General features: G+C 70.8%; 56 protein-coding genes (2 of these 56 only partly in view). 24 read left to right on the forward strand and 32 right to left on the reverse strand.

The window, feature by feature from the left end; genetic code table 11:
* Positions 1-1,982, forward strand: the 3' portion of a protein-coding gene (locus AB0B61_RS32175; RefSeq protein WP_358439802.1) for an AAA family ATPase. It extends 1,066 nt beyond the left edge of the window; 1,982 of the gene's 3,048 nt are visible here — the last part of the coding sequence; its start codon lies beyond the left edge, outside the window; its stop codon occupies positions 1,980-1,982.
* A gap of 6 nt (positions 1,983-1,988) precedes the next feature.
* On the opposite strand, the gene AB0B61_RS32180 is transcribed toward AB0B61_RS32175, so the two are convergent.
* Together AB0B61_RS32180 and AB0B61_RS32185 are read right to left on the reverse strand one after the other, a co-directional pair.
* Positions 1,989-3,146, reverse strand: a complete 1,158-nt coding sequence (locus AB0B61_RS32180) for a HAMP domain-containing sensor histidine kinase (protein WP_358439805.1) — start codon at positions 3,144-3,146, stop codon at positions 1,989-1,991.
* Positions 3,143-3,799 (reverse strand): response regulator transcription factor, encoded by a 657-nt coding sequence (locus AB0B61_RS32185; RefSeq protein WP_357645375.1) that lies wholly within the window; start codon positions 3,797-3,799, stop codon positions 3,143-3,145. The genes AB0B61_RS32180 and AB0B61_RS32185 overlap by 4 nt, the downstream gene beginning before the upstream one ends.
* 156 nt (positions 3,800-3,955) lie before the next feature.
* Between AB0B61_RS32185 and AB0B61_RS32190 the strand changes: the two genes are divergently transcribed.
* Together AB0B61_RS32190 and AB0B61_RS32195 are read left to right on the forward strand one after the other, a co-directional pair.
* Positions 3,956-5,404 (forward strand): hypothetical protein, encoded by a 1,449-nt coding sequence (locus tag AB0B61_RS32190; RefSeq protein ID WP_358439807.1) that lies wholly within the window; start codon positions 3,956-3,958, stop codon positions 5,402-5,404.
* Positions 5,401-6,006, forward strand: a complete 606-nt coding sequence (locus AB0B61_RS32195; RefSeq protein WP_358439810.1) for a response regulator transcription factor — start codon at positions 5,401-5,403, stop codon at positions 6,004-6,006. Before AB0B61_RS32190 ends, AB0B61_RS32195 begins: the two co-directional genes overlap by 4 nt.
* Here the strand turns inward: AB0B61_RS32195 and AB0B61_RS32200 are convergent.
* Positions 5,932-7,968 (reverse strand): histidine kinase, encoded by a 2,037-nt coding sequence (locus tag AB0B61_RS32200; protein ID WP_358439813.1) that lies wholly within the window; start codon positions 7,966-7,968, stop codon positions 5,932-5,934. The genes AB0B61_RS32195 and AB0B61_RS32200 overlap by 75 nt on opposite strands.
* 156 nt (positions 7,969-8,124) lie before the next feature.
* Between AB0B61_RS32200 and AB0B61_RS32205 the strand changes: the two genes are divergently transcribed.
* From AB0B61_RS32205 to AB0B61_RS32225, 5 genes are all read left to right on the forward strand, one after another.
* The gene (locus AB0B61_RS32205; protein ID WP_358439816.1) at positions 8,125-8,529 is read left to right on the forward strand and encodes a hypothetical protein; all 405 of its coding nucleotides are present in this window, start codon (positions 8,125-8,127) and stop codon (positions 8,527-8,529) included.
* 26 nt (positions 8,530-8,555) lie between these two features.
* A complete protein-coding gene (locus tag AB0B61_RS32210; protein ID WP_358439818.1) occupies positions 8,556-9,389 on the forward strand; it encodes an NAD(P)H-binding protein in 834 nt (277 codons plus the stop codon).
* On the forward strand, positions 9,390-10,016 hold the full coding sequence (locus tag AB0B61_RS32215) for a hypothetical protein (RefSeq protein ID WP_358439820.1): 627 nt from the start codon (positions 9,390-9,392) through the stop codon (positions 10,014-10,016). It abuts the gene before it with no gap.
* A gap of 169 nt (positions 10,017-10,185) precedes the next feature.
* Positions 10,186-11,070 (forward strand): hypothetical protein, encoded by an 885-nt coding sequence (locus tag AB0B61_RS32220; RefSeq protein WP_358439823.1) that lies wholly within the window; start codon positions 10,186-10,188, stop codon positions 11,068-11,070.
* Between the two features lie 111 nt (positions 11,071-11,181).
* Entirely contained in the window at positions 11,182-12,069 is an 888-nt protein-coding gene (locus AB0B61_RS32225; protein ID WP_358439826.1) for a hypothetical protein, read from the forward strand.
* Between the two features lie 16 nt (positions 12,070-12,085).
* Here the strand turns inward: AB0B61_RS32225 and AB0B61_RS32230 are convergent, their stop codons facing one another.
* Positions 12,086-13,216: a UDP-N-acetylglucosamine--N-acetylmuramyl-(pentapeptide) pyrophosphoryl-undecaprenol N-acetylglucosamine transferase gene (locus AB0B61_RS32230; protein ID WP_358439829.1), complete on the reverse strand. Its 1,131-nt coding sequence runs from the start codon at positions 13,214-13,216 to the stop codon at positions 12,086-12,088.
* A 98-nt stretch (positions 13,217-13,314) separates the two neighbouring features.
* Between AB0B61_RS32230 and AB0B61_RS32235 the strand changes: the two genes are divergently transcribed.
* Positions 13,315-14,253: a Ppx/GppA phosphatase family protein gene (locus AB0B61_RS32235; protein WP_358439831.1), complete on the forward strand. Its 939-nt coding sequence runs from the start codon at positions 13,315-13,317 to the stop codon at positions 14,251-14,253.
* A gap of 67 nt (positions 14,254-14,320) precedes the next feature.
* Positions 14,321-14,557: a hypothetical protein gene (locus AB0B61_RS32240; RefSeq protein ID WP_357953147.1), complete on the forward strand. Its 237-nt coding sequence runs from the start codon at positions 14,321-14,323 to the stop codon at positions 14,555-14,557.
* 28 nt (positions 14,558-14,585) lie between these two features.
* Here AB0B61_RS32240 and AB0B61_RS32245 read toward each other — a convergent pair whose 3' ends face one another.
* Positions 14,586-15,020 (reverse strand): ATP-binding protein, encoded by a 435-nt coding sequence (locus AB0B61_RS32245; protein ID WP_358439833.1) that lies wholly within the window; start codon positions 15,018-15,020, stop codon positions 14,586-14,588.
* 68 nt (positions 15,021-15,088) lie between these two features.
* A complete protein-coding gene (locus AB0B61_RS32250; RefSeq protein WP_358439836.1) occupies positions 15,089-15,634 on the reverse strand; it encodes a helix-turn-helix domain-containing protein in 546 nt (181 codons plus the stop codon).
* A 110-nt stretch (positions 15,635-15,744) separates the two neighbouring features.
* On the opposite strand from AB0B61_RS32250, the gene AB0B61_RS32255 reads away from it, so the two are divergent.
* Positions 15,745-17,316 carry an MDR family MFS transporter gene (locus tag AB0B61_RS32255; RefSeq protein ID WP_358439839.1) on the forward strand — a complete coding sequence of 524 codons (1,572 nt, stop codon included), beginning with the start codon at positions 15,745-15,747 and terminating at the stop codon, positions 17,314-17,316.
* On the opposite strand, the gene AB0B61_RS32260 is transcribed toward AB0B61_RS32255, so the two are convergent.
* Positions 17,297-17,617, reverse strand: coding sequence for an STAS domain-containing protein (locus AB0B61_RS32260; protein WP_225292910.1), 321 nt, complete (start codon positions 17,615-17,617; stop codon positions 17,297-17,299). The genes AB0B61_RS32255 and AB0B61_RS32260 overlap by 20 nt on opposite strands.
* 68 nt (positions 17,618-17,685) lie before the next feature.
* On the opposite strand from AB0B61_RS32260, the gene AB0B61_RS32265 reads away from it, so the two are divergent.
* The 6 genes from AB0B61_RS32265 (at position 17,686) to AB0B61_RS32290 (ending at position 24,755) form a co-directional block, all read left to right on the forward strand.
* On the forward strand, positions 17,686-18,648 hold the full coding sequence (locus AB0B61_RS32265) for a GNAT family N-acetyltransferase (RefSeq protein WP_358439841.1): 963 nt from the start codon (positions 17,686-17,688) through the stop codon (positions 18,646-18,648).
* A gap of 186 nt (positions 18,649-18,834) precedes the next feature.
* On the forward strand, positions 18,835-19,689 hold the full coding sequence (locus AB0B61_RS32270) for a shikimate dehydrogenase (protein ID WP_358439844.1): 855 nt from the start codon (positions 18,835-18,837) through the stop codon (positions 19,687-19,689).
* 15 nt (positions 19,690-19,704) lie between these two features.
* Positions 19,705-21,651 (forward strand): TIM barrel protein, encoded by a 1,947-nt coding sequence (locus AB0B61_RS32275; protein ID WP_358439847.1) that lies wholly within the window; start codon positions 19,705-19,707, stop codon positions 21,649-21,651.
* A complete protein-coding gene (locus AB0B61_RS32280) occupies positions 21,617-22,282 on the forward strand; it encodes a TetR/AcrR family transcriptional regulator (protein ID WP_357953133.1) in 666 nt (221 codons plus the stop codon). Before AB0B61_RS32275 ends, AB0B61_RS32280 begins: the two co-directional genes overlap by 35 nt.
* A 200-nt stretch (positions 22,283-22,482) precedes the next feature.
* Positions 22,483-23,820, forward strand: a complete 1,338-nt coding sequence (locus tag AB0B61_RS32285; RefSeq protein ID WP_358439850.1) for an MFS transporter — start codon at positions 22,483-22,485, stop codon at positions 23,818-23,820.
* Positions 23,817-24,755: an N-acyl homoserine lactonase family protein gene (locus AB0B61_RS32290; RefSeq protein WP_358439853.1), complete on the forward strand. Its 939-nt coding sequence runs from the start codon at positions 23,817-23,819 to the stop codon at positions 24,753-24,755. The genes AB0B61_RS32285 and AB0B61_RS32290 overlap by 4 nt, the downstream gene beginning before the upstream one ends.
* Before the next feature lie 73 nt (positions 24,756-24,828).
* Here AB0B61_RS32290 and AB0B61_RS32295 read toward each other — a convergent pair whose 3' ends face one another.
* The 6 genes from AB0B61_RS32295 to AB0B61_RS32320 all read right to left on the reverse strand — a co-directional run bounded on the left by AB0B61_RS32295 (position 24,829) and on the right by AB0B61_RS32320 (position 32,729).
* Positions 24,829-25,530, reverse strand: coding sequence for an ABC transporter ATP-binding protein (locus AB0B61_RS32295; protein WP_358439855.1), 702 nt, complete (start codon positions 25,528-25,530; stop codon positions 24,829-24,831).
* Positions 25,527-27,395: a branched-chain amino acid ABC transporter ATP-binding protein/permease gene (locus AB0B61_RS32300; RefSeq protein ID WP_358439857.1), complete on the reverse strand. Its 1,869-nt coding sequence runs from the start codon at positions 27,393-27,395 to the stop codon at positions 25,527-25,529. The genes AB0B61_RS32295 and AB0B61_RS32300 overlap by 4 nt, the downstream gene beginning before the upstream one ends.
* A complete protein-coding gene (locus tag AB0B61_RS32305) occupies positions 27,392-28,261 on the reverse strand; it encodes a branched-chain amino acid ABC transporter permease (RefSeq protein WP_225292901.1) in 870 nt (289 codons plus the stop codon). The genes AB0B61_RS32300 and AB0B61_RS32305 overlap by 4 nt, the downstream gene beginning before the upstream one ends.
* Positions 28,262-28,268: 7 nt before the next feature.
* Positions 28,269-29,414, reverse strand: coding sequence for an ABC transporter substrate-binding protein (locus AB0B61_RS32310; protein ID WP_358439860.1), 1,146 nt, complete (start codon positions 29,412-29,414; stop codon positions 28,269-28,271).
* 106 nt (positions 29,415-29,520) lie between these two features.
* Positions 29,521-31,284 (reverse strand): thiamine pyrophosphate-binding protein, encoded by a 1,764-nt coding sequence (locus tag AB0B61_RS32315; RefSeq protein ID WP_358439863.1) that lies wholly within the window; start codon positions 31,282-31,284, stop codon positions 29,521-29,523.
* On the reverse strand, positions 31,281-32,729 hold the full coding sequence (locus AB0B61_RS32320; protein WP_358439865.1) for an aldehyde dehydrogenase family protein: 1,449 nt from the start codon (positions 32,727-32,729) through the stop codon (positions 31,281-31,283). Before AB0B61_RS32320 ends, AB0B61_RS32315 begins: the two co-directional genes overlap by 4 nt.
* A gap of 185 nt (positions 32,730-32,914) precedes the next feature.
* Between AB0B61_RS32320 and AB0B61_RS32325 the strand changes: the two genes are divergently transcribed.
* The 3 genes from AB0B61_RS32325 to AB0B61_RS32335 are packed head-to-tail and all read left to right on the forward strand — an operon-like array spanning position 32,915 to position 35,627.
* Complete coding sequence (locus AB0B61_RS32325) at positions 32,915-33,688, forward strand: IclR family transcriptional regulator (RefSeq protein ID WP_358439868.1); 774 nt, start codon at positions 32,915-32,917, stop codon at positions 33,686-33,688.
* Between the two features lie 18 nt (positions 33,689-33,706).
* Entirely contained in the window at positions 33,707-34,861 is a 1,155-nt protein-coding gene (locus tag AB0B61_RS32330) for a CoA transferase (protein WP_358439871.1), read from the forward strand.
* Positions 34,854-35,627 (forward strand): citryl-CoA lyase, encoded by a 774-nt coding sequence (locus AB0B61_RS32335; protein WP_358439874.1) that lies wholly within the window; start codon positions 34,854-34,856, stop codon positions 35,625-35,627. The genes AB0B61_RS32330 and AB0B61_RS32335 overlap by 8 nt, the downstream gene beginning before the upstream one ends.
* 23 nt (positions 35,628-35,650) lie before the next feature.
* On the opposite strand, the gene AB0B61_RS32340 is transcribed toward AB0B61_RS32335, so the two are convergent.
* Complete coding sequence (locus AB0B61_RS32340) at positions 35,651-37,783, reverse strand: PQQ-binding-like beta-propeller repeat protein (protein ID WP_358439876.1); 2,133 nt, start codon at positions 37,781-37,783, stop codon at positions 35,651-35,653.
* Between the two features lie 154 nt (positions 37,784-37,937).
* Here AB0B61_RS32340 and AB0B61_RS32345 point away from each other — a divergent pair, with 154 nt between their 5' ends.
* A complete protein-coding gene (locus AB0B61_RS32345) occupies positions 37,938-38,834 on the forward strand; it encodes a ThuA domain-containing protein (RefSeq protein WP_358439881.1) in 897 nt (298 codons plus the stop codon).
* Here the strand turns inward: AB0B61_RS32345 and aroQ are convergent, their stop codons facing one another.
* From aroQ to AB0B61_RS32400, 11 genes are all read right to left on the reverse strand, one after another.
* Positions 38,835-39,287: a type II 3-dehydroquinate dehydratase gene (gene aroQ / locus AB0B61_RS32350; RefSeq protein WP_358439885.1), complete on the reverse strand. Its 453-nt coding sequence runs from the start codon at positions 39,285-39,287 to the stop codon at positions 38,835-38,837.
* Positions 39,288-39,314: 27 nt separating this feature from the next.
* Positions 39,315-40,601, reverse strand: a complete 1,287-nt coding sequence (locus AB0B61_RS32355; RefSeq protein WP_358439888.1) for an AAA family ATPase — start codon at positions 40,599-40,601, stop codon at positions 39,315-39,317.
* On the reverse strand, positions 40,598-42,025 hold the full coding sequence (locus AB0B61_RS32360; protein WP_358439891.1) for a hypothetical protein: 1,428 nt from the start codon (positions 42,023-42,025) through the stop codon (positions 40,598-40,600). Before AB0B61_RS32360 ends, AB0B61_RS32355 begins: the two co-directional genes overlap by 4 nt.
* On the reverse strand, positions 42,022-43,122 hold the full coding sequence (locus AB0B61_RS32365) for a hypothetical protein (protein WP_358439894.1): 1,101 nt from the start codon (positions 43,120-43,122) through the stop codon (positions 42,022-42,024). Before AB0B61_RS32365 ends, AB0B61_RS32360 begins: the two co-directional genes overlap by 4 nt.
* Entirely contained in the window at positions 43,119-43,247 is a 129-nt protein-coding gene (locus tag AB0B61_RS32370) for a hypothetical protein (RefSeq protein WP_358439897.1), read from the reverse strand. Before AB0B61_RS32370 ends, AB0B61_RS32365 begins: the two co-directional genes overlap by 4 nt.
* A complete protein-coding gene (locus AB0B61_RS32375) occupies positions 43,244-44,059 on the reverse strand; it encodes a hypothetical protein (RefSeq protein ID WP_358439900.1) in 816 nt (271 codons plus the stop codon). Before AB0B61_RS32375 ends, AB0B61_RS32370 begins: the two co-directional genes overlap by 4 nt.
* A gap of 102 nt (positions 44,060-44,161) precedes the next feature.
* Positions 44,162-44,590, reverse strand: a complete 429-nt coding sequence (locus AB0B61_RS32380; RefSeq protein WP_358439903.1) for a hypothetical protein — start codon at positions 44,588-44,590, stop codon at positions 44,162-44,164.
* A gap of 421 nt (positions 44,591-45,011) precedes the next feature.
* Entirely contained in the window at positions 45,012-46,259 is a 1,248-nt protein-coding gene (gene fmdA / locus AB0B61_RS32385) for a formamidase (RefSeq protein WP_358439905.1), read from the reverse strand.
* A gap of 82 nt (positions 46,260-46,341) precedes the next feature.
* Positions 46,342-46,998: an AmiS/UreI family transporter gene (locus AB0B61_RS32390; RefSeq protein WP_358439908.1), complete on the reverse strand. Its 657-nt coding sequence runs from the start codon at positions 46,996-46,998 to the stop codon at positions 46,342-46,344.
* Positions 46,999-47,146: 148 nt separating this feature from the next.
* Positions 47,147-47,542 (reverse strand): FmdB family zinc ribbon protein, encoded by a 396-nt coding sequence (locus tag AB0B61_RS32395; RefSeq protein ID WP_358439910.1) that lies wholly within the window; start codon positions 47,540-47,542, stop codon positions 47,147-47,149.
* A 337-nt stretch (positions 47,543-47,879) separates the two neighbouring features.
* Positions 47,880-48,569: a class I SAM-dependent methyltransferase gene (locus AB0B61_RS32400; RefSeq protein WP_358439913.1), complete on the reverse strand. Its 690-nt coding sequence runs from the start codon at positions 48,567-48,569 to the stop codon at positions 47,880-47,882.
* 64 nt (positions 48,570-48,633) lie between these two features.
* Here AB0B61_RS32400 and AB0B61_RS32405 point away from each other — a divergent pair, with 64 nt between their 5' ends.
* Complete coding sequence (locus tag AB0B61_RS32405) at positions 48,634-49,086, forward strand: hypothetical protein (protein WP_358439915.1); 453 nt, start codon at positions 48,634-48,636, stop codon at positions 49,084-49,086.
* The gene (locus tag AB0B61_RS32410; RefSeq protein ID WP_358439918.1) at positions 49,083-49,724 is read left to right on the forward strand and encodes a TetR family transcriptional regulator; all 642 of its coding nucleotides are present in this window, start codon (positions 49,083-49,085) and stop codon (positions 49,722-49,724) included. Before AB0B61_RS32405 ends, AB0B61_RS32410 begins: the two co-directional genes overlap by 4 nt.
* Here AB0B61_RS32410 and AB0B61_RS32415 read toward each other — a convergent pair.
* Genes AB0B61_RS32415 through AB0B61_RS32430 form a run of 4 tightly spaced genes read right to left on the reverse strand, consistent with a single transcriptional unit; the run spans position 49,678 to position 53,415 of the window.
* Positions 49,678-50,514, reverse strand: a complete 837-nt coding sequence (locus AB0B61_RS32415; protein ID WP_358439921.1) for an ABC transporter permease — start codon at positions 50,512-50,514, stop codon at positions 49,678-49,680. The two genes, AB0B61_RS32410 and AB0B61_RS32415, sit on opposite strands and share 47 nt — an antisense overlap.
* Complete coding sequence (locus AB0B61_RS32420; protein ID WP_358439923.1) at positions 50,511-51,230, reverse strand: ABC transporter ATP-binding protein; 720 nt, start codon at positions 51,228-51,230, stop codon at positions 50,511-50,513. The genes AB0B61_RS32415 and AB0B61_RS32420 overlap by 4 nt, the downstream gene beginning before the upstream one ends.
* Positions 51,231-51,289: 59 nt before the next feature.
* On the reverse strand, positions 51,290-52,228 hold the full coding sequence (locus AB0B61_RS32425; RefSeq protein ID WP_358439926.1) for a phosphotransferase family protein: 939 nt from the start codon (positions 52,226-52,228) through the stop codon (positions 51,290-51,292).
* Positions 52,225-53,415 carry an acyl-CoA dehydrogenase family protein gene (locus AB0B61_RS32430; protein WP_358439929.1) on the reverse strand — a complete coding sequence of 397 codons (1,191 nt, stop codon included), beginning with the start codon at positions 53,413-53,415 and terminating at the stop codon, positions 52,225-52,227. Before AB0B61_RS32430 ends, AB0B61_RS32425 begins: the two co-directional genes overlap by 4 nt.
* Before the next feature lie 296 nt (positions 53,416-53,711).
* Here AB0B61_RS32430 and AB0B61_RS32435 point away from each other — a divergent pair, with 296 nt between their 5' ends.
* Positions 53,712-54,053: a DUF6285 domain-containing protein gene (locus tag AB0B61_RS32435; protein WP_358439932.1), complete on the forward strand. Its 342-nt coding sequence runs from the start codon at positions 53,712-53,714 to the stop codon at positions 54,051-54,053.
* 65 nt (positions 54,054-54,118) lie between these two features.
* On the opposite strand, the gene mctP (AB0B61_RS32440) is transcribed toward AB0B61_RS32435, so the two are convergent.
* From mctP (AB0B61_RS32440) to mctP (AB0B61_RS32450), 3 genes are all read right to left on the reverse strand, one after another.
* Positions 54,119-55,729, reverse strand: coding sequence for a monocarboxylate uptake permease MctP (gene mctP / locus AB0B61_RS32440; protein ID WP_358439935.1), 1,611 nt, complete (start codon positions 55,727-55,729; stop codon positions 54,119-54,121).
* On the reverse strand, positions 55,726-55,935 hold the full coding sequence (locus AB0B61_RS32445; protein WP_358439938.1) for a DUF3311 domain-containing protein: 210 nt from the start codon (positions 55,933-55,935) through the stop codon (positions 55,726-55,728). The genes mctP (AB0B61_RS32440) and AB0B61_RS32445 overlap by 4 nt, the downstream gene beginning before the upstream one ends.
* A gap of 133 nt (positions 55,936-56,068) precedes the next feature.
* Positions 56,069-56,656, reverse strand: partial view of a monocarboxylate uptake permease MctP gene (gene mctP, locus AB0B61_RS32450; RefSeq protein WP_358439941.1) — the 3' end only. It continues 1,023 nt past the right edge of the window; the window shows 588 of its 1,611 coding nt (coding positions 1,024-1,611); the start codon falls outside the window, past its right edge — the gene reads right to left on this strand; the stop codon is at positions 56,069-56,071.

Raw genomic sequence — 56,656 nt, forward strand, 5'->3', positions numbered from 1 at the left:
CCTCGGAGTTCCTGCCGATCAAGGTGGAGCTGCGCGACGTCGCCGCTGAGTCGTCCGTGATCTCGCAGATCGAGCAGAGCGTCTCCCCCTTACTCCGCGAGAAGGTGAAATATCGGGACTTGGTGGAGGCGGCGGAGGGGATGCTGCCCGTCGTCATGCTCGACGGGTTCGACGAGCTGCTCCAGACCGCCGGCGCCAACCGCTACGACTACCTGGAGCAGGTCCAGGAGTTCCAGGACGAGCAGTCCAGGCACGGCCGTCCCGTCGCGGTGATCGTGACCAGCCGGACCGTCGTGGCCGACCGGGTCCGCTTCCCCGACGGCGTGCTCACCATCGAGCTCCAGCCGTTCGAGAAGGAGCAGGTCCGCCAGTGGCTGGAGATCTGGGCGGAGACCAACCGCGCGGTCCTGTCCAGGCGCGGCAGGAAGCCGCTGCCGGCCGACGTCGCGCTGGCCCAGGGCGAGCTGGCCAGGCAGCCGCTGCTCCTGCTGCTGCTGGCCATCCACGACGCCGCCGAGAACGCCTTGCAGCGCGACGAGGCGGTCCTCGGCCGTGGCCGCCTCTACGAGTCGCTGATCAGGGACTTCGCCTACCGCGAGCTCCTCAAGGATCCCGAGGTGCGGGCGCTGCCGGCCGCCCGGCGCGGCGGGCTGGTGGACCGGGAGCTGACGCGGCTCGGGACCGTGGCGCTGTCGATGTTCGTCCGCGGCCGGGCGGTCGTCTCGGAGCCCGCCCTCGACCGGGACCTGCCCGCCCTGTGCGCGGCGCCGGGGGAGGAGCGGGACGACGAGGGCGGCTGGGCGCGGCGGGCGACCGAGCGGTTCTTCTTCGTGCACGTGAACGACCCGGGCGGCACTCGGGGTTATGAGTTCCTGCACGCCACGTTCGGCGAGTTCCTGGTGGCCTGGCTGGCCGTGTACGCGCTGCGCGACCTGATCAGGCGGCACGGCCACGACGAGGAGCTGGCGGGCCAGCTGGTCGACGACGACCTGCTCTACGCGATCACGTCGTTCTCCTGCCTGGCCGAACGGGGGCCGACGGTCGGCTTCGCCATGGAGCTCATGGGCGCGCTGCCGGCCGAGGTCCGGGCCAGGAGCGTGACGCTGCTCAGCGCGCTGCTGCGCGAGTCGCTGCACGAGCGCCCGCGCCGCTCCTTCCTCGCCTTCCGCCCGGTACGCCATCCCGTGCCGCGCCGCCTGGCTGCCTATTCGGCCAACCTCACCCTCCTGGTGGTGGCCGCTTCGGACAAACCGGTCAGCGTCGCGGAGCTGCTCGGCGACTCGGGGGACTTCGCCCGGTGGAGCTCGTACGCGCATCTATGGAAGAGCCAGCTCGGCGGGGAGGGCTGGACCGGCCTCATCGGCGCCATGCCGGCGCGCCGGGTCGTGGACGGCGGCAAGCGCGACATCCGCCTCGGCGGGAGCGGAGAGTCGTGGGAGTTCGAGGGCGCGGGCTGGTGGTTCGGCCGCCCGGAGCCCGCGGCGCGCACCAAGGCGCTGGGCCGCTACAAGTCCTACGCCCTGCTGGAACGGCCCTACCTGCTCAACGTCGACGCCGACCTGCTGACCGACTCGCTGCGCGCCGACGACGAGACGCACCCGAGCCTGATCGTCGTGCAGCGGCGGTCCGGTCAGGTGGTGAGCTGCACCCGGCTGGTCGAGGAGGTGCTGATGAACCGGCCGTCGAGCGTCGAGGCCCGCGTCACGCTGTACGCCGACGCGATCGCGGCGGTCACCGCGTTCCAGACGCTCGAGCACCGGCGGCTGCTCGACCTGGTGCTGCGGGCGCTCGCGCTGGAGGGACCGGCCATGCCCTTCCCGGACCGGGCCGACCTGCTCGGCGGGTTGGCCGGCGACGGCGTCGAACCGGCGCTGTGGCGGCCGCTGCTGGAGTCGATGTTCTTCGAGCGGTCCGACAGCTGGGAGCTCCTCCTGCGGGCGGGCGTCCCGGAAGCGGTCATGCGCGAGGTCCGCTCACCCTGAGCGGCCTCAGGCGGCCGACCGGTCCAGGGGCAGCTCGACCGTGATCGTCAGGCCGCCCTCCTCGCGCGGCCGGGCGAGGACCGTGCCGCCGTGGGCCTCGGTGATGACGCGCACGATCGACAGGCCGAGGCCGCTGCCCCGGTCGGAGCGCAGCCGGTCGCCGTGCAGCCGCCGGAACGGCTCGAAGATCGTCTCGATCTCGTACGACGGCACGTGCAGGCCGGTGTTGGCCACGACCAGCTCCACCTGCTCGGTACGCCGCCGGGTCGTCACCCACACCTCGCCCTTGGGCTGGTTGTGCCGGATCGCGTTCTCCACCAGGTTCTGGACCAGCCGCTCCACCAGCACCGCCTCGCCGGTCGTCGGCGCGGCGTCCAGCAGCCGGTGGATCGTCACCTCCCGCTCGGCCGCCTCCTCCGCCGCCTGGTCCAGCACGTGCTCGGCCACGTCCGTCAGGTCGAACGGGCGCCGGTCCAGCACCGCCTGCTCGCCCTCGGCCAGCGCCAGCAGCCCGTCGATGAGCCGCTCGTGCCGGGCGTTGACCAGCAGCAGCGACTCGCCGAGCCGCTTGACGTCGTCGGTGGCGTCCGGCCGCCGCACGGCCACGTCGACCAGCGTCCTGTTGATCGTCAACGGGGTGCGCAGCTCGTGGGAGGCGTTGGCGACGAAGCGCCGCTGGCCGTCGAAGGAGCGGGCGAGCCGGCCGAGCATGGTGTCGAAGATGCCGGTCAGCTCCTTCACCTCGTCGTTCGGCCCCTCGTACCCGATCCGCTCGGCGAAGTCGTGGCTCTGGGCGACCCGGCGCGCGGTCTCGGTGACCGCCGTGACCGGCCGCAGCACCCACCCGGCCGCCCGCCAGCCCAGGCCGAACGCGCCGCCCGTGACGGCCAGCACCGCGAGCGCACCGATGTTACGCACGTTGGTCAACGTGTCGCGCTGGTAGGTCGCCATGACCTGGAGGGTCCGGCTTCGCGCCACCTCGTAGTAGTCGTCGTATCTGTAGAAGCCCCTGCCGTTGGGCAGGGTGATGGACTTGGGGGTGATGAGATCGGCGCGGTAGGTGAGGTTCGACCGTACGAGGAAGTAGACGGCCGTCAGCAGCAGGCCGCCGCCGACGAGGAACACCCCCGCGCAGGCCAGGGCGAAACGCAGACGGACGCTCATGGAATGCGATACCCCGATCCCGGCACGGTCTCGATGACCTGCGGCTCGCCCAGCTTCTTGCGTAATTTCATCATCGTGGTCCGCACGGTGTTCGTGAACGGGTCGATGTGCTCGTCCCACACCTTCTCCAGCAGTTCCTCGGCCGAGACCACCGCGCCCTGCGCCCGCAGCAGCTCGGCCAGCACCCCGAACTCCTTGCGCGCCAGCGGCACATAGCGCCCCTCGCGGAACACCTGCCGGTGCGCCCAGTCCAGCCGCACCCCGGCGCGGGCCAGCATCGGCGGGTCGGCCCGCCGGGCCCGGCGGCCGAGCGCGTGCACCCGCGCCACCAACTCCTCGAACGCGAACGGCTTGGGCAGGTAGTCGTCGGCCCCCAGCGACAACCCCGCCACCCTCGCCCGCACGTCCCCGGCGGCGGTCAGCATCAGCACCCTGACCGGCCACCCCCGCTCGACCACCGCCCGGCACACCTCGTCGCCGTGCACCAGCGGCAGGTCCCGGTCCAGGATCAGCACGTCGTAGTCGTGCACGCCGAGCCGCTCCAGCGCCCCGTCACCGTCGTAGGCCACATCGACGGCCAGCGCCTCCCCCCGCAGCCCCTCGGCGATCGAATCGGCGAGCATCCGCTCGTCCTCCGCGACCAGAACACGCAATGTCGCCCCCATGAAGATCGAAAGTCCCGACAGTCTGCTCCAGCCTGCATAACGCGGACATAACCACTTTTGGTGACGCTCAGGTTAGCGCCGACTCGGTGAACTGCCCTCCCTACGGCCGGGACTCGCCCGGCCTCTCCCGGGGGAGAGATGCTCATGGTTGCCGCTCTTGTGGCGCCGACGCGGCCCCGCCTGGCCGATCCCGTCTTGGGGAAGACGGGCCACCGCCTGTTCGGGGTCGTCCTGGTGCTGGCCGCGGCGCTGCGCGTGCTGGTCATGCTCGGGTACGACACCGCGCAGGTCTACTGGTACGACTCGTTCACCTACCTGAACACGGCCGTGCACATGAAGCCGCAGGGCGCCTTCCACCCGGCGGGCTACTCGTGGTTCCTGTGGCTGCTGCGCCCCTTCCACAGCGTCGAGCTGGTCGTCGGCGTACAGCACGCGATGGGCCTGGGCGTCGGCGTGCTGATCTACGTGCTGCTGCGCCGCTGGTCGCTGCCCGGCTGGGGGGCCGCGCTGGCCGCGGCGCCGGTGCTGTTCGACCCGGCGTTCCTGCGGCTGGAGCACGCCGTGCTCTCGGACCTGCAAGTGATCTTCCTCGTCATGTCCGCGCTCACGGTGCTGATGTGGCGCCAGGAGGTGTCGTCGCGGGCCGCCGCGCTGGCGGGGGCGCTGCTCGCGCTGGCCGGACTGACCCGGACCGCCGCGGTGCCGCTGCTCGCGCTGGCCGCGCTCTACCTGCTGCTGCGCCGCACCCCGTGGCGGAAGGTCGCCGTCCTGGTGGTCGCCGGGGCGCTGCCGCTGCTCGCCTACGCGGGCTGGTACGCCCAGTATCACGGCAGGTTCGCGCTGAGCGGCTCCGACGGAGTCGCCCTCTGGGCCCGCACGATGACGTTCGCCGACTGCTCGATCATCAAGCCGCCCGCGGCGGAGGCCCGGCTCTGCCCGAACGGCACCGTCGTCGACGCCGCCTCCGAGTACGTCTGGGCACCCGGCGCCGCGCTCAACCGGCTGCCCGGCGACCGGTTCGCCTACAACGACCTGGCCAGGTCGTTCGCCCTGAAGGCCATCGCCGCGCAGCCGCTCGACTATCTGCGCGAGATCGTCAAGGACACCTCGCTGGCCTTCACCTGGGAGCCGGTGGCTCACCCCAAGCGGATGGGCGCCATGTCGAACTTCCCGCACGGCTCGTGGGGGCTGCCGGAGGAGCACGCCCTCGTCGGGCAGGTGCGCAAGGAGTATGACCCGGCGATCCGCGGCATGAGCTCGGTCGAGCCGTTCGGGTCCATCCTCGCCGCCTACCCCTACCCGTGGTTCCTGCACGGGACGCTGTTCGGCGTGATCCTCCTGGCGGGGGCGGCCGGGGCGATAGGCCGCCGCCGTCCGGCGCTGCTGCCGTGGGCGTTCGCGATGTTCCTGCTCGTCGCGCCGGTGGCGGCGCTGGACTTCGACCACCGCTACGTGCTGCCCGCCATCCCGGTCGCCTGCGTGGCCGCCGCGCTGGCCGTACACGGGCTGGCCGTACACGGGCTGGCCGTACCCGGGCTGCCGTGGCGGCGGCGTCGCGCGGCGGGGAGTGAGCGGATTACCGTACCGGTGTGATCCGGATTCTGATCGCGGAGGACATGCACATCCTTCGCGAAGCGCTGGTCGAGTTGCTGTCGCTCGAGGACGACATCACGGTGGTGGCCGGGGTCGCCTCGGGTCTGGAGATCGTCTCCGCCGCGCTGGAGCACCGGCCCGACGTGGCCGTGATCGACATCGATCTGCCGGGACTGGACGGCATCTCGGCGGCTGCCGAACTGCGCGGCACGCTGCCCGGCTGCCGCGTGCTGATCCTGACGGCGCTGGCCAAGCCGGGCGTCCTACGCCGGGCGCTCGGTGCGCGGGTCGCCGGGTTCGTTCAGAAGGACATCCGCCCGGCCGAGCTGGCGGCGGCGATCAGGACCGTCGCCGCCGGGGGGCGGGTGGTGGACCCCGCCTTGGCCCTGGTGGCGCTGGAGGCGCCGGAGAGCCCGCTCAGCCAGCGGGAGACCGAGGTGCTGCGCCTGTCGGCCGGCGGGGCCCAGCCCGCCGAGATCGCCGAACGGCTCTTCCTGACCTACGGCACGATCCGCAACTACCTCACCTCAGCCGTCGCCAAGCTGGGTGCTCGCAACCGGGTGGACGCCATCCGAATCGCCACCGAGTCCGGCTGGATCTGAGCCGAACTCGGCGACCACCTCGAACCTGCCGCCGGGCAGGCGCACCGCCGCCAGCCGCCCGCCGGTGCGCTGTGCCAGGCTGCCGAGTCCGGAGCCGTGCCACCCCGGCCTAGGCCCCGGCCCCCGCTCCGGCTCCGGCTCCGGCGGCGTGGTCGGTTCGCTCGGCGCGACGGGCCGGGCGCCGTCATTGACGACACGCAAACGTACGAGCCCGTCAGCGCCGGAGATGGTCATCTCACAGGTCCGGGCCCGGCTGTGCCGCAGGACGTTGGTGACGGTCTCGCGGAGCGCGGTGGCCACCGCCGTGTCGACCTCGGCCGGCAGCGGGCCCGTCGTGACCCGCGCCGTCGCCGCGATCCCGGCGGCCGTCAGCACCTCACGCGCCGCCTCCAGCTCGGCCGCCAGTCGCAGCTCGACCCGGTCGCCGGCGATGGACTCCAGCTCCACCAGCGACCGTTCCACCAGCGACACGAGCGAGGCCAGCTCGGTCCTGGCCCGGCCGGGGTCCGTGTCCAGCAGCCGCTCGGCCAGCTCGCCCTTGAGCGCGACCGCCGACAGGCTGAACCCGAGGACGTCGTGCAGGTCGCTCGCGACCCGGGTCCGTTCCCGCCGTACCGCGGCCTCGGCGAGGTCATGCCGGGCCCGGTCCAGCACGGTGATCAGCCCGGTGAGGCGCCCCAGGCTGTAGGCCAGCCAGGCGAGCATGACGTGACCACCGAAGTTGGCCAGCGCGTTCATGATGCCGGTGCCGGCGGTGATGCTGTCATACAGGAGCCAGGCCAGATGCCCGGCCAGGACGGCACCGGCGATCGCCCACGATCGAGGCGGTCGTACGGTGAGCAGCACCTTGCCGGTGAAGAAGCTCAGCACCCGGTCCCAGGAGCCGGGGATGACCGCGAGGGGCAGCAGGAACAGCAGGCCCTGCACGACGAACGTGACCCGGGTCTGCGGCAGCACCTGAAGGATCACGATCCCGATGAGCCCGATCAGCGCCCAGGCGAGCGTTGGCGGGGCGGCATGCTCCCAGTAGTAGAGGTTGCTCAGCACGAGCACGCACTGGATGAGCAGCACCGCGAGCAGGACGAACCGCGCCAACCGGGGCGACTCAATCTCTGTCGCGGGCTCGGCGACCGGGTCGGCGCGGTAGGCGCCGGCCGTGGCCCGCACCTCCGCCAAGGTCCGCCGGGCGAGCGCCACGCCCTCGCGGATGTCCTGCCGGGCGTCCACCGGCTCGCCCCCGGCCGCCTCCCGCGTCCGTAACGCGGCCGCTTCCCGTATCTGGAACGCGGCGGCTTCCCGCGTCCGTAACGCGGCCGCTTCCCGCATCTGGAACGCGGCGGCCTCCCGTATCTGGAACGCGGCCGCTTTCCGCATCCGGAACGCGATCGCCCGCAGTTTCCCGCCCAGGACGTCCCGCAACTCGCCGTCCAGCCGCAGGCGCTCCCTGTCCAGGGCCAGCCGAGCCAGCTCTCCTTGGGCCTCGTGCAACCGCCGTGCCGTCCCGACGAGCGCGGCGAGGCTGAACACGATGAGGGCGTCGTCCGCCGTGACGATCACGAACCAGACCGAGTCGTAGACCCCGTACCCGAGCAGGGCGGCCGTCGTGCCGGTGGCGGCCAGGACAAGGCCGAACAGCGGCCAGGCCGGCCGCGCCGGGAGCACGCAGAGCACTCCGGCGGCCACCGTCCACGGCATCCAGTCCCACGCCGAGCCGATCACGAGGAAGGGCAGCAGGTAGAGCAGCACCAAGGCCGCCAGCAGCCCGTACCGGGCGGCCGGCCGCCGGTGCCGCGCCAACAGCGCGATCAGCGGCGGATACGACGCCATCGTGAGCAGCAGCGCGAGCGGGGCGGCGTCGCGCCACACCCCGCTCATCGTGCGGATGTAGACCAGGATGCCGAACGAGGCCCACAGCATGCCCTGGGCGACCCGCAGCGGGAGGTCGTCAGCGGTCCGTGCCAACCCGATCTCCCGATGAACTATGCAAAATGCATAACCGCCTGATGACAAGGACACTATCGGCGCCTTCTCGGTCGCTGTCACCCTTTGGGGAGATCACCTGAGCGGACATCCGTTCACCATGACCTGCGTCATGGCCGTACAAGGGCAGGGAGCCTGATGGAGCCCACCGAGGTTTTGCCGATCATCGCGATCGCCTCGCTGGTCACGGTCGAGTTCGGCGGGCACGCGCTGCTGCGCTTCATCACCACCGATCGCGACAAGCTGGGCGAGTTACGCGAGCGTTTCTTCCGCGCCGGCCACGCGCACGCCGGAGTGCTGCTGGTGCTCGCCCTGGTGTACCTGCTGTACCTGCCCCGCGCCGGTTTCTCCGACGGGCTGGAGTGGCTGGCCGGCGGCGTGCTGCTGGCCGGGGTGCTGGCGCAATCGGGTGGATTCTTCCTGCATCTGGCCGTCGGCGAGCAGGGTGCCCGCTCGTCCGGCACGATGGTCACCCGAGCTGGGGGCCTGCTCCTCGCCGCCGCGCTGATCACCCTGGCCGTGGGCCTCGTGGGTGGGGCGTAGCACAAGTTGATGACCTGATGGGAGACATGATGATCTTAGTGACCGGCGCCACCGGCAATATCGGGTCGGCATTGGTGACCGCTCTGGACCGGGCCGGGCAGCGGGTACGCGCGCTCGTACGCGATCCGCGGACCGCCACGCTGCCGCCCGGCGTCCAGCCCGTCACCGGCGACCTGAACGAGCCCGGCAGCCTGGCCGACGCCCTGAACGGCGTGCGAGGGGTGTTCTTGCTGCCGGGATATGCGGACATGCCCGGACTGCTGGCCCAGATACGGCGGGCGGGGGCGGAACGGGTCGTGCTGCTGTCGGGCGGCTCGGCCGAGCAGGCGGACATGAGCAACGCGATCTCCCGCTACATGGCGCTGTCCGAGCAGGCCACGCGGGAGGCGGGTGTGCCCTGGACCTTCCTGCGGCCCAGGGCGTTCATGTCCAACGCGCTGCGCTGGCTGCCGCAGCTTCAGGCCGGCGACCTGGTGCGGGTACCGTTCGCCGGGGTGGCGGCCGCCGCCATCGACCCCGCCGACATCGCGGCGGTCGCGGCCCTGGCGCTGACGGGCGACGGGCACGAGGGCCGGATCTACGAACTGACCGGCCCGGACTCGCTGCTGCCCGCCGACCAGGTCGCCGTGCTGGCCAAGGTGCTGGACAGGGACCTGCGCTGCGAGGGCCTGCCGGACGAGGAGGCGCGGGCGCAGATGGAGGCGACCATGCCGGTCGAGTACGTCGACGCCTTCTTCAGCTTCTACGTCGACGGCACACTCGACGAGTCCCCGGTCCTGCCGACCGTTCAGGAGGTGACGGGACACCCGCCCCGCACCTTCGAACAGTGGGCGCGGGCACACGCCGACGCCTTCCGGTAGATGGAGGCGGACAAGCATGACGCGGAGCCGTCGGCGGCGCTCATGTCGGCGATCGTGACGGAGCATTTCGTCCTGCAATCGGCGGCCGGCACGACGGTCAGTGAGGCGCTCGGGCGTTCGTCGCTGTACCTGTCGGCGCTGTCCAGCAGCCTGATCGCGCTGGGGTTCGCCGCGCAGACGCCAGGACTGCTGCTGCCGTTCGCCGCCGCCGCGTTGCCGACGGTCTTCGTGCTGGGCGTGTTCACCACGGCCCGGCTCGTCGACACCGGGGTGCAGAACGTGCTGTACCTGAGCAGCATCGCCCGCATCCGCGGCTACTACCGCGAACTCGACCGCGAGGCGGCGCGCTACTTCGCCAGGTGGGACGCGGATGGCGGGGAGACCGCCGACGCGCTCGGGTCGCTGGCCGTCAAATCGGGCCCGCTGGCCGGGCTCTTCACCGCCGCCAGCATGATCGCCATCATCAACGGCGTCCTGGCCGGCGTCTGTCTCGCCCTGCTGACCTACTACCTCGTGACGGACCACCACCTGGCGGCCGCCCTGGCCGTCGGCGTGGCCACCGCCGCCGCGGTCCTGACCGTGTTCTTCCGCTACCAGCACCACCGCTACCGGAACATCCAGCGCTGAGCCGCCCCGCACAAGAGCCCTGGTCCGGGGGCTGTCGATCATGGAAACGATCGGTGAGCGCGACCGCCGGTTTCCCCGACTGTCCTCGGCGAGGCTGCCGCTCTGGCGAAATGTTACGTAGTATCCGGGCATCACGAGCGTTGGGGGCGCCAGGGTGCCAGGACAGAGCGTGGGTGTGGTCGTCGATCCGGGAGTACCCCCGGAGGTCGCCGGAATGCTGCGTGCGAACGCCCCGCTCCTGTCCAGGATCAGAGCAGGCTGGGTGCCCCCTGCCGGGCAGCCGGTCGAGCGGCGCTGGCCGTCGAGCCTGGCGCTGCTGGCGGCCACGCCCCTGGTCGTCGCGCTGATGTCCGCGCTGCTGACCTCCCCGGTGCGGCCGATCGGCTTCGTGCTGCTGGGCGGCTTCGTCTTCGTCGTGCTCGTCAAGATCGCCTCCATCAACGAGGTGCCGTTACACGACCGCCCCTACGGGCGTGGCGTCTACGAGCGGGCCCGCTGGTACGACGGTCGCTACCTGCTGGCCGACGACTTCGACGCGGAGGCCAAGGCGGTGCTGGCCAGGGCGCAACGGGCGATCGGCGCCGTGCTGCGTTCCCACGTCAACGCCGAAGGACTGCTGGACGACGCGCGCAACGCCGTGATGCTGCCGGAGCAGGAGTGGGAGATCGCCCGGCTGCTGGCCAAGCTCTCGGCCCTGCGTGGCGAGCACAGGGAACTGCTGGCCCGCGGCATCGCGCCGGAGGTGGCGGCGGTGATCGAGCCGCTGGACCGCGCCCTGGCCACCAGCGAGGCCGCGGTCGTGGCGCGCGTGGAGGCACTGGAACGTTACGCCGGGCACGTCGCCGAGGCCGAGCGCGCCTACCACGCCCGCGGCCAGATCGAGGAGCTGCGGGCCCGGCTGCCGCGCTATGAGGAGCTCCTGGCCGAGTCGGGCGCCGACGCGCTGGCCGTACCCGAGATCGAGAAGCTCGCCGAGGACGCCGACGACCTGGAGCGGCTGCTGCGCAGGAGCGTGAGCTCGGCGCACGAGGCGTTCCGCCATCTGGAAAGCTGACGCCGGAACGGGCCATGAGCAGGCGCGCGGGCCCATGTCGCGGCGGTCGCACCTTGCCATATGACACGTTCCAGCACTTCTCCAGGTGACAATCCCATAAAATCCGTTTTTGTGGCGGATGTGGTGGTCGATCCAGATGTCCCGGAGGATGACGCCCAGCTGATCACGGAGAACGAGCATCTCCTGATCCGCATGCGGCGCGGCTGGGCGCCCGACCCCCTGCCGTCCAGGGCATCCGGTAAGACCGGGCGCGTGGCCATCGCGGCGATCACGCTGATGGTGCTGTCCCTTCTGCTGTCCGGGACGCACTTCTACCGGGGAGGCGGCCTGCTGCTGGTCGGCCTCATCGCCATTCCCGTCCTGCTCGTGATCTTCCTCCGCAAGGACCTCGACGAGGACGAGGAGATGGCCGTCGACCGGGAGACCTACGAGCAACTGCGCTGGTACGAGGGCCGGTACGTGCTCGCCGCCGACCTCGACGAGTCCTCCCGCAGGCTGCTCGCCCGGGCCAGGCGGGCCGTCGCCACGGTGACGCACTCGGCGGTCAACGTCGAAGGGCTGCTGGACGACGTACGCAACGCCGTGATGCTGCCCGCCCAGGAGTGGGAGATCGCCCGCCTGCTGGCCAAGCTGTCGGCGCTGCGGACCAAGCACCGCGAGACCATGGCGGAGGTGAACTCGCCGGAGGTCGCCGCCGTGGCCGAGCCGCTCGCCCGGGCGCTCGACAGCAGCGAGGACGCCGTCGTGGCCCGGGTGGAGGCCTTGGAACGCTACGCCGCCAACGTGGCCGACGCCGAGCGCGCCTACCGGGCCCACCATCAGATCGAGGAGCTGCGGGGCCGGATCCACCAGTATGAGGAGCTGGTCTCGGAGTCGGGCGCGGACGGCTTCGCCGTACCGGAGATCACCCGGCTCGCGGAGGACGCCGACCAGCTGGAGCGGGCGCTGCGGCGGAGCGTGCGCTCCGCCCATGAGGCATTCCGCTACCTGGACCCCTGAGAGCCGTCCAAGACGGTTACTGGACGTGCGCGGCCTCCAGCAGCACGTCGCACAGAGCCTCGGCCGCGTCGATCCGGCCCAGCTTGCGCGCCGCCTCGGCCATCGTCGCGCGCAGGCCCGGGTCGGCCAGCAGCGGCATCAGCTCGGCCAGCAGCTGCTCGCCCGTCGGGTGCGGCTCCAGCAGCGCGCGGCCCGCGCCCGCGGAGGTCAGGTAGCGGGCGTTCTTGCGCTGCTCGTCGCCGCCGGTCGGGATCAGCGGGATCAGCACCGACGGCCTGCCGATGGCGGTCAGCTCCGACACCGTCCCGGCGCCGCTGCGCGCGATCACCACGTCGGCCGCGGCGAACAGATCGGGCAGCTCCGAGCCCACGTACGGCACCGGGTGGTAGCGGTCGGCCAGGTCCGGCGGCAGCGCGGTGGCGCGCATCTGGTCGATCCACGCGGGCCCGCACTGGTGCACGATCTGGGCATGCGGCAGCAGTCGCGGCAGGATCTCCGCGATCAGCGTGTTGATCTGCTTGCTGCCCGTCGCGCCGCCTGTCACGTAGATCAGCGGCACCTCGAACGTCAGCCCGAACAGGTCGTACGCCGCGGCCCGGTTGCCCTGCAGCAGCTCCGGCCTGATCGGATTGCCGGTCACCACGGCCTTCGCGCGCGCCGACGGCGGCAGGTATTCCAGCGACGACTCGTGGGACAGCGCGATCCGCGTCGCCAGCCTGGCCAGGATCCGGTTGGCCAGCCCCACCACCGTGGTCTGCTCGTGCATCACCAGCGGGCGGCGGATCAGCTTGGCCGCCACACCGATCGGCACCGCCACGTAACCCCCGGTCGACAGCACCACGTCGGGCAGGTAGCGGGCGGCGTGCCCGATCGCCTGGATCACGCCCACCGGGATGCGGAACACGTCGGCGACGTTGGTGCCGAGCTCCTTGAGGTTGGGCCGGCGCCGCAGCTTTCCGGTGGTGATGGCCTTGAACGGGATGCCGTGCTCGGTGGTGATCCTGGCCTCAAGGCCGTTGGCGGTGCCCACCCAGAGCACGTCGTGCGGCACCTGACGTCGCTGGACGGCCGACAGGGTCGTCAGGGCCGGATAGGTGTGACCGCCGGTGCCGCCGCCGGTGATCAACAGTCGCAGGGTTCGTGACATGCGATCAGACTAGGGCCCCGGCGGGAAAGGTCGTCGCGCCGCACGGTCACTTGGGGCTCGGCTTCGCCGTACAGGCGGTTGACCGGTAGCGTTTCCCCATGCGACTCGGCGTACTGGACATCGGCTCCAACACCGTCCACCTACTCGTCGTGGATGCGCACCGCGGCGCGCGGCCACTGCCCGCCTACTCCCACAAGGAGGAGCTGCGGCTGACCGAGCACCTCGACGAGCGCAACGAGCTGTCCGCCGAGGGCATCGAGCGGCTCGGCGAGTTCGTCGAGGAGGCACTGCGCATCGCCGAGGACAAAGGCGTCGAGAACTTCCTGGCCTTCGCCACCTCCGCCGTGCGCGAGGCCGCCAACGGCGAGCATGTGCTCGCCCAGATCAACGACCGCTGCGGCGTGCACATCGAGGTCCTGTCCGGCAGCGACGAGGCCAGGCTGACGTTCCTGGCCGTGCGGCGCTGGTTCGGCTGGTCGTCGGGGCGGCTGCTCGCCTTCGACATCGGGGGCGGCTCGCTGGAGATCGCCGCCGGGGTCGACGAGGAGCCCGACGTGGCCGTCTCGCTGCCGCTCGGCGCGGGGCGGCTCACCCGCGGCTGGTTCGCCTCCGACCCGCCGTCCGCCGACGAGGTCCGCAACCTGCGCCGGCACGTACGCGCCCAGATCGCCCGCACGGTCGGCGACGTCGTCCGATACGGCGAGCCCAACCGGGCCGTGGCCACCTCCAAGACCTTCAAACAGCTGGCCAGGATCGCCGGGGCCGCGCCCACCAACGACGGCCTCTATGTCTCCCGATCGCTGTCGCGGCAGGACATGGCCGAGTGGGCCGTCAAGCTGACCACCATGAGCACGGCCGAGCGGGCCGCGCTGTCCGGCGTGTCCGACGGGCGGGCCGCGCAGCTGGCCGCGGGGGCCATCGTGGCCCACGCGACCATGGACCTGTTCGAGGTCGACCGCCTGGAGGTCTGCCCCTGGGCGCTGCGCGAGGGGGTCATCCTGCGTCGCCTCGACATGCTGCCGAGTCGGCCGGTGTGACGTCGCGGTAAGCGTGATCTACCCGAAACTCGCGCATAAGTGCCGGTTCTCGGGGCATCTCCGGCTGATGTTGGCAGTGCTCAGCACGATCGCCTCACTGGTGATCGTCCTCATCCTGGCGTTCCTGGCCGTCTTCCTCATCTCCGTGGCCGTCCTGCTCGCGCTCGCGCTGATGGCGGGATCGACGGCCCACAAGTCCGAGGTACGGCCGGTCATGGGAGGGCTCGAGGCACGGTTGCGGGGGACGACGATTGGGAGAACACGATTGGGGAGAAGGGGTGAGCAGGTACGACCGTCCGCCTGAGCGTGGGGGCCGTGCTTCGGAAGCCCGTTCAGTTGGCGATGAAGTGCGGCCCCGCCGCGCCCGGCGCGAAGCGCAGGCGCTTCTCCAGGCACACCACCGAGCCGTCCTCGTGCCGGTTGGTGAAGCGGATGTCGTCGGCCAGTGCCCGCATGATCTGAATCCCCCGGCCGGACTCGGCGTTGGGCGCCGCCTCGCCGATGTTGGGCGGTGGGTCGAAGCCCCCGCCCATGTCGATCACTCTGATGACGCAGAGCTTGTCGTAGACCCCCGCGCTCACCACGAACTCGTCGCTCGGGCCCGCGTGCCTGACGACGTTCGAACACGCCTCGGTGAGCATGAGCTCGATGTCGTCGCGGATCTGCGGCTCCACCCCCAATGACCTCAGTGTGCCGTCGAACATCTGCCTGATCAGGGGGACGCTGGCCGCATCCCTGGGCAGCCGGAGCGCTATCGTGGCCTCCACCGCACCTCCTCCGTAGTCCATCGGACGCGTGGGTGGCCTCTGCCCATTCAGCCCCGTCCCAATCGTCCCTACGGTTCCATGAGCCGGAGCGCGACCTCCAGCGCGGCCTCGCTGATCTCCTCTTCGGTCAGCTTCTCGTCCTGCGCCATCCACTTGCCCGCGTGCAGCGTGAACAGCGCCATCGAGCGGCTGATCCGCACGGCCAGCGGGTCGCCGGGATCGGTGACCTCGGAGGTCAGCTCCAGCATCACCTCGCGCATCCGAAGGATCTTCGGGTGATCGCGCAGCGCCGTCTGGTTGCGCTCCATGAAGCGGGCGACCTCGAGGTAACGCTCGTTCTTCAGCTTGTCGGCGTAGCGCAGGAGCAGCTCGCGGCGTGTCTCCGGCGTGTTCGACCGGCTCCTGAACCAGGCCAGGAGCTCCTCCATGTCCGCCACCCGCAGGTCGGCCAGGCTGGCGACGATGTCTTCCTTGGTCTTGAAGTGGTAGTAGAGCGCCGCCTTCGTCACGCCGAGCTCCTCCGCGATCTCTCGCAGCGAGGTCGCCTCGTAACCCTGCTCGATGAAGAGCTTGAGCGCGATCTCTTGGATCCGGCTCCGCGTGTCTTCCCGCAATGTGCACCTTATTTCGACTTGATTCGACTTGACCGTCGGCAAGTAAGGTTTCTAGCTTATTCTATGCTTGCCGGTCGGCAGGTAAGCAAGGACGTTCAGTGGGGGTGTGTATGGCGGAAACGGTCGCACGACGGCGTGAAGTCATGGTGGTCCTGCCCGGGCTGATGCTCGCGATGCTCCTCGCCATGCTCGACAACATGATCATGGGTACGGCGATGCCGCGCATCGTCGGCGAACTCGGGGGACTGACCCATCTGTCATGGGTCGTCACAGCCTACGTTCTCGGTACGACGGTCTCCACTCCCATCTGGGGAAAGATCGGCGACCTGTACGGCCGCAAGACCATCTTCATGATATCGATCGTGATCTTCATGATCGGCTCCATGCTCTGCGGAATGGCGGGCTCCTCCCTGCTCGGCGGTCCCGACAACGGCATGGCCGAGCTGATCGGGTTCCGCGCGCTGCAGGGACTGGGCGCCGGCGGCCTCGTGGTCAACGTGATGGCCATCATCGGCGACCTGGTGCCGCCCCGCGAGCGCGGCCAGTACCAGGGCATCATGGCGGGCGTCATGTCGCTGGCCATGATCGCGGGCCCGCTGGTGGGCGGCTTCATCACCGACAACCTCAACTGGCGCTGGGCCTTCTACGTGAACCTGCCGGTCGGCGCCATCGCCCTGGTCGTGCTGGCGCTGCGGTTGAAGCTCCCCAAGCTGCACAACCGGGTGCGGATCGACTGGCTGGGCGCGATCCTGCTGTCCGTCAGCATCACCGCGATGGTCCTCATCACCACCTGGGGCGGCAACCAGTACACCTGGGGCTCCTGGCAGATCCTCACGCTGGTCGCGCTCGCCGTGGTCACGCTGGCGGCGTTCATCTTCGCCGAGGGCAGGGCGGCCGAGCCGATCATGCCGCTCCAGCTGTTCCGCAACCGCAACTTCGCCCTGATCTCGGGCATCGGCTTCCTGCTCGGCTTCGCCATGTTCGGCGCCATCAACTTCCTGCCGCTGTTCCAGCAGACCGTTCAGGGCGCCTCGGCCACCAACTCGGGCCTGCTCCTGCTGCCGATGATGGCCTCGGCCATGGTGGTGTCGCTGTTCGTCGGCCGGGCCATCACCGCCACGGGCAAGTACAAGATCTACCCGGTGCTCGGCGGCGTCGGCATGGCCGTGGCCATGTGGCTGCTGTCGACCATGGACGTCGCCACGCCCAGCTGGCGCACGGGCGTCTACATCGCCGTCCTCGGCCTCGGCATGGGCTTCCTCATGCAGACCACGATGCTCATCGCGCAGAACAGCGTCGAGCAGAAGGACCTCGGCGTCTCCAGCAGCGCCGCCACGTTCTTCCGCTCGATCGGCGGCTCGTTCGGCGTCTCGATGTTCGGCGCCATCTTCAACAACCACCTCCTGTCCGAGCTGACCGGCCGGTTCGGCCCGCAGGCGGCGGACAAGATCGCCAAGGGCGGTGGCCGGTTGGACCCGGCGGCGCTCGGCCAGATGCCGCCGCAGATGCGCACCGGCCTGCTGGAGTCACTCGCGGCGTCGATCTCCGGCGTCTTCTGGTGGGCCATCCTGTTCGCCGTGGCCGTGCCGGTGCTGGCGCTCTTCATCAAGGAGATCCCCCTGCGCGGGCGTCCGTCGGCCGACGCCGCCGAGCATGAGGTGGTCAGCCCGGCGGCAGGCTGAACAGCTTGTCGAGCCCGGTCATCCGCATCAGGTTACGCAGATAGGGCGTCAACGCCACCACGCGCAACTCGGCGTCGGCGCCCTCGACCTGCCGCTGGAGGCGTACGAGAGCGGCCAGGCCGGAGGAGTCGATGAAGGCCAGCTCCGACAGATCAACGTCAAGCCGGCGATAACCGGCGTCGAACGTCAGCCCCGTCAGATCGGCGGCGGTGTCGAAGTCAAGGTCGCCGCTCAGCGCCAGCCGGATCGTCATTCCGTCCAGCGTGGCGACATCGATGCGCAACGGCGTCTTGTCGAGCACCGTCTCAGCTTATCCACAGCGCGGATAATGGGAGGCGTGGGGCGCCCGGGTTCGGGAAAATCGCCGCTATGAAGCCCTCCGGTGCCCATCAGTTCAGCCGCCCCCGGGCGGCGGACGCCCCCGCCATCCACGAGCTCGTCGCGGCCTGCGACCTCGCCGTCATCGGCGTTCCCGACGCCACACTGGCCGACATCGCCGACGAGCTGGCGGAGCCGGACTTCCATCTCGACACCGACGGCTGGCTCGTCCACGACGCCGACGGCACGCTGGTCGGCTGGGCCTGGGCGGTCGCCAAGGGCGACAGCGACATGATCGACATCGAGGTCCTCGTACGCCCCGGCGTCGAGGGGCTCGCCGACGAGCTCTGGCGCCTCGTCCTCGACCGCGCCGGGGAGCTGGCGCTGGAGCGGGGCCACGACGCCGCCACGGTCGACATCGGCATCTACCGGGCCGACACCGGCAGGCAGGCGCTGGCCAAGGAGCGCGGCTTCGAGCCCGGCACCAGCTTCCACCGGATGCGCGTCGACCACGAGGGCCCGGTCGAGCCGCCCGCCCCGATCCCTGGGCTGACCCTCCACAGCGGGGAGGCCGACGCCGTCCGCCGGGAGGCGCACCAGATCTACCAGGAGGCGTTCGCCGACCACTTCGGCTTCGTCAAGGTCGACTACGAGCACTGGCTCGAACGCAGGCAGGCGCAGAGCATCACCGACTGGGCCCAGCTCGTCGTCGCCAGGATCGACGGGCGGCCGGCGGCGGTGGTGATCGGCAACAACCAGTTCGTGCCGGACGAGGACTGCGGCTACGTCGCCACGCTGGCCGTCCTGCCCGAGCATCGAGGGAAGGGGCTGGGTCGCTTCCTGCTGCGGCACGCCTTCGCCGCCGACGCGGCGCGCGGGCGGCGGGGGACGCTGCTGCACGTCGACTCCAACAACACCTCGCCCGCGCTCGACCTCTACCTGTCGGCGGGCATGCGTCCGGTCCTGGTGATCGACGTCTGGCGCCGCCTGATCAGGCCCGCCCAAACCGCCTGATCCGCCCGCACAAACCGCCTGATCCGCCCACCCGAGCCGCCTGATCCGGCCCACTCGCGAGCCGCCTGGTCCGCCCGCCCGTGAGAGCCGCCTGACGGTCGGCTCTCGCGGGTGGTGCCGCTTCCGGTCTAGCGTACGAACGTACTAGTTCGTACATTTGATGGGACTGGAGGAGAGTGAGAGCGGATGAGCTCCTATCTGATCGGCCTGATCGGCGCCGGGATCGGCCCGTCGTTCAGCCCCGCGCTGCACGAGCGCGAAGCCGACGCGCACGGCGTGCGCTATGTCTACCGGCTGCTCGACATCGGCGAGCTGGGACTGGGCGCCGACGCCGTGGGAGAGCTGGTCCGTACGGCGCGGCGGCTCGGGTACGACGGCCTCAACATCACCCACCCGTGCAAGCAGACCGTGATCCCCTTCCTGGACGAGCTGTCGGCGGACGCGGCGATGCTCGGCGCGGTCAACACCGTCGTGTTCGAGGGGCGGCGGGCCGTGGGGCACAACACCGACTGGACCGGGTTCGCGGAGTCGTTCGCCCGGGGACTGCCCGACGCGCCGACCCGGCAGGTGGTGCAACTGGGCGCGGGCGGGGCGGGGGCCGCGGTGGCGCACGCCCTGCTGACCCTCGGCGCCGACCAGGTGGTGCTGGTCGACGCCGCGGAGAGCCGGGCGGCCTCGCTCGCCGCCGACCTGGCCGGCCGGTTCGGGCCGGACCGGATCCGCACCGCGGCCCAGGCCGAGCTGGGCGGGCTGCTCGCGACGGCGGACGGGCTGGTGCACGCGACCCCCACCGGGATGGCGCAGCACCCCGGGCTGCCGCTCCCCGCCGAGCTGCTGCGGCCGGAGCTGTGGGTGGCCGACATCGTCTACCGGCCCCTGGAGACCGAGCTGCTGCGCCGGGCCGGGGCGCTCGGCTGCCGGACCATGCACGGCGGCGGCATGGTGGTCTTCCAGGCCGCGCATGCCTTCCGCCTGTTCACGGGCCGCGAGCCCGACGCCGAACGGATGCTCACGCACCTCACCGACCTGATCGCCGCCTGACCGGGAGGTCTGCCCATGCGTAAGTCCATCGCCACCGTCTCGGTCAGCGGGACGCTGGCGGAGAAGCTGACCGCCATCTCCGCCGCGGGCTTCGACGGCGTGGAGATCTTCGAGAACGACCTCCTCGTCTCCCCGCTGAGCCCGGAGGAGGTACGGGCCCGGGCCGGGGATCTGGGCCTCGGCATCGACCTGTACCAGCCGTTCCGCGACTTCGAGGCGGTGCCCGGCGACGTACTGGCCCGCAACCTGCGCCGGGCCGAGCGCAAGTTCGAGCTGATGGAACGCCTCGGCGCCACCCTGCTGCTGGTCTGCTCCAGCGTGTCACCCGACGCGGTCGACGACGACGAGCTGGCCGCCGAGCAGCTGCGCCTGCTCGCCGAACGCGCCGCCGGGCACGGCATCAGGATCGCCTACGAGGCGCTGGCCTGGGGCAGGCACGTCAACGAATACCTGCACGCCTGGCGGATCGTGCGCATGGCCGGCCACCCGAACCTCGGCACCTGCCTCGACAGCTTCCACATCCTGTCGCGCGGCTCCGACCCGATCGGCATCGAGGCGATCCCGGGCGACCGGGTGTTCTTCCTCCAGCTGGCAGACGCGCCGCTGCTGGCGATGGACGTGCTGCAGTGGAGCAGGCACTACCGGTGCTTCCCCGGCCAGGGCACCTTCGACCTGGCGGGGCTGGTGAGCCACGTGCTGGACACCGGGTACGCCGGGCCGCTGTCGCTGGAGGTGTTCAACGACGGCTTCCGGCAGGCCGATGCCGGCCGGACGGCCTTGGACGCCATGCGGTCGCTCATCGCCCTGGAGGAGGCCACCGCCCTGCGACGCGCCGCGAACCCGCCCTCGTTGATCCCGCGACCGGTCATCCCGCCTCCAGTCATCCCGTCCGGCTTCGCGTTCGCCGAGCTGTCCGTCCCTCCCGCCGACGTGCCCGGGTCGTCCGGACCGGGGGAGTCGCACGGGGCGTCCGGTCACGCGTACGAGCTGGGTGGGCTCCTGGCGGCGCTCGGCTTCGTACGCACCGGGACGCATGCCCACAAGCCGGTCGAACTGTGGGAGCAGGGAGAGGCCCGGATCCTGCTCAACGCCACCGGCGACGGACCCGCGCTCGCCGCGATCGGGCTGGAGAGCCCGGACCCCGCCGGCTCCGTACGGCGTGCCGAGTCGCTGCTGTCACCGGTCCTGCCCCGCCACCGCGCCCCTCGGGACGCCAGGCTGGACGCGATCGCCGCACCCGACGGGACCGAGCTCTTCTTCTGCCGCACCGGACATCCCGACCATTCCAGCTGGACCGACGACTTCGAGCCCCGCGCGGAGGGTGAACCGGCGGCCGGGGGCATCACCCACATCGACCACGTGGCGCTCACCCAGCCCAGGCACCACTTCGACGAGGCCGCGCTGTTCTACCGCACCGTCCTCGGCCTGCGCCCCCAGGAGAGCCTGGAGGTCCCCGACCCCTACGGCCTGCTGCGCAGCAAGGCGATGTCCACCCGGGACGGCGCCGTACGGATGGTGCTCAACATCAACCAGGTCGGCGCCCAGCACATCCCCTGGCAGCACATCGCCCTGGCCTGCGACGACATCGTGGCCACCGCCCGCGGGCTGCGCGCCGTAGTCCCCGACCTGCTGCTCGCCGTCCCCGCCAACTACTACGACGACCTGGTCGCCCGGTACGACGTGCCCCCCGAGCTGCGGGAGCTCGGCCTGCTGTACGACAGGGACGAGCACGGGGAGTTCCTCCACCTGTACACGGTCACGGCCGGGCGGGTGTTCTTCGAGCTCGTCCAGCGCGTCGGCGGCTACCAGGGGTACGGCGCCGCCAACGCGCCCGTCCGCCTGGCCGCCCAGCACGCCGGGGCCCAGCGGCCGGGACAACGGTCATCTAGGATTGGCGCGACCCCTGTCGGCCCGACCGTGGAGCCCCATGACCTCGCAGCCACTCGCTCGCGCCGCCGGTGAACGTCAGCGTGACGCCGACCGGACCAAGGCGGAGATCCTCCAGGTCGCGCAGCGGGAGTTCGCGCGGCACGGGTACGCCGGCGCCAGGGTGGACGAGATCGCCGAGCGGACGCGCACCACCAAGCGCATGATCTACTACTATTTCGGCGGCAAGGAGCAGCTCTACATCGCGGTCCTGGAGAAGGCGTACACCGAGGTGCGGGCCGCCGAGCGGACCGTCGACGTGGCGCACCTGGCGCCGGTGGAGGCCATCCGTACACTGGCGGAGCTGACGTTCGACCACCACGACGCGCACCGCGACTTCATCAAGCTGGTCGGCATCGAGAACATCCACGAGGCCGAGCACATCCGCAAGTCCGAGGTGCTGGCCAACCTGGGCGCGCCCGTGCTCGACATCATCTCCCGCATCCTCGACGCGGGGCAGGAGTCCGGCGACTTCGTCACCGAGGCCGATGCCATAGACGTGCACATGATGATCAGCGCGTTCTGCTTCTTCCGGGTCGCCAACCAGCACACGTTCGGGGCGCTGTTCGGCCGCGACATGACCGCGCCGGAGCACCGCGCCAGGCTGCGCACGATGGTCGGCGAGCTGACCGTCGCCTACCTGCGTGGCGCCGGCGCCCCCGCGTAGCATCCGGTGCTCTCGCGTAGTGCCCGCGCGCCACGTAGCGCCCGCGCCCCGCACGGTGCCGACGCCCCGCGTAGTGCCGCCCACCTGCGGCCGGACGGCCGCACCCGATCTCGGCCGCTCCGGAGAGGGTTTGTACACACCCTTGTAATGTACGAACCAGTGAGTTAGTTTCGGGGCTATTCTCACCCGGGAGGAGCCCCGTGACCGACATCCCCACTCCCCAGGGAAAGCCGCGCAAGGCCGCGATCGCCGCCTGGATCGGCAGCGCCCTGGAGTACTACGACTTCTTCATCTACGGCACCGCCGCCGCCCTGGTCTTCAGCAAGGTCTTCTTCCCTTCGTCCGCCCCGGGCACCGGAACGCTGCTGGCCCTGGCCACGTTCGGCGTCGGCTACCTGGCCAGGCCCGTCGGCGCGTTCGTGCTCGGGCACGTGGGGGACAAGTTCGGGCGCAAGAAGGTGCTGGTCTCCACGCTGGTGCTGATGGGGCTGTCGACGTTCCTGGTCGGCTGTCTGCCCACCTACGACCAGGTCGGGGTGCTGGCCCCGGTGCTGCTGGTGGTGCTGCGGCTGATGCAGGGGTTCTCGGTCTCGGGTGAGCAGGCGGGCGCGAACTCCATGACCCTCGAACACGCCCCGGAGGGCCGCCGCGCCTACTACACCAGCTTCACGCTCAACGGCACGCAGGCCGGGCAGATCATCGCCACCGCGATCTTCCTGCCGATCGCGGCGCTGCCCGAGGAGCAGCTGCTGAGCTGGGGCTGGCGGGTACCGTTCTGGCTGAGCATCGTGGTGGCGGCCGTCGGGTTCGTGATCCGGCGCACGCTGGAGGAGACGCCCGCCTTCGAGCGGGAGGTCGCCGAGAACGGCGTCGCCAAGCTGCCGCTGGTCGTGCTGTTCCGCGAGCACGGGACGGACGTCCTGCGGGTGATCGTGGCCGCGGTGATCGCGTCGGTGAGCACGATCTTCACCGTGCACGCGCTGTCGTACGCGGTCAACACGGTGGGGCTGGAACGCGCGCCGATACTGTGGGTCGGCGTGCTGGCCAATGTCGCGGCGGTGATCACGATCCCGCTGTGGGGGAAGCTGTCGGACCGGGTGGGGCGCAAGCCGGTGTTCATCGGCGGCTCTCTGGGATGCGCGGTGCTGATCTTCGCCTACCTCTGGGCGATCTCGGCCGGCGGCTATCCGCTGATCTTCGTGGTGGGGATCCTGATGTTCGGTGTCGTGCACAGCGCGACCAGCGGGGTCTGGCCGTCGTTCTACGGGGAGATGTTCAGCACCCGGGTACGGCTGTCCGGGATGGCGATCGGCACGCAGATCGGGTTCGCCATCGCCGGGTTCGCGCCCACGCTCGCCACGGCGGTGGCCGGTACGGGCCGGGACAGCTGGCTGGGCGTCTCCCTGCTCACCGCGGCGCTGTGCCTGATCAACGTGGCCGCCGTGGCCACGGCGCGGGAGACGTACCGGATCCCCACCGACCAGCTCGGCGTCAAGCCCGCCACCCTCGCACCGACCACGACGGCGAGGGCGACGTGAGCGACGAGCGTGGCGCGAGCGGCGGGCACGACGTGGGCGGCGAGCGTGGCCTGAGCGGTGGGCACGACGTGGGCGGCGAACACGATGCGAGCGACGAGCACAGCGCGGGTGGCGGGAACAGCGCGCCCGGCGGGGGCAGCGCGGGTGGCGGTGAGTTCCGCGTCTACGCCATCCAGTACGCGCGGCGCGCCGCCCTGCGCGGTGAGCACTTCCACGGCCACGACGGGCGGGCGGGCGAGCCGCACCCGACGGCGTACTACACCTGGCTGGCCGTCTCCGACCGGCACACCGTCGTCATCGACACCGGCATCAGCCGCGCCCGCGCCGCCCGGATCGACGGCCTCGACTACCTGGCCGCGCCCGCCGAGACGATGGCCGAGCTGGGCGTGCGCGCCGACGCGGTGGGCCACGTGGTGCTCACCCACCTGCACTACGACCACACGGGTACGGCCCGCGACTTCGGCGCCGCCCGGTACGTCCTGCAGCGCGCCGAGCTCGACTACTGGACCGGCCCCTGGGCCCGGCGCGTCACCAGGGAGCGCTGGCTGATGGACGAGGACGACGTGGCGCACCTGCGGGCGGCGGAGAAGGAGGGGCGGATGGACCTGCTCGACGGCGACGCCGAGGTGGTCCCCGGGCTGAGCGTCCACCTGGTCGGCGGGCACACGGCGGGCATGCAGGTGGTGCGGATCCGGACCGCGCGCGGCCACGTGGTGATCGCCTCGGACGCGAGCCACTTCTACGAGAACATCGAGGACGACCGGCCGTTCCCGATCCTGCACAGCATGACCGGCATGTACGGGGCCTTCGACCGGATCAACGAGCTCGCCGACGGCCCGCACCTGGTGGTGGCCGGCCACGACCCCGAGGTACTCACCCGCTTCCCGCCACTCACCGATGCCCTGACCGGCCGGGTCGCCGTGATCGCCCCATAGCACCTGTGGGGAGCCCCCAGCGGAGCATCCGCGAGAGACCCGGGGGAGAACCTGCTGGAGCGCCTGCGGGGGCTCACAGGCCGAGGTAGATGCGCCGGACCTGGGGATCGACCCGCAGGGCGGCCGAGGTGCCGGTGGCCGCGATCTCCCCGTTCTCCATGACCAGGCAGGCGGAGGTGACATCGAAGGTGAGCTTGGCGTTCTGCTCGACCAGCAGGATGCTCAGCCCGTCGGCGTTCAGCCTTTTCAGCCCGGTCACGATCTCCTCGACCAGGATCGGCGACAGTCCCATCGACGGCTCGTCGAGCAACATCACCCGGGGCCGGCACATGAGCGCGCGGCCGATCGCCAGCATCTGCTGCTGACCCCCGGACAGCGCTCCGGCCAGGCGCTGCCGCATCTCGCCGAGCACCGGGAACAGATCGTAGACCTCGCCGATCGGCGTCCGCTTCCAGTCGCCGGTGTAGGCGCCCAGCAGCAGGTTCTTCTCCACGGAGAGCCCCGGGAACACGTGCCGCCCCTCGGGGACGTAGCCGATGCCGTGGCGGACCAGGGTGTGCGCGGGCGCGCGCAGCAGATCGTGGCCGCCGAAGGCGATGCGCCTGGCCTGCCGGGGCGCCAGGCCCATGACGGCCTTGAGCGTGGAGGTCTTGCCCGCCCCGTTGGCGCCGATGATGCCCAGGGACTGGCCCGGCTCCACCGTGAAGCTCACATCGTGGGCGGCCCGCACCCCGCCGTAGTGCACCGACAGTCCTTCGACGATCAGCGTGCTCATCTGGCGGCCTCCTCGGCAGCGGATCCGGCGGCGGCCTCGGGGGCGGGCCGGGCGGTGGGTTCGGGGGCGGACTCGATGGTGGATTCGGCGGCGGACTCGGCGGCGATCCGGGAGGGTGCGGACATCGAGTCGCCCAGGTAGGCCGCGACCACGTCGGGCTGGACGGCGACGTCCGCGGGCGCGCCGTCGGCGATGACCTTCCCGCCGGACAGCACGGTGACCCGGTCGCACAGCGACATGACCAGGCCCATGTTGTGCTCGATCACCACGACCGTCACGCCGGAGTCCCTGATCGAGCGGACGATCTCGGCGAGCTGCCGTACCTCCTCGCCGTTGAGCCCCGCCGCCGGCTCGTCGAGCAGCAGCAGCGCGGGCGCCATCGCCATCGCGCGGGCCATCTCGATCCGCCGCTGGATCCCGTACGGCAGGGCGCGCGGCGCGGCGTCGGCGAAGTCCCGCAGCCCGAACCGGCCGATCAGCTCATCGGCCCGCACCCGCAGCGCCCGCTCGAATCCGAGCACGCTCCAGGGAAGCACGAGGTATCGCCAGACCCAGCGCGTCCGTGTGCGGTCCAGGCCGACCAGGATGTTCTCCCGGACGGTGAGGTCGCCGAACAACCGCAGGTTCTGGAACGTGCGGGCCACTCCCAGCAGCGACAGCCGGTACGGAGCCGCGCCGGTGACCTCCCGTCCCCGGAACAACACCCGGCCGGACGTCGGCGTGTAGAAGCCGCTCACGACGTTGAACAGCGTCGTCTTGCCCGACCCGTTGGGCCCCACGACGCCGCGGATCTCGCCGGCCGTGATCGTGAGCGACACCTGATCGAGCGCGGTCAGACCCTTGAACCGCATGGTCACAGCGTCGACCTCCAGCAGGTCCGCACCCACCTGGTCGTTGGCCCGGTCGTACGGCTGGAAGGGACCCAGTGCGGCTCGCGCCCCGGCGGCCCGGCGGCGCCGGAGACGGGCGGGTAGCCCGGCCAGCCCGGTGGGGGCGAAGACCACCACGAGGACGACCACGCTGCCATACCCGAGCTGAGCGTAGGCCGACACGTCCAGCAGCGCCTCCCTGACCAGCGACAGCGCCACCGCCCCGACCACACAGCCGAGGATGCTCCGCCGGCCGCCGATGATCACCATGGCCAGCAGGAGGAACATGTTGGCGATGCTGAACGTCTCCGGCGCCACGAACCGGATGAGCCCGGCGTACAGGACACCGGCGATGCCGCCGTACAGGCCGGACAGCACGAAGGCGGTCATGCGCAGCAGCGGGATCTCCGCGCCGAGCGCGCCGGCGGCCAGGTCGTCGTCGCGCATGGCGCGCAGCCGGCGGCCGAGCGGCGAGTGGGTCAGGAACAGCGCGAACGCCAGCGCGAGCGCGAACACCACCAGCTCGACGTAGTAGAAGAGGTACTCGCTGGACAGGTCCACCCCGAACAGCGGCGGCACCGGGATGTCGCTGATGCCCTCGGCCCGCCCGGCAATAGTCGCGTTGGTGATCCAGTTGACGAAGGCCAGCGCCAGTCCGAGTGTGACGATGCCCAGATAGTGCGACTGCATCCGCAGCGCGGGCAGGCCCACCAGCAGCCCGACCAGGACGGCGGCCAGCAGGGCCAGCGCGGCGGCGGTCCAGAAGCCGAGCCCGGCCCGGGTGGTGAGGATGGCGACGGCGTAGGCGCCGACGCCGAAGAAGGCGATCTGCGCCAGGTTGATCTGCCCGGCCACGCCCATGGCCAGCCCGAGGCCGATGCCGAGGACCGCGAAGATGATCGCCACGTCGACGACGTGGATGGCGTAGCCGCCCAGCCCGTACGGCAGCAGCCAGGCCGCCACGGCTGCGGCGATGAGAGGGATCAGCCGTTTCACGCTCGGTTCACCGTCGTCTCTCCGAAGATGCCGGTGGGGCGGACCATCACGATGGCGGCGAAGACCAGGAACGTCACCAGCTCCGAGTACTCCTGGAAATGGCCGGCCGCGAAGGAGTCGAGCAGCCCGAACGCCATGCCGCCGGCGATCGCGCCCCGCATGCTGCCGAAGCCGCCGAAGATCGCGGCGGCGAAGCCCTTGATGCCCAGCGAGCCGCCCATCGTGGGGTTGACGTAGAGCATCGGCCCGATGAGCCCGCCGGCCAGCGCCGCCAGGCCCGCGCCGATCGCGAAGGCCATGGCGTTGCTGCGGCCGACGTGGATGCCGACGGCGGTGGCCGCCTCGTGGTCCATCGCGACCGCCTGCATGGCCGCGCCGCGCTTGGTGCGCTGCAGGAACAGCCCCAGCAGGACCGTGGCCGCGGCCGCCACGGCGATGACCAGCAGGCTGTAGGTCGGGATCTTGATCCCGGCGACGTCCAGCGGCGCGGTCGCCACCGGCGACGGCACGGCGTGGCCGGTCGCGCCGAACACCCGGATCGCCCCGGCCTCCAGCACGGTGCCGAAGCCGATCGTGCCGATCAGCATGAGGTCGAAGTCCTTGTTCTCCAGCGGGCGCAGCACCCGCTCGATGACCAGGCCGATCAGCGCGGTCACCGCGATGGCCACCGCGACCGCGACGGGGAAGGGCAGCTTGGCGAACATGTACAGGTTGGAGGCGGCGTAGGCGCCGATCATCACCACGTTGCCGTGGGCGAAGTTCACCAGGCCCATGGTGCGGTAGACGATCGAGAAGCCCATGGCGACCAGCGCGTACACCGCGCCGAACGTCACGCCGCCGATGAGGGTCTGCAGAAAGACCTGCACGGTGCTCCTAGCCGGCCGACTCGGCGACGATCTTCCCGGCCTTGATGAGACCGATCTGGGTCGCGTGGATGCCCACCCCGGAGTCGTCGTAGGCGAAGTCGCCGAGCAGGCCGTCGTGCTTGACCGCGCGGATCGCGTCGGCCAGCGGCCGGCCACCGGCGCCCTTGGTCTGCTTGAGCGCCTCGATGAGGATCTTGGCCCCGTCGTAGGCCTTGGCGCCGTGCAGTTCGGCGGCCTCGCCGAACGCGGCCTGGTAGGCGGCCGAGAAGGTCTTGCTCGCCTGGCTCGCGTCGTTGCTGAGGTAGGGCGAGCTGATGACCGAGCCCTCGGCGTTGTCCGCGCCCGCGGTGGTCACGTACACGTCGGTGCCCATGGGGGCGCCGCCCGCCAGGACCGCCTTCAGCCCCAGCTCGCGGGCCTGCTTGGCGATCAGCCCGGACTCGACCTCCTCGGCGCCGACGAACAGGACGTCGGGGTTCTTCTGCCGGATGGCGGTGAGGGAGGCGCTGAAGTCCTTCTGGTCGGGGGTGACGGCCTCGTCGGCGATGGGGGTGAGGTTCCTGGTCTTGAGCGCGGCCAGGAAGGCGTCGTGCTCGCCCGCGCCGTAGGTGCCGTTGTTGCTGATCAGCGCGATCTTCTTGTAGCCCTTGCCATCGACCAGGTACTTGGCCAAGGTCTCGTCGTAGGTCACGCTGGTCGGCGCGTTGAGGAACAGGAACGGGCTCTTGAGCGCGGCGAGCTTGGGCGACTGTCCCGAGGTGATGTTCGGGATTCCGGCGTCCTTGAGGATGGGCGCCATGGCCAGGGTGACGGCGCTCTCGGCGGTGCCGAGCATGGCGACGTAGCCCTCACCGGCGATCTTCCTGGCCAGGTTCGTGCCGACCGTGGGGTCGCCCTGGTCGTCGAACAGGTCGAGCTGGATCTGCCGCCCGTTGACGCCGCCGGCCTTGTTGGCCTCGTCGACGGCCAGTTTGACGCCCTTGTTCTCCCATTTGCCGAGCGAGCTGAGCTGGCCGCTCTGCGCGTTGATGTTGGCGACCTTGATGGGTCCGGTGGCGTCGGCCTGCTTGCCGGACTGCTGTCCCGGCGCGGAGCAGGCGGTGAGTGTGACGATGAGCGATACGGCGGCGATGGGGAATCTCGCGGGAAACACGGTTCACCTCGTTTGGGGGGAGTCGACATGGCCGTGTAATGCACGAACTAGTACGTTAGTTATACGGCCGGGTGTGACCAGAGGAAATATCGAACGGGCAACGGTTTCAGGCGGGGAAGACGCCCTGGTAGATGTCCTTGATGTTCCAGTGGCCGGGGGTCGGGACGGGCTCGTTGACCATGGGCACGTCGATCACCGCAGGTCGCCGGTCCGCCACCGCCTTGCGCAGTGCCGAACGGAGATCGCCGGGCGTGGCGACCGTGTGTCCGTCGGCCCCGCAGGCCCGCGCCAGGGCGGCGAAGTCCGGGCTGTAGGGCCGTCCGGCGGGATCGGTGAAGTCGCAGCCATGACTGCGGCCGAAGTGGGCGGACTGCAGGTCGGAGATCGTGCCGTGCGACCGGTTGTTCATCACCACGAAGATCACCGGCGCGCCCAGCTCCACGGCCAGTGGCACGGCGGGGAGCTGGGCGCCCATGCCGCCGTCGCCGATCAGCGCCACCACGGTCAGGTCCGGCGCGGCGAGCTGCGCGCCGACGGCGGCGGCGGGGCCGAAGCCCATGGTGGACGCGCCGCCGGGGGTGATGAAGCGGCCCTCGGGCGGCAGCTCGTAGCACTGCGCCACGCCGTTCTTGTTCCAGCCGACGTCGGTGACCAGGATCGTGTCCGGTGGCACCGAGTCGCGCAGGTCGGCCAGGATGCGCTCGGGCCGCAGGGGGAAGTCGTCGCCGCTCCCGCGTTCCCTGCTCGCGCCGAACAGCTCCGACCTGGCCGCGCGGATCCGTTCCCGCAGCGCGGGACGGCTCACCTCCGGGTGCGCCGCGGCCGCCGCGGCGATCGCCCCGATCGCCAGAGCGGCGTCGGCGACCGCGCCGATCTCCGCCGGGTAGTTGCGGCCGATCTCGGCCGGGTCGAGGTCGATCTGGAGCAGCCGGCCCTTGTCCCCGAGCGTCCAGGTGAAGCGGGGGTCCCAGGAGCTCGAGTCGGTCTCGGCGAAGCGGGTGCCCAGCGCCAGCACCACGTCGGCCTCGCGGGCGTAGTCGTTGGTGAGCTCCAGCCCCCAGAACCCGGTCATGCCGAGGACCAGGGGGTGCGCGTCGGGCACGGTCCCCTTGGCCATCAGCGAGTGGGCGATCGGGATGTCGAGCCGCTCGGCCAGGCGGAGCAGCGCCTCGGCGGCGTCGCGCAGGCCGCCGCCCGCGTAGATCAGCGGCCGCTCGGCCCCGGCGAGCGCGGCCGCGATCCGCTCGGCGACGTCCGCCGGCAGGCCGGGCGGCTCGGCGCGGCTGATGGCCGGGTACGGCTCGGCGGGCCTGGAGAAGACGTCCATGGGCACGTTGACCAGCACCGCGCCCGGCCGGCCCGTCGTCGCCGTCCAGAAGGCGCGCTCCACGGCCCGGCCGAGGTCCTGGGCGCGGCGCACGTTCCACGCCCGCTTGACGAACGGCCTGAAGACGGCCGCCTGGTCGGCGTCGGCGTGCAGGTTGATCTCCTGGTGCGGGTGCCGCCCGTGGTAGTAGGAGGGGACGTCGCCGGAGATCACCACCATCGGCACCGAGTCGAGCGCCGCGGTCAGCACGCCGGTGGTGGCGTTGGTCAGGCCGGGGCCGACGTGGACGAGCAGCACGCCGGGCTTGCCCGACACGCGGGCGTAGCCGTCGGCGGCGTGCGCGGCGGCCTGCTCGTGCCGGGCGATGACGAACCGGATCCGGCTGTCGGCGAGCGCGTCCAGCACGGCGATGTTGGTGTGGCCACAGGTGCCGAAGACGTGCGTGACGCCCAGGTCCTCCAACTGCGCGACGAGCGCGTGCGCGGAGGTGGTGGCCTCAGAGGTGGTGGCCTCAGAGGTGGCGGTCTCAGGGCGGGTGGTCACTGTTCTCCCCAGATGCTCAGGCCCCGCAGCAGGAGGGTCTTGGTCACGGTGAAGTCCTCGATCATCCAGCGCGGCGACTCGCGGCCGATGCCGGAGTCCTTGACGCCGCCGAAGGGGACGTGGTCGAGGCGGAAGTTCGACGACCCGTTGACCACCAGCCCGCCGACCTCCAGCTCCCGCCAGGCCTGGACGATCCGCCGCACGTCATGGGTGAACAGACCGGCCTGTAAGCCGTACCGGCTGCTGTTGCACGCCTCGATGACCTCGTCGAAGCCGTCGTAGGGCAGCACGGCGACGAGCGCGCCGAACACCTCCTCGCGGACCAGCCGGGCATCGGCGGGCGGCGCGGCGACCACGGTCGGCTCCATGACCGCCCCCGACCGGGCGCCGCCGGTCGTGATCGCGGCGCCCTGGCCGGCCGCCTCGCCGGCCCAGCGGACCACCCGCTCGGCGGCGTCGTCGTCCACCATCGAGCCGACGTCGGTCGCCGGGTCCAGCGGGTCGCCCACGACCAGGGACTTCACCTCGGCGGTCAGCGCGGCCACGAACTCCTCGAACCTGCCGCGCTGGACGTAGACCCGCTGCACCGAGATGCAGCTCTGGCCCGAGTTGCTGTAGCCGGTGCGCGCGCAGACCCGCGCCGCCTCGGCCACGTCGGCGTCCTCGCAGACGATCGTGGCGGCGTTGCCGCCGAGCTCCAGCAGCACCCGCTTCGGCCCGGCGGCCCGCGCGACGGCGGCGCCGGCGCTCACGCCGCCGGTGAAGCTGACCACGGCGATCTCGGGCGCGGCGCACAGCCGCGCGCCCACGTCGGCGCCGCCGTGCAGCACCTGTACGGCCTCGACCGGCATCCCGGCGGCGAGCAGGATCCGCACCAGCTCCGTCGAGACCCCGGGCGCCTGCGGCGGCGGTTTGACGATCGTGGTGTTGCCCGCGGCGAAGGAGGCGCCGAGCTTGTGCGCCAGCAGGTTCGCCGGGGCGTTGAACGGCGTGATCGCCAGTACGGGACCGGCGGGGGCGCGGCAGGTCAGCGCGGTGTTGCCCACGCCGCGCGCCCAGCCGGCCACCGGCAGCACCTCGCCGCCCAGCGCCCTGGCCTCGGCCGCCGAGACCGACAGCGTGTCGGCCACCCGCAGCACCTCTCCGCGCCCGTCCTTGACCGGCTTGCCGAGCTCGACGGCCAGCAGCCGGGCCAGCTCCTCGCCGCGGGCGGTGACCTCGGCCGCGGCGCGCTCGAGGATCGCGGCCCTGGTCGCCGGGGCCAGCCGCGCCACCGCTCCGGCGGCCGGCCCGGCGTAGGCCAGGGCCCGGGTGATGTCGTCCGGGGTCGCCGTACGGGCCCGGCTGACCGTCCGGCGCAGGTAGGGGCCGGTCCGCTCGGCCGCCGGGCCGTCTGTCAGCCACGTCCCGGCGACCAGGCAGCCCGCTTGGTGGATCGCATCCATTGTGACTCCACTAGGTGGTGCATCAGAACCGCACTGTGGACTTGCTCAAAGTATGAGCACATCCCAGTCCGCGCAAGAGGAACCGCGTGGTGGAACGTCTGGACCGTATAATGGACCGAGTGTTAGCGTACGGACCGCATGAGAGGGTGAGCAGGAGTTCACCTTCGACCGACAAGTGAGGACCCGTGCCCGCGAACTTCCCGGCAGAATCCGGCGAGACCGGTGGCGTGCGCAGCGTTCAGCGAGCGTTCGACATCCTGTCCCTGCTCGGCGAGGACCGGCGGATCCTGACGATCCGCGAGGTCGTCGACGAGACCGGCCTGGCGAAGACGACGGCGCTGCGCCTGCTGCAGACCCTGGAGCACATGGGCCTGCTGTGGGCCGCGCCCAAGGGCTACACCGCCGGGCCCGCCCTGTGGCGGTGGGCGCACCTGGCCCGTAGCGCGTGGGAGCTGCCGCCGGAGACCGTCAAGCTCATGCGCGACCTGGCGGCCCGGCAGCGGGAGACCGTCAACCTCTACGTCGCCAGGGACGTCCACCGGATCTGCATCGCCCAGCAGGAGAGCCCGCAGCCGCTGCGCCACGTGGTGCGGGTCGGCGACGAGCTGCCCATGTGGGCGGGCGCCTCCTCGAAAGTCCTGCTCAGGGACGCGCCTGCGCGGCTCCTGTCGCGGATCGCCCGCTCCTCCCCGTACGGCGAGGCGCACCTGGAGACGCTGCGGCAGTGGATCGCCCAGGCGGCGGAAGACGGCCACGCGGTCAGCCACGGCGAGCGCGAGCCCGGCCTGTCCGCCGTCGCCGTGCCCGTGACCGGCGGCACGAAGGCGATCGTGGCGGCGCTCACCCTCAGCGGGCCGACCGTGCGCTTCACGGAGGAGCGCGTGGCGGAGTTCGTCGCGGACCTGGGCGAGGTGGCGGGGCGGATGTCGGAGCGCGGGTTCGACCATCCATTGACCTGACCGATGGGGAGAGCGTGAATGCAGCAGTTGCCACTGGACGGGGTCAAGGTCGTCGATCTGACCAGCGTGCTCGCCGGACCCTACTGCAGCTACCAGCTGATGCTGTTCGGCGCCGAGGTGGTCAAGGTCGAGCTGCCCGGCAGCGGCGACCTGGCCAGGCGCCTCGGCCCTGACGACGAGCTCAACCGGGACCGGATCGGCGCCTCCTTCCTGGCCCAGAACGCGGGCAAGAAGTCCGTGGAGCTCGACCTGAAGAGCCTGGCGGGGCGGATGGCCTTCGAGGCGATGGTCACCGGCGCCGACGTCCTGCTGGAGAACTTCCGGGCCGGGGTGCTGGCCAGGCTCGGCTACGACCGCGACCGGCTGCGCGAGCTCAACCCGCGGCTGATCTACTGCGCGATCTCCGGCTTCGGCCAGAGCGGCCCGATGAGCGGGGCCCCCGCCTACGACCAGATCATCCAGGGCCTGTCGGGCATGATGAGCGTCACCGGCACCCCCGACACGGTGCCGATGCGCGTCGGCTTCCCGGTCTGCGACACGATCGGCGGGCTGATGGCCGCCATGGCGATCTGCGCCGCGCTCGCCGGGCGGCACCGTACCGGCCGTGGCAGCTTCCTCGACCTGTCCATGCTGGAGGCCTCGATCTCGGCCATGGGCTGGACCGTGTCCAACTACCTGGTCAGCGGCGTCGAGCCGGAGCCGATGGGTGACCAGAACGCCACCGCCGCGCCGTCCGGCACGTTCGAGACCGCCGACGGGCCGCTCAACATCGCCGCCAACCAGCAGACGCAGTTCGAGACGCTCTGCCGCCTGATCGGCCGCCCCGAACTGCCGGCCGACCCGCGCTTCGCCCTCCCCGAGGGCCGCAAGGCCCACAGGAAGGCACTGAACGCCGAGCTCAACGACGCGCTGCGGGCCAGAACGGCGCTGGAGTGGGAGGAGCTGCTGTCCGGCCACGGCGTGCCCGCGGCCCGCATCCTCACCGTCCCGCAGGCGCTCGCGCTCGACCAGCTGCGCCATCGCGGCTTCCTCACCGAGCTGAGTTTCCCCGACGGGACCGATCGCCGCCTGACCGTGACCGGCAACGGCGTGCTCGTGGACGACGAACCGCTGCGTCCCCCGGCCTCACCACCGCGGCTCGGCGCGCACAACGAGGAGTACGCGCATGAGTGAGGCGGCCGACTGGTGGGGCACCGCCGTCTCCAGGATCGAGCCGGACGTCATCGAGCTGCGCGGCAGGCCGGTCCAGGAGCTGATCGGCCGGGTGGGGTTCGCGGAGATGGTCTGGCTCATGCTCCGCGGCGACCTGCCCGATCCGCGGCGGGCGGCGCTGCTGGAGGCCGCGCTCGTCTCCTCGGTCGACCATGGCCCGCACGCGCCGTCCATCGCCGTCGCGCGGATGGCGATCACCTGCGGCGTCGGGCTGAACAACGCCGTCGCCACCGGCGTCAACCTGCTGGGGGACGTCCACGGCGGGGCGGGGGAGCAGTGCGTGGAGCTGCTGGAGGAGGCGCTGGCCCGCGGCGACACGGCGGCCACGGTGGCCCGCTGGCGGGCCCGTGACAAATACCTGCCCGGGTTCGGGCACCGCTTCCACTCCCGCGACCCGCGCCGTGACCCGCTGCTCGGCCTGGTGGAGCAGGCCGTGGCGGACGGTGTCGTGCCGGGCGGGCACCTGCGGGTGGCCAAGGAGGTCGAGGAGCTGATCAGCCCGGTCCCGATGAACATCGACGGCGCGACCGCCGTCGTCTACGCCGAGCTCGGCTTCCCCGCGCCCCTGGCCAGGGGGCTGTTCGTGCTCGGCCGCAGCGTCGGCATCCTGGCGCACGCCTGGGAGGAGTCGGGGCAGGGGCGGCGCAACAAGGGCCCCCTGCCCCCCTCGATCCGGCCGACGTATCTCGGCCGGCAGGCTCCTGATCGGCAGACTCCGGGTCAGTAGCCGACAGGCCGGCAGGCTTCCGGTCAGTAGACGACGATCTTCCCGGTGTTCTGCGGGAAGATCGCGTCGTTGTAGAAGTACTCGCCGGGCGTGGCGAACGTGTGGGTGAACGACTGCCCCGGCATCAGCACGCCGCTGTCGAACTCGTACTCGAAGAAGGACACGGCGGCGTGCGCGAAGGCGTTGTCGGCCGGATTGACGAACGTGACGGCCGTCCCCTTGGGCACTCGCAGGTGCTGCGGCGACATGGCGTTCTGGGCGACGGTGTTCTCGGCCGGGCCCGGGCGCTGGTTGGCCGCGTCCCAGACGCGGCCCAGCGTGACCGTCGTGCCGGCGACGGCGGCGGCCCTGATGTCGTTGCGCTTCTTGGGCGGGACCGGGGCCGCCGCGGGCGCCACCTTGCCGCCGAGCTTGAACGCCCACAGGTGGTCGCCACGCGGGATGTCCGGGTACGGCAGCCCGTTCCCGCCCGCCAGGACCGCGATGTACTGCTCGCCGGCGATCTCATAGCTGATAGGGCTGGTGTGCACCCCGGCGCCGCACTGGAAACTCCACAGGACCTTCCCGTCGGTGTCGTCCATAGCGTGCAGCACCCCGTCGGGGCCGCCCTGGAACATGACCCGCCCCGCCGTGGTGAGGATGCCGTTGCCGTGCGCGAGCGACCACTCCCGGTCGAGCGTCCACACCGGCTTGTTGGTACGGGGATCGACGGCCGCGATGCCCCCCGCGAAGTACTCGCCCAGCGGGCGCGAGGTGTTGACCCGGCCGTCCCGGCTGTTGGAGAAGCCGGAGTTGATCAGCCCGTAACCGACGTAGATCCAGCCCGTGTGGGGGTTGAACGACAGGTGCGCCCAGTCGGCCCCGCCGCCCGCGCCGGGGAAGATGATGGTCGCCCGGTCCCAGTGCGGCGTGTAGAGGCCGCCCCAGGCGTAGAACGGCACCGGCCTGGTCGCCTTGCCGAACTCCGGCGCCTGGGTGATGAACGGCGCGCCGCCGGGGAACGGCTGCGTCGGCGCGGTCTTCTGGCGTGCGTCCTGGGGCACGGGCCGCTCCGTGACGCCGTGGACCGGCTCACCCGTGGCCCGGTCGAGGAAGTAGAACATGCCGGCCTTGCTGCCGTAGACGACGACCTTGCGCACGCCGCGGCCGATCCGTACGTCCACCAGCACCGGCGCCATGACGTTGTCCAGGTCCCAGATGTCGTGGTGCACCGACTGGAAGTGCCACTTGCGCTTGCCGGTCTTGGCGTCGATGGCCACGATCGAGTTGGCGAACAGGTTGTCGCCGCCCCTGCTCGAACCGTCCAGCCGGGGGTAGGAGCCGCCGAACGTCCAGTAGACCAGCCCGAGGTCCGGGTCGATCGCGGGGTGGATCCACGGGACCGCGCCGCCGGTCTTCCAGGACTCGCCCTCCCAGGTGTCGTTGCCGAACTGACCCTCGCCGGGGCACGCCCAGAACGTCCACGCCACCTCACCGGTGGCCGCCTTCAGGGCGTAGGCGCGACCCCGGGCGCCGCCGGTGCTGCCCTGCATGCCGACGTAGATCAGGCCGTCCCAGTAGACGACCGCGCCGGCCAGGGTGCCGGTCAGGCCGCCGCACTGCCCGTTCTGCGGATCGCAGCCGCCGGTGTCGCCGCCGCCCTCGTCCTCGGTGATGAGCTGCCGCTGCCACACCACCTTGCCGGTGTCCTTGGCCAGGGCGTACACGATGTTGGCGCCGGAGGTGGAGAAGACCAGGCCCTCGCCGAGCGCGACTCCGCGCATGTTCGTCTGCTTGGTGCCGAGGTTCGTCTTCCACTTCAGCGCCCCTGTCCTGCCGTCGACGGCGAAGACGTTCTGCTGGGTCGTCTGGACGTACAGGATGCCGTTCTCCGCGACGCAGGTGCTCTGCTGGGGCGCGGCGGTGCTGCCGCCTTCCAGGTTCAGGTGCCAGGCGCCGCCGAGGCGGTCCAGGTTGCGCGCGGTGATCTTCTTGAGCGGCGAGTGGTTGTGGTTGCCGAGGTTGCCGCAGACCTTGGGGAAGTCCTTGCCGGCCGCACCTAAGGCGGCGGACTGCTCCGGAACGTCCTGCTCGGGAACGGCGGCGTCCGGACGGGCGGGTACGGCGGCCAGTGTCGCGGCCGCGCCGATGAGGAAGTTGCGTCGTTCCACTGGCACCACGCCTTCTTCTGGTCCACTAGATGGACCGATAGATCCGCTTAACGGACGCACAATAAGCCGGTGCCGCGGTGAAGACAAGACCTTGTCCGGCTCTCGCGCACTGGCTACGCTGTGGAACGATCGATCCACCTGGTGGACTTCGGAGGTGCCCGTGAGACCCTCGACGCTCGTGACCGCCGCCCTGCTGCTGGCGGTCGCCCTGCCCGCCTCAGCCGCCTCCAACGATCCGGCGCCGGCCGGCGGCGTGTGCCGGGGCACCGACGCCCGCTGCTACCACGACTGGGGCAACTTCGACCCCGCCAAGGGCTACCGCCTGCTCGTCTACACGCGCACGGCCGGCCCGCGCCACGCCCACCTGGGCACCGTGCTCGGGCCGGGGCTCAACCCGCCGCTCAACGACGACAACGTGGCCGTGAAGGCCGTGCTCAAGCTGGGCCAGGACAACGGCTTCGCGGTCGACTACACCGAGGACGTCACCCAGCTCGCCTCGGCGCAGAGCCTGCTGAAGTACAACGCGGTGATGTTCCTGAGCACGACCAGGGACGCGCTCGACGACGCGGCGCAGACCGCGCTGCGCCAGTACGTCAGGGCGGGCGGCGGCTTCGTCGGCGTGCACAACGCCTTCGGCACCGAGTACAACTGGCCCTGGTACGAAGGGCTGCTCGGCGAGGCCAACTTCTACGACCACGGCCCCGTCCAGCCCGCCACCGTGCGCACGGTCGACCGGCGCGACGCCTCCACCGCGGGGCTGCCGCCGGCCTGGACGTTCAGCGACGAGTGGTACAACCTGGTCCCGGCCCCCACCCGCGTCCGCGTCCTGGCCCAGGTCGACGAGAGCACCATGCTGAAGGGCACCCGCGGCAACCTCGGCCATCCCGGGCACGGCAGGGACCATCCGGTCTCCTGGTGCCAGTACTACGACGGCGGCCGGTCGTGGGTCACCACGCTCGGCCACGAGGTGCAGGCATGGACCGGCGACCAGCGCTTCCTCGGCCACCTGACCGGCGGCCTGCGGTCGGCCATGGGCATGGCGCCCTTCTGCCGCTGATCACTTCTGGGTGACGTGGTGCAGGCCGCGCAGGGCCAGCACATAGCCGTGCACGCCGAACCCCACCACGATGCTCCGCGCGACCGGCGAGATGTAGGAGTGGTGCCGGAACGGCTCGCGCGCGTGCACGTTGGAGATGTGCAGCTCCACCACCGGCAGCTCCACGCCCTCGATGGCGTCGTGCAGGGCCACCGACGTGTGCGTGTAGGCGCCGGGATTGAACACCGCGCCCACGCACCGCCCGGCCTTGACCTCGGCCCCGGCCTCGTGGATCCAGTCGATCAGCTGCCCCTCGTGGTTCGACTGCCGGAAGCGGAGGTCGAGGCCGAGCCCGGCGGCCTCCTCGCGGCACATCTCCTCGACGTCGGCCAGCGTCGTCGTGCCGTACACCTCCGGCTTGCGGGTGCCGAGCAGGTTGAGGTTCGGGCCGTTGAGAACGTACACGGATGTCACACATGCCTCACTTCGTGATCGTCGTCGCTACACCCGGTGGCGGGCCAGGTGCTCCAGGACCGACTGGTTGGCCTCCCAGCCGTCGGGGAACTTCACCGGCACGCCCAGCCGTACCGGCTCCGCCGACGGATGGGCGTCGAGCAGCTCGGCGATGCCCGCTCTGGCCACCACCACGCACGCGTGCCGGTGCCGCGAGGCCAGCACGCACAGCCGCCCCGACTCCAGGTGGAACGCGGTGGCGTCGCGGCGGCCCGACAGCGGGTGCAGCACGATCGTCACGTCGTACTCGCGGCCCTGCAGCCGGTTGGCGGTGTCGACCGTGATCTCCGGCGGCAGCCCCGCGGCCCTGATCGCCGCCACCTGGTCGCGGTGCGCCGCGCCGACCGCGATCCGGTCGGCGGTCACCGGCCGTTCGCCCTGCTCGGAGCCCGCCACCGCGCCGCGCTGCAGCAGCCGCTCGGCCAGCAGCGCCACCGCCTGCACGGCCTCGCCGTCGGTGCGCACGGTGTGGCGGTTGGGCAGCTCCAGCAGCGCCCAGCCGGAGCGGGCCGCCTCCTCCAGCGCCCGGTCGTGCACGGTGCCCATGCCGCCGGTGGCCAGCTCCAGCCGCCGCTCGCCGGCCCCGGTACCCGACCGGAACCCGGTGAACGGGTAGAACGCCTTCGACACCACCGGCGCGGCCGAGGCGGGCAGCCGCCACGACACCGGCAGCCGGTGCACCGGCAGGTCGGGGTTGTGGCGCAGCAGCACCGAGACCGCGCTCTGCAGCGGGTCCCACGACAGGCCGGACCAGCGGTCGCCGTCCACGATCGAGAACGGGTCGAGCTGCCCGGGATCGCCCACGAACAGCGCCCGCTCGAACAGCCCGGCGATGCGCAGCAGCTTGTCCGAGCGCATCTGGTACGCCTCGTCCACGATCGCCCACGGCCAGGTACGGCCGGAGATCCACGCCCACTTGTCCGAGGTGGCGATCGTGATGTCGGGATCACTGAGATCCTGGATCCGCGTGCCGACCGTGACACCGGGCAGCTCCAGCAGGCGCAGCGGCGGCACGTAGCCGCTCGCCGACAGCCGCCCGACCGTCAGCCGCGGATGCCGCTCCGAGATCCGCGCCACCAGGTCGTCGACCTGCTCGTTGGTCTGGGCGACGATCATCAGCGGGTCGCCGGTCTCGGCCAGGTGGGCGGCGGCCCGGACGACGAGCGTGGACTTGCCCGCCCCCGGCGGTGAGTCGACCACCACGCCGCGATTCCTGGGCAGGTCGGCGAGCACGTTCCTGATGACCTGCTCGGGGCTGGCGTCCTCGCCGGTCACGACCACTCCTCGCGGGCGTCCTCATCGGTCGGGCGGTATTCGCGTGGCGGTCCGCCGTGGGTCCACGGCGTCGCCTCCGCGTCGGGCAGGCTCGGCGCGCCCTGGAAGTCGTCGGTCAGCGAGGTGTAGCAGACCCGCTCGCCCACCTCGGGCACCGCGCCCGGAGTGGGCGTCTTGCCGCGGCCCATGCCCTTGGTGATCTTCAGGGTGACCAGGCCGTCGCTCGCCTCGACCAGCTGGGCGCCCTGGCCGCGCCGCTGCGGGGTGCCGAGCGTGGCGCCGGGTGCCAGCCGTACGGGATCGTCGGTCTTGACCACCACCAGCGGGCGCAGCTTGCGCGAGCGGCCCTCGCCCTCGAAGTTCTCCGGCTCGGTCTCCACGACCTCGCCCGCGAACGCCTCGCCGGTCAGCCGGTATTCGGCCATCACGAGCGGGTCGTCGTAGGCGCGCTGCACCTCGTAGGCGGCCTGGGCGCGCTCCATGCGCGCCAGCCGCGCGGCGGCGGCGATCGCGCCGTCATGCCGGGCCTGCGGCGGCGCGCCGTCCTCGATCTGCGCGGCCAGGCCGCTGAAGGAGGCGCGGTCCTGCTCCCACCGCTGCGCCACGCTGTTGCCCTCGGGCAGGCCGGCGAGCAGGTCGATCGCCTGCCACATGAGCCGCCAGGTGGGTTCGAGCTGGGAACGGAGGGCCTCGGTGACGCGTTCGGCCGAGCCCTTCTCGATCGCCGGCGCCAGCACCTCGGCGTCGAACCCCGGATCGGTGACCGGGCCCGCGGGCGGCCAGATCAGCGGGTCCTCCGCGTCGTCACTCGGCCCGTCGGTGATCCAGGCGAGCAGCGCGGCCAGGTTCGCGTCCTCCAGACCGCTCTGCCCGCTCGCCCAGTGCCTGCCCAGCTCGTCGGTCGCGGCGATCGTCAGCGACGACCCCGGATATCCGGCCCGCTCGGCGAACCAGGTCAGCCACCTGCCCAGCAGCGGCACCCCCGTGGGCACCGGGTAGGGCCCGTCGGCCCGGCGGAACCGGGTGGACCGGCCGAGCAGCCGGGTGAACGCCACCCCCGCCTGGTTCGGCACGATCAGCTGCGGCGCGTCGAGCGCCCGCTCGTACGGGTCGGCGTTCTTGCGTTCCACCGTCTCCGTCTCGCGCAGAAAGCCCTGGATGTACGGCAGGAGCAGCCCGGCCAGCTCGGCGGCCCAGGCGAAGCGCAGATCGCGGTTACGCGGCTGGGTGACCACCAGCAGGCGGGGCTCGGCCCGGTCGGTGCCGAGCATGGCGGCCAGCGGCGCGGCGGCCTCGCCGGAGAGCTTGAGCGGGATGAACACCATCGGCCGCGCCGACAGATGGCAGTGCCGGACGGTCGCGATCGGCTGCGCGATGCCCTCGTCGAGGGCCCGCAGCCGGGCGAGCGAGGTGAGCAGGCTCACGTCAGGCACTCTCTGCGCAGGCGTTCGGCGTTGCGCAGGAGCCGGGCGATCTCCTCCTGGCCCGGTTCCGGGTCGCGGGTGCCGTCGGCCAGCCCGAGCGCCTCGCCGACGGAGGCCACGCCGCCCAGCTCGTCGCGTACGTTACGGCCGAGCAGGTCGGAGGCGCCCTCCTGCCGGGCCTCGTCGCGGCAGAAGAAGCACAGGTCACAGGTCGACAGGCAGTCGGGCGCGTAGCGGGCGTCGGACCGGCGCAGCGCGTCGGCCAGCTCGGCGGCGGACCGGGTCGGCAGCCCGTCCTCACCCGGCAGGAGGTCGAACGTGACCTCCTCGGGCAGGACGTCGAGCAGCCGGTCGAGCCCCGTCATCCGGTCGAGCTGGCGTTCCAGCACGGCGAGCTGCTTGCGGACGTCCACCAGCGTCGCGACGGGCCGGTTGGCGAAGTTCTCCGGGCAGACCAGCACGACCTCGTGCGAGACCCGCAGCGGGTCGTGTCCCAGCTCGTCGAGCAGCCTGCGCAGCGCCAGCACGTACACCGCCGCCTGCCGGGCCGCCGCGGCCACCGCGGCCGGGTCCGCCTGCCCGTCGATCACCGCGAACGACTTGATCTCCACGATGTGGAAGCGCCCGCCGAGCTGGAAGGCCACCACGTCCGGCTCCAGGTAGGCGGCGTGCCCGGCGATGTCGAGGGCGAGCAGCGGATGGTCGTAGACCGTCCCCGCGTCGTGCCCTTCGGCCACCGCCCGATCGAACAGCGCCCGGGTGTGGGCGTGGCGCAGGTGCGCGCCGACGTTCTCCACATCGTGGTAGGCCACCTCGGCGATCGGCAGGCCGAGCTGCTCGCGCAGCATGCGCAGCAGCTCCGCGCAGCCGTCGGCCTTCACCAGCGCCTCGAACACGTTTCCACGGGTGATCGCGAACGGCGACTGGCCGAACGGCGCGGGGAAGCCCAGATGCCTGGCCGCGGCGTCCTTGTCGATCCCGGCGCCGTCCATGAGCGCCCGGCGCGAGCAGCCGGGGTTCGCCGCGAGCGCGGCGATGGCGCGGGCGTCGTGCGGCTTCGGTGGCGTCGTTCCTCGCAGCGCGTCAAGCCGGTTCATCGGCCACCTCTCGTCTCGCTGTCGCGCTCGCCGCTGATGCGCTCGCCGTTGCCGGTGTGCTCGCTGACGATGCGCTCGCTGTTGCGCGTGAGGCCGGTGCCGGCCTGGTGCCCCATCGCTCTCACCCAGTGATCCTTTTCCTCGCGACAGTGCTCAGCGTAGCGGCGCCGAACAGCCGCGCCGTGTCACCGAGCTGCGTCGCCGCGCGTTCGGCCAGCTCAGCGCGGTCCTGCGTGTCGCGCTCCACGTGCACCGCGAGCTCCGCCCGCGCCGCCTCGATCACCCGGCCGGGGTCGGGCGGTCCCAGATCGCCGTCGGCGGCGCCGGGGATGTTACGCGCCATCCTGGCCAGCAGCCGCGCCCCGCCGGGCTCGATGAGGACGTCGTCCAGCCGCTCGGCCACCGCTATGGCGCAGGTCAGGAAGTCGACGCGGGGGCTGAGCGGGCCCACCATCCGGCGCGCCTGCGGCCACGTACTGGCCGCCAGCAGGCCCCGGGCGGGGGAGAGGCGGTCCGTCAGGGCCGCGCACAGGTAGTACGGGCGGCCGTACGGGGAGGACTTGAACGAGCGTTCCTCGTCGCGGCGCAGGCTGGTGAGCTGATTGCTCCGCAGCGTGCCGCCACAGAACGCCGCGCCCACGGCGACGATCAGCCGTGGCTGGGCACAGGCGCCCAGCAGGAGGAGGCCCTGATGCACCTGCTCGCGCACGGTCACCAGCCGCGGCGCCGGGGGCTGGGGTTCGCTGTCTTTCGGGACGCCGTCTTTCGCATCATCCGCCGGGGCCGTGCTCACCAGGGCGTCCCACGTGCGCTCGGCGCCGCGCAGCTCGGCGCGCAGGGTCCTGGCCGTGGCCGTGTCCTTGACCCGCATGGCCCGGCGCACACCGGCTCGGAGCTCGTCGATCCGCCTCTCGAGATCGTCCAGCCGGTCACTCATGGCGCGAGCGTAGCAAGAGTTCCAGTATTTCCCAGTATTTTCAGGATATGTCGGCTCTTGATCTACTTTGTAAAGGGCGCGGCCCGGCGAGTACGGCTCACCTCACGGCGTACCGGCGATGGCGCAGGCCCGGCACGGGGGGCGCCCGCAGATGCACTGCATGATGGCCTCGAGGACGTCCTGATCGTGATACAGGCACCGATCATTGCAGGTGTGGCGCGGAACGAAACCCGCCTGGATCTCGTCGGGCCACGGCTCTTCGCCTTCGCGGCAGCGGACGAACTGCTCAGGGTCTTCCGAGTGCAGACCGTGCATGCGTTCCCGGGCCTGGGTCTCGAGGGTCCGGGCCTCCGCCACCATGGTCTTGAGCTCGGCGGCGAGGTCGGAGTACCGGTCGTCGCCGGTTCGTACGTGCGCGGCCCGCAGCGCCATCACCGCATTGCCCAGGAATCGGCCGGCGTCCTGGAGGTCTGTGGTGTGGTGCAGTTGGATGCCTGTCACGCTTCGGACCCACACGGCGTCGTTGTTCATTGATCAATCCTTCGGAGTGGCAGACGCACATCCGTTTGGGAATCGCCCTATGCCGGGGGGCATGTCAGGGGTTTGTGCGACTACACCTGAGGATAACCATATGTTTGCGGTTATTTCGAGCTAGGCGCGCGGCGTTGACCGTTGGCGGAGCGACCGCGGCGGTTGACCAATCCGGCAGGGGGTCCGGCGAAATGGCCGCCGGCCCGGTGTGGAAGGGGCATCGGCCAAACGGATCGTACTCTGGCGCGGTAAACGACTCTTGGGGCTGAAAAGGGGAAGATATTAAGCGTGGATCGCGGCCACCGCGCGATCTGTGTTCCTCACCACGATCGATTGACGCGCGGTGGCCGTTCTCGTTCTCAGGCGCCGCTCAACCAGGAAGATCCCTCCCGGGGCCGTCGCATGTGTCATGCGGTGGCGGTCAGCTCGTCACGGCGCACTGTCCGCGCTCCTTCCTGACTGGTCCCTCGGCATTCGGGCGTACGTCGAAGTCGAAGATCGCGGTGGGCAGGTAGAGCGAGCAGCAGGCGTTGGGAATGTCGACGATCCCGCTGATCCGCCCTTCGATCGGAGCCGAGCCGAGGATCAGGTAGGCCTGTTCGCCGGTGTAGCCCCACTTCTTGAGATACTCGACGGCATTGAGGCATGCCCTGCGGTAGGCCACCGTCGCGTCGAGGTAGTAGTTGGTGTCGGTGTCGTGGTCCACCGAGATCCCGATGAACGACATGAACTCGGAATAGCGCGGCTCGACGTTTCCCGGCAGGAAGATCGGGTTGGTGGAGACACCGTACTTCTCCATGCCGCCCTTGATGAGGTCGACGTGGAAGTCGATGAAACCGCCCATCTCGATCGCGCCGCAGAAGGTAATCTCGCCGTCGCCCTGGCTGAAGTGCAGGTCACCTCCGGAAAGTTTCGCATCCTTCACCTGCACCGGGTAGAAGACCCGGGCTCCGCGGGTGAAGTTCTTGATGTCGTGATTGCCGCCGTTCTCCCTTGCCGGCACGGTACGGGCGCCTTCTTCGGCGATCCGCCGCGCCACCTCGCCACTTGCCATACCGGCTATGGCGTTGTCGGCCAGCGGTGGCAGGCCGAGCGGCGGGACCCGTTGCGGATCGGTGTCGATGAGCGCCTGCTCCCTGCGGTTCCAGGAGGCGAGCAGCTCGGCTGACGGCGCGGTGCCGAACAGCCCTGGGTGGGTGATGCCGGTGAACCGGACACCTGGCAGGTGCCGGGATGTGGCCACCTGGCCGTGGAAGTCCCAGATCGCCTTGTACGCGTCGGGGAAGTAGTCGGTCAGGAATCCGCCCCCGTTCGCCTTGGCGAACACGCCGGTGTAACCCCATCCCTGTCCCGGTGCCTGCCCGACCTGCTGGGGAACCGCGCCGAGGTCGAGGATGTCGAGGACCAGGAGATCACCCGGCTCGGCTCCGTCCACCCCGATGGGTCCGCTCAGCACGTGCGCGACGGTCAGGTCGACGTCCCGTACGTCGTTCGCGGAATCGTTGTTGCCTATCTGGGCGTCGGTCCATTCCCTGCATTCGATTCGGAACTCGTCTCCGGGGCGGACCATCTCGGCCACCGGAACATCCGGGTGCCATCGATTGTGTCCCGGTATTTTCTGGTCGCGCATTGACCTTGATTGATCGATGCTGAATACGACGTTCGGCATGATGAATGCCTTTCTTGAATACGGATGCCGTCAGGCATGAAACGCATCGACCACCTCCTTACAGGTGTCGCTGGTCTTCTCGTCAGGTCCACCGAGGGCGATGTGTCCGGTCACCGGCGCCCATCGCATCGCTCGGTGCCGCCGCCGAGGGTTCACGTCCACGGGTCAACGGCCACAGCCCGATGAAGACCACCACGCCGAACACGGCGAGGATCAAGGCGATGAGGTTCGTGTTCCGCCAGTACCCCGTCAGGATCATGAATGCCGGGATCGCCGCCGTGATCCACCCCTGGATCGCCGTGACCCAGCCCGTGTACCTGGTGATCTGCTCGTGTTTCAAACCCAGCAGCACGAAGAAGAGGAACCACAGGAATCCCCAGTAGAGCCAGATGACCCCGAACGCCGGATCGCCCAGGAGCTGGAAGTTCGCGTACGAATATCCGATCGCCATGATGGCCACGAACAGGGAGAAATAGCCGACTCCCGTGGAGTCGAAGTTGCCCAGCAGGTTGATCCCGACGTACAGGTAGGTGAAACCGAACAGATAGATCCCGGACGCGCCGAGGATCTGGGCCGGCCTCTCGAGATTGGCGATGATCAGCACGGTGGGCGTGATCACCTGCAGGGCGCCGACGAAGAGATTGAAGATGCCCGCCGCGCGTGGATCGATCTTCTTCAGCAGCATCATCCCGTTGATGAAGAGCACCGCGCCGACGTAGAGAAGTCCGACGGCTCCCATGAGCGACGCACCTCCTGGTGTTGTCGTGTGGCGGCATCACTCACGCCGGGCGGCTTCGCGCCACCTCCGGACCGGCGGAGCCGCGTGTGTGAGCGGTTCACACGCACGCGCCGCGTTGTTTCTGTTGATCGAGGTGTTTGTTGATCGATCAAGGCCGAGGCAGGCGTGACAGCGCGGGATGCGGCGGCGGTTCGCGCCGCTTGGGAGGCACGCTCGTGACCACCTCGGGTGCTTCCTGGCTCTGCTCCTCGCGGGTGAGCGCGCCACTGACCACTGAAGGCACCCGGCTGAGGTACGGCGAGGAGAAGACTCGACGGGATGGGCGGTGACACGCGGGGCATTCGCAGGCCGCCGCGGCGGTCCCGATCGGTAGGTGCATGTCGAATCGTCCGCAGTCGGGGCAGCGATACTCATACGTCGCCATAGGCATTTCCTCCGCAGAGATCCAACTCGATCTTCTCCGGCCTTCGGCACCGCAGAGCCATCGCCGGCCTGCGGCGATCTCTTTCAGGTAACCTCTGCCTCCAAGCCATGTCAAGGTCATCGAATAGTGGGGCAATTTCCCGGAAAACCAGCTCTGCGCGGAAAAGGGAGTAAGAGTAGCGGAAGGGTGCCCACGGAGGCGATAAACGTGGTCAGACCTTTAACGTGGAGGCGCGGATAATTGCCTGATCGGCCGGGAGAATTTGCCGGACATTTGACGCCTCAGGCCTCCGAGGGACAGGCGATCTCAGCTCGATCCTTTTCGAGGCCGGCGAGATCGACCGCCGGATTCAGCGCGGACACGACGCCCTGCGTCAACGGCCGCAGCGCATAGATCCCGGCCGGCAGGCTGTGAAGAGCCCCGGTTCGCCACTCTCGCGTCCGATGTCAACGCGTGGCTACGGAAGGCCGGGGACGGCGAGTGCCCAGGCGCGGTCCTCGGTGAGGAAGCGGTCCAGGCGGAGCCCGCACTCGGCCAGTGCCGCGCGGAGGTCGTCGTCCGTCAGCCGCCGGGACGTGAACGACTGGGTCCACACCCGGTCCCCGTGCGTGTAGCGCATCGTCGCGTTGAACAGGCCAGGTCCGGCCTTCTCCAGGGCTGCCAGCGTGACGGTGATGTCGCCGTCCGTCCTGACCCGGCCGGGCCGTCTGGCGTCGTGCGTCTCGGGCGGCGTCCACTCGATCAGCACCGCCCCGCCGGGCGCCACGTGCCGGGCGCAGGCCGACAGCAGCTCCCGCCGGTCGTCCTCGTCGGCCGTGTTCACCAGGAAAGAGCCCAGCGTGACCGCGTCGAACCGCCGCTCCAGCCGCAGATCCTGCGCCCGAGCCTGTACGGTCCGCGCGCCCCGCACGTGGGCCAGCATCTCGGCCGACTCGTCCACGGCCACCACCTCGAAGCCGTGCTCCAGCAGCGCGTGCGTCACCCGGCCGACGCCCGCGCCCAGCTCCAGGACGGAGCCGCCACGCGGCACCACCCCCGCGACCAGCTCCGCCTCGCCGCGGGGCTTCAGCAGCGTGTAGAACTCGACGGGGGAGCCGTCAGGGGTGATCGAGCCGGGGCCGGTGCCGGAGCGGGGGATGATCGCCATGCCGTCGAATCTAACTCCGGGTGAGTGCACATGGGATCCCCTTCCTGCGGGGACGAAGCTTGCTGTGTCCCCTCAGGTGCGTCATCTGATCGGCGCGGTGGCCGGGTCGGCCGCGCTGCCTGTCGTCTACTACCTGACCGAGGCGGGCGCCAGGGCCCTGCGAGCGGCGTACGCCGCCTTCCGGCCCGCGCCCGCCGGGCTCGGCTATCTGACGGCGGTGGCGGCCATCGTGGTGCTGCTCGCCGCCTGGTCGTGGCTGTCGCCGCTGGCCGCGCTGGTCTGCGGGCTGCCGCTGACCGCCGCCGCCGCGTTGTTCGCGTTAGACCTCGACGTCGCGCTGGACCTGGCGGGCCGGCTGCCGAGCTTCGCGGCGCCCACCGGCCAGCCGGTGGGCACGCCGGCCGGTGAGCCGCCGGGCGCCCTGGCCGGGGTGACGGGTCTGTACGCCGTCATCGGCGGCCTGCTGGTGCTCTCGGCGCTGCTGCCGCGCAGGCGGCGATCTATCCTGGGCGGATGAGCGGACGGGACCCGGATCGGCGCAGGGCGCTGCTGGACGCGGCGGACCGGGTCATCCTGCGCGAGGGCCCCGAGGCGTCCATGGCCGCGATCGCCGCCGAGGCCGGGATCACCAAGCCGATCCTCTACCGCCACTTCGGCGACAAGAGCGGCCTCTACGAGGCGCTGGCCGACCGCCACGTGCGCACGGTCATCGCCCAGCTGCGTCCAGGGTTCGCCGGGGCCACGTCCGACCGGCGTCCAGGGTTCGCCGAGGCGGCCTCCGATCTGCGCGTCCGGGCCAGGACGACGATCACTGTCTACCTGGACCTGATCTCGGCCAACCGTAACCTCTACCGGTTCCTGTTCCACCGGGCCAGCGCCGAGGACACCCGGATGCGCTCCCACATGACCGCGCTGGTGCGCAGTCTCGGCGAGGAGCTGGGCGGGGTGCTGGCCGCCGAGCGGGTGGCGCCGGAGCCCGTACGCGCCCAGGTGCTCGGTCACGCCTTCGTCGGCATGGTGCAGACCACCGGCGACTGGTGGCTGGAGCATCCGGAGGTGGATCGGGCGGAGGTCGTCGAGGGCCTGGTGGACGTGATCGTCGCGGCCGTCAGTCACCGAAGCGGGAGAGCCTCCCATGCCGCCGGGCGTAGTTGAGCGCCCACCCGAACACCCCCAGCGCCACGGCCAGGTAGACGGCGTTGAGCCCCGCCGCCCACGCCATCCGGTCCCACGGCACCGCACCGCCCGACATGACCGTGCGCATCCCCTCGAAGACGTGCGAAGCGGGCAGGAACCAGGCCACGGTCCGCACGGGCGCGGGCAGTACCGACAGGGGGTAGAAGATCCCGGCCAGCGGTTGTACGAAGAAGACCACCGACCAGGCGATGACCTGAGCGTTCTCGCCGAACCTGAGCACCGCCGAGATCCCGATCAGCCCGAGCGACCAGCCGAGCAGGAGCAGGATGCCCATGAACGGCACCAGCCCCACGCCCAGACTCGTCACCCCGAACCCGTAGAGCACCAGCGCGAGACCGGCCATCACGGCGACCGCGAAGACCACCTTGCCCAGTGAGAACAGCATCAGCCCGATCAGGTATTCGACGCTGGACAGCGGGCTGACCTGCACGTTGAGCAGGTTGCGCGACCAGATGTCCTCCAGGAAGGCCATCGAGATCTCGTTGCTGGCCTTCTGCAGCACCTGCCACAGCAGCACCGCGCCGATCAGGAACGCCACCACGAAGGGCACCTGCTGCGTCCGGAGGAACAGCGTGACGAACCCCCACAGCAGCAGCTCGACAGTGGGCCAGAACAGGATCTCGAACATCCTGACCGGGCTGCGCCGCAGCGCGGCGAAGTCACGCCGGATCACGCCGGAGATCCGGCTGCGCCGGGCGGCGAGGCTGAGCGGAGGCAGCGTCAGCGGGGCCGGGGTGAGGGATGTCATCCGCGTGCCACCTTCAGGAACACCTCTTCCAGGTCGTCGACCCCGTAGCGGCTCGCCAGCTCCTGGGCGCTGCCCGTGGCCACGATCCGCCCGTCGGACATGAAGTGGATCCGGTCGCACATCCGCTCGACCTCGCGCATGTTGTGCGAGGTGATCAGCATGGCGTTGCCGCTCTCCTCGGCCAGGCGCGACAGCAGGCCGCGGATCCGGTCGCCCGCGTCGGGGTCGAGGTTGGCGGTGGGCTCGTCCAGCACCAGCAGCTGGGGCGCGTTGAGCAGGGCCTTGGCCAGCTGTACCCGGGTGCGCTGGCCGGAGGACAGGTCCATCATCCGGCGCCTGCGCAGCGGCTCCAGCTCGAACAGCTCGACCATCTCGTCGACCCGCGCGGCCGGCCGCCGCAGCGCGTAGAGGCGGGCGAACGCGTCGAGCACCTCCTGCACCAGCAGTGGTCCTGGCAGGTCCACGTAGCTGGCGGCGAAGTTGACCCGGCTCAGCACCTCGATCCGGTGCCGCGCCAGGTCCTGGCCGAACAGGTTGACGCTGCCCGCGTCGGGGGTGATCAGGCCGAGCAGCATGTGGAGGGTCGTCGACTTGCCCGCGCCGTTGAGGCCGAGCAGCCCGATCACCTCTCCCTCGGCGACGGTGAGGCTCAGGTCGCGGACCGCCGTCACGGACCCGAACCGCTTGACCAGACGAGTCGCCTCCAGGATGGTCACCCGACAAGAGTGCGATCCGTACACGATCAACGGCAACGGGTTTTCAGCGGAGCGGGTTTTCAGTCGAGCAGCCGCAGCAGGTCCCACTCGTTCTCGCACACCCGGCGCCCGATCGCGGCCAGCTCGACCGAACGCGCGCCGCCGCGCAGGTGGCGCATCGTCTGCATCACGCAGATGACACCCCACTTGAGCACGCCGAAGGTCTCCCACCAGCGCAGCGCGTCCCGGTCGACGGGCTGCCCGCCGGCCTTCTCGTACGCGCTCACCAGGTCGTCATAGCCGCCGAACCCGCCGACCGGCAGCGGCGAGCCGAACCGCCACGCCTTCACGCACAGCCAGCCGAGATCCTCGACCGGGTCGCCCGCGTGGGCCAGCTCCCAGTCGAGCACCGCCCGGATCCCCTCGGGCCCGACGATCAGGTTGCCGTTGCGGAAGTCGCCGTGCACCACGGTCGGCCGCGCCGCCGGCGGTCGGGCCGCCGCCAGCCGCCGGAAGGCCAGCTCGAACACCGGATGCGGCTCCCCGCACTGATCGAGCACGTTCCGCCACTGCCGCAGCGGATCATCGGCCACCGGAACAGGGGGGAGCGCCGGCAGCGGCATCCGGTGGATCGCCGCGAGCGCCTCGCCGCACTGGGCGGCCAGCCGCGGCCGGACCTCCGCGTACGCCTCGTCGCGCAGGATCCTGCGCGGGATCGTCTCGCCCGCCACCCGCGTCATGAGGATGTACGACTCACCGGCCGCCACGATCCGCGGCACCGGCACCCCGGCCTCGGCGGCGGCCCGCATCAGCGTGGCCTCGCTCGCCAGGCTGCCACCGGCCTCCAGGGCGGCGCCGGGGGAGTCGAGGCGCAGGATCAGCTCGTGCCGTTCGTCCCCGTCGAGCACGTCGAGCGCCCACGTCTCACGCGAGGCCCCGCCGGGCAGCCGCGCGCTGAAGGGCACCGACGCGCCGGGCCCGAAGACCCCGCCGACGATCGAGTGGACCGTCTCCGTCATCGCAGCCCGAACTCCCAGTTCCCGCCCGCCGTGTAGGCGCCGAGTATCCGCCGCCCCACGGAGTCGATGTGCACCTCGTCGGGGCCGTCGTAGATCCGCCCGGCCCTGGCGTGCCGGTACATCCGGTCCAGCGGGGTGTCCGGAGTCAGCCCCGCCGCCCCGTACACCTGGATGGCCCGGTCGATCACGTTGTGCAGCATGCGCGAGCCCACCACCTTGATCGCGCCGATCTCGACCCGCGCGTCGGAGCCGGCGTCGATGGCCCGCGCGGCGTCGAGCGTGAGCAGCCGCGCGGCCTGGATCTCGGTGTAGGAGTCGAAGACGTGCTGGCGCATGAGCTGCTTGGCGGCCAGCGGCTCGCCGAACGCGCTCCGCTCGCGCAGCCGGCGGCACATCAGGTCGAAGGCCCGCTGCGCCTGGCCGAGCCAGCGCATGCAGTGGAAGATCCGTCCCGGCCCCAGGCGCCGCTGCGCGATCACGAACCCGTCGCCGCGCTCGCCCAGGAGGTTCGAGGCGGGCACCCGGACGTTGTCGTAGCGGACCTCGCAGTGCGCGCCGTCCAGCCCCAGCACCGGCGTCTCACGGATGATGTCGTAGCCCGGCGTGTCGGTCGGCACGAGGATCATGGAGAAGGACCGGTGCGGCGCCGCGCCGTGCTCCGTCCGGCACATCACGGTGGTGTACGCGGCCCGGGACGCGCCGGTCGTGAACCACTTGTGCCCGTTGATCACCCATTCGTCCCCGTCGAGGACGGCGGCCGTCCTGAGCTGTGTGGGATCACTGCTCGACACGGACGGCTCGGTCATCGCGAAGCTCGGCGAGATGTCGCCGCGCACCAGCGGGTCGAGGTAGCGCTCCCGCTGCTCGGCCGAGGCGTGCTCGTGCAGCATCAGCGAGTCCTGCAGCGTGTACGTCCCCAGCGCGATCTGCCCGAACTCGCTGCGCCCCTGCACCTCGTTGACATAGACGTAGTCGAGGAAGGGCAGCCCGCCCCCGCCCAGTTCACGCGGGTGACCGAGGGCCCACAGGCCCTCCTTCTTGGCCTCGGCGCGCAGTTCGTCGAGCGCCGCCCCGGCGGCGGGCCCGCCCTGGTGGAGCACGTTCTCGGCGGGCTCGACCCGCTCGGTCATGAACGCGTGGACGGCATCGCGGATGGGACGGACGCTGTCTGGGACGGCGAAGCTCATGACAGGATCACAACCGATAATCGTTGCCCGGTCAACGGATTCGGTCGCGTTTCCAGGCCGCCCCCTTACGGGCGGCATACTGATGACCGGGTGGTTCACGTGGCCGTCCTGCCGCGTCTGGTACCCCATGCCCCAAGCCTCGTCGCCCGCCTCGGCCTTGTTCGTCCGCCACCGGATCGAGAGTTCGGGCGACGACGGGTCGCCCTTGCGCGCGCATCGCCCCTTCCACGGGATCCACCTGCCGGTGAGTGGGATGCTACGGCACAGCTCGAGGATCAACGGATAAGGAGTTCCTTATGGCAACCCCGCACGACGTCCCCTCGGCGGCCCACCTGGTGGCGGCCGTGCGCGACTTCCTGGCCGACGACGTGCTGCCCGCGGTCGAGGGGCGGGTGCGCTTCCACACCCGGGTGGCGATCAACGTGCTCGGCATGGTCGAGCGGGAGATCGAGCTGGGCCCGGCCCAGGCCGGGGAGCACGAGCGGCGGCTGGCCGGGCTGGGCGTGGCCGACGACGCGGAGCTGGCGGCGGCGGTGCGTGCGGGCCGCTTCGACGACTCGGCGCTGGTCGAGGCGCTCAGGGATGCCGTACGGGCCAAGCTGGAGGTGGCCAACCCCGGATATCTCGGCGACGGCTAGCCGACCCTGACCGGCCGCCGGCCGGTTCCCGGTGGGGAACCGGCCGCGGCCGGCCAGGAAGGCGATCAGTGCGATGCCGCCAGGTCCAGGTCCTTGACCTTGGGGTCGCCCTCGTCGGCGAAGTAGTCCTCGCGCGAGGTCGCGTCCGGCCCGTCGGCCACCTTCAGCGCCCGGAACACCAGCGTGCCGAGCGCCGCCACGATCAGGTTCACGGCCAGCGCCAGGAAGCCCGCGTAGATCGTCATCTTGGTGTCGATCCCGAGGTTGGCCAGCCCGAACGCCGACCCGCCGAAGTGGGCCTTGCCGTTGGCCGGGTTCGGGACCATGTACAGCATCCAGATGCCCGCGCTCATCCCGGCGACCCAGCCGGCGATCAGGCCGCCCTTGTGGAACCAGCGCGTGTAGAGGCCCAGCCCCACGGACGGCAGCGTCTGCAGGATGATCACGCCGCCGATGAGCTGCAGGTCGATGGAGAACTGCGGGTCGAGCAGCAGGATGCAGAGCACCGCGCCCACCTTGACCACCAGGGAGACCAGCTTGGAGACCTTGGCCTCCTGCGCGTCCGTGGCGTCCTTGCGCAGGTATTCGCGGTAGATGTTGCGGGTGAACAGGTTGGCCGCCGCGATCGACATGATGGCCGCCGGGACGAGCGCGCCGATGCCGACGGCGGCGTAGGCGACGCCCGCGAACCAGTCGGGGAACATCTGGTCGAACAGCGCCGGGATGATCGTGTTGGTGTCCGGCTTGCCGTTGGCGCCCATGACCGGCTTGGTGCCCGCCGCGATCGCCATGAAGCCGAGCAGCGCGATCAGGCCGAGCAGGAAGCTGTAGGCGGGCAGCGCCGCCATGTTCCGCTTGATGACGCCGCGGTTCTTGGAGGCCAGCACGCCGGTGAGGCTGTGCGGGTAGAGGAAGAGCGCCAGCGCCGAGCCGAAGGCCAGCGTGACGTACTGGAGCTGGTTGTTGGCGTTGAGGGTGATCCCGTCGCCGGGCGCCGGGCTCGCGTCGAACTTGGCCTTGGCCGCGTCGAAGATCGACCCCCAGCCGCCCAGCTTGGCCGGGATGTAGATGACCGCCGCCAGGATCACGATGTAGATCAGCGTGTCCTTGACGAAGGCGATCAGCGCCGGCGCCCGCAGCCCCGACTGGTAGGTGTAGGCCGCCAGGATGGCGAAGGCGATGATGATCGGCAGATGCCCGGTGATGCCCATCGTCTTCAGCACGGCCTCGATGCCGACCAGCTGCAGCGCGATGTACGGCATGGTCGCCACGAGCCCGGTGATCGCGATGATCAGGGCCAGCGTCGGCGACCCGAACCGGGCCCGGACGAAGTCGGCCGGGGTGACGAACCCGTGCACGTGCGAGACCGACCACATCCGGGCCAGCACCAGGAACACCAGCGGATAGACCACCACCGTGTACGGCAGGGCGTAGAAGCCCAGCGCCCCGGCCCCGAACACCAGCGCGGGCACGGCCACGAAGGTGTAGGCGGTGTAGAGGTCGCCGCCGACCAGGAACCAGGTGATCCAGGAGCCGAAGTTCCGGCCGCCCAGGCCCCACTCGTGCAGGCTCTCGATGTTCTCGGGCCGCCGCCATTTGGCCGCCACGAAGCCCATGACGCTCACCACGAGGAACAGCACCGCGAAGACGACCAGCTCGGTCACATTGGCGTTCACTTGGTCATCCTGTACACGATCGTGGTGCAGCCGACGCCGACGATGATGAAGGCGATCTGCAGCCAGTAGAACAGCGGGAAGCCGAGCAGCCGGGGCTCGTCGGCGTTGAACAGGAAGGTCAGCAGCGGCAGCACGATGGGCAGCACCAGCAGCCAGTTCCAAGGGCTGCGGTCACTGCGTGCCCGCTCGGGTTCCCCGGTTGTCATCGACCCCTCCGAAGCATGGATCAGGAGCCGGCCTACGCTCTGAACCGGCTCCTGACATCTCGTCAATGGGAGGAGATTAGCTTTTCCAGGGGATTAATCCCAATGTCGGCTGGGTTACGGTTTGGCCTAAATGTCACGTCGAGCCGGCCAGGTCGAGGTCCTTGATGCGCGGGTCTCCCTCGTCGGCCGTGTAGTGCTCGGGGGCGGTGCCGTCGGGGCCGTCGGCGACCTTGAGCGCCCGGAACAGCAGCGTGCCGAGCAGCGCCACGATCAGGTTGACGGCCAGCGCCAGGAAGCCCGCGTAGATCGTCATCTTGGTGTCGAGGCCCAGCTTGGCCAGCGCGAACGCCGAGCCGCCGAAGTGCTCGTGCTTGGTGGCCGGGTTGGCGACGTTGTAGAGCATGAGGACGCCGGATCCCATCCCGGCGACCCAGCCCGCGATCAGCCCGCCCTTGTGGAACCAGCGGGTGAACAGGCCGATGGCGACCGACGGCAGCGTCTGCAGGATGATCACGCCGCCGATGAGCTGCAGGTCGATGGAGAACTGCGGGTCGATGAACAGGATGAACAGCACCGCGCCGACCTTCACCACCAGCGAGGTGACCTTGCTGACCCCGGCCTCCTGGGCGTCGGTCGGATCGCGGTTGATGTACTCGCGGTAGATGTTGCGGGTGAACAGGTTGGCCGCCGCGATCGACATGATGGCCGCCGGGACGAGCGC

It is taken from the genome of Nonomuraea sp. NPDC049158 (assembly GCF_040648335.1).
GTDB lineage: Bacteria > Actinomycetota > Actinomycetes > Streptosporangiales > Streptosporangiaceae > Nonomuraea.

Coding starts and splice junctions, on each gene's coding strand:
- AB0B61_RS32180 (WP_358439805.1), bottom strand. CDS start 3,146: ATGAGCGTCCGTCTGCGTTTCGCCCTGGCCTGCGCGGGGGTGTTCCTC.
- AB0B61_RS32190 (WP_358439807.1), top strand. CDS start 3,956: ATGGTTGCCGCTCTTGTGGCGCCGACGCGGCCCCGCCTGGCCGATCCC.
- AB0B61_RS32205 (WP_358439816.1), top strand. CDS start 8,125: ATGGAGCCCACCGAGGTTTTGCCGATCATCGCGATCGCCTCGCTGGTC.
- AB0B61_RS32210 (WP_358439818.1), top strand. CDS start 8,556: ATGATGATCTTAGTGACCGGCGCCACCGGCAATATCGGGTCGGCATTG.
- AB0B61_RS32215 (WP_358439820.1), top strand. CDS start 9,390: ATGGAGGCGGACAAGCATGACGCGGAGCCGTCGGCGGCGCTCATGTCG.
- AB0B61_RS32230 (WP_358439829.1), bottom strand. CDS start 13,216: ATGTCACGAACCCTGCGACTGTTGATCACCGGCGGCGGCACCGGCGGT.
- AB0B61_RS32235 (WP_358439831.1), top strand. CDS start 13,315: ATGCGACTCGGCGTACTGGACATCGGCTCCAACACCGTCCACCTACTC.
- AB0B61_RS32240 (WP_357953147.1), top strand. CDS start 14,321: ATGTTGGCAGTGCTCAGCACGATCGCCTCACTGGTGATCGTCCTCATC.
- AB0B61_RS32255 (WP_358439839.1), top strand. CDS start 15,745: ATGGCGGAAACGGTCGCACGACGGCGTGAAGTCATGGTGGTCCTGCCC.
- AB0B61_RS32265 (WP_358439841.1), top strand. CDS start 17,686: ATGAAGCCCTCCGGTGCCCATCAGTTCAGCCGCCCCCGGGCGGCGGAC.
- AB0B61_RS32270 (WP_358439844.1), top strand. CDS start 18,835: ATGAGCTCCTATCTGATCGGCCTGATCGGCGCCGGGATCGGCCCGTCG.
- AB0B61_RS32275 (WP_358439847.1), top strand. CDS start 19,705: ATGCGTAAGTCCATCGCCACCGTCTCGGTCAGCGGGACGCTGGCGGAG.
- AB0B61_RS32280 (WP_357953133.1), top strand. CDS start 21,617: ATGACCTCGCAGCCACTCGCTCGCGCCGCCGGTGAACGTCAGCGTGAC.
- AB0B61_RS32295 (WP_358439855.1), bottom strand. CDS start 25,530: ATGAGCACGCTGATCGTCGAAGGACTGTCGGTGCACTACGGCGGGGTG.
- AB0B61_RS32320 (WP_358439865.1), bottom strand. CDS start 32,729: ATGGATGCGATCCACCAAGCGGGCTGCCTGGTCGCCGGGACGTGGCTG.
- AB0B61_RS32330 (WP_358439871.1), top strand. CDS start 33,707: ATGCAGCAGTTGCCACTGGACGGGGTCAAGGTCGTCGATCTGACCAGC.
- AB0B61_RS32335 (WP_358439874.1), top strand. CDS start 34,854: ATGAGTGAGGCGGCCGACTGGTGGGGCACCGCCGTCTCCAGGATCGAG.
- AB0B61_RS32365 (WP_358439894.1), bottom strand. CDS start 43,122: ATGAACCGGCTTGACGCGCTGCGAGGAACGACGCCACCGAAGCCGCAC.
- AB0B61_RS32375 (WP_358439900.1), bottom strand. CDS start 44,059: ATGAGTGACCGGCTGGACGATCTCGAGAGGCGGATCGACGAGCTCCGA.
- AB0B61_RS32380 (WP_358439903.1), bottom strand. CDS start 44,590: ATGAACAACGACGCCGTGTGGGTCCGAAGCGTGACAGGCATCCAACTG.
- fmdA (WP_358439905.1), bottom strand. CDS start 46,259: ATGCCGAACGTCGTATTCAGCATCGATCAATCAAGGTCAATGCGCGAC.
- AB0B61_RS32390 (WP_358439908.1), bottom strand. CDS start 46,998: ATGGGAGCCGTCGGACTTCTCTACGTCGGCGCGGTGCTCTTCATCAAC.
- AB0B61_RS32395 (WP_358439910.1), bottom strand. CDS start 47,542: ATGACCTTGACATGGCTTGGAGGCAGAGGTTACCTGAAAGAGATCGCC.
- AB0B61_RS32400 (WP_358439913.1), bottom strand. CDS start 48,569: ATGGCGATCATCCCCCGCTCCGGCACCGGCCCCGGCTCGATCACCCCT.
- AB0B61_RS32410 (WP_358439918.1), top strand. CDS start 49,083: ATGAGCGGACGGGACCCGGATCGGCGCAGGGCGCTGCTGGACGCGGCG.
- AB0B61_RS32415 (WP_358439921.1), bottom strand. CDS start 50,514: ATGACATCCCTCACCCCGGCCCCGCTGACGCTGCCTCCGCTCAGCCTC.
- AB0B61_RS32425 (WP_358439926.1), bottom strand. CDS start 52,228: ATGACGGAGACGGTCCACTCGATCGTCGGCGGGGTCTTCGGGCCCGGC.
- AB0B61_RS32430 (WP_358439929.1), bottom strand. CDS start 53,415: ATGAGCTTCGCCGTCCCAGACAGCGTCCGTCCCATCCGCGATGCCGTC.
- AB0B61_RS32435 (WP_358439932.1), top strand. CDS start 53,712: ATGGCAACCCCGCACGACGTCCCCTCGGCGGCCCACCTGGTGGCGGCC.
- AB0B61_RS32445 (WP_358439938.1), bottom strand. CDS start 55,935: ATGACAACCGGGGAACCCGAGCGGGCACGCAGTGACCGCAGCCCTTGG.